Origin of the sequence: Corynebacterium afermentans subsp. lipophilum, from assembly GCF_030408375.1 — a bacterium.
GTDB classification, from domain to species: Bacteria; Actinomycetota; Actinomycetes; order Mycobacteriales; family Mycobacteriaceae; genus Corynebacterium; species Corynebacterium lipophilum.
The window spans coordinates 1,121,590-1,177,864 of the sequence record NZ_CP046530.1; the positions used below are offsets into that span (position 1 = coordinate 1,121,590).

55 protein-coding genes, 1 tRNA gene and 2 pseudogenes (2 of these 58 running past the window's edge) are annotated in these 56,275 nt (G+C 65.3%); 29 read left to right on the forward strand and 29 right to left on the reverse strand.

The window, feature by feature from the left end; all coding sequences use genetic code 11:
- The 15 genes from CAFEL_RS05355 to CAFEL_RS05425 form a co-directional block, all read left to right on the forward strand.
- A protein-coding gene (locus CAFEL_RS05355; protein WP_194559211.1) for a TlyA family RNA methyltransferase crosses the window boundary here: on the forward strand, positions 1-449 show its 3' portion. The gene continues 376 nt to the left of window position 1, outside the view; the window shows 449 of its 825 coding nt (coding positions 377-825); its start codon lies beyond the left edge, outside the window; the stop codon is at positions 447-449.
- Positions 450-1,370 carry an NAD kinase gene (locus CAFEL_RS05360; RefSeq protein ID WP_194559212.1) on the forward strand — a complete coding sequence of 307 codons (921 nt, stop codon included), beginning with the start codon at positions 450-452 and terminating at the stop codon, positions 1,368-1,370.
- A 21-nt stretch (positions 1,371-1,391) separates the two neighbouring features.
- Complete coding sequence (recN, locus tag CAFEL_RS05365; protein WP_194559213.1) at positions 1,392-3,119, forward strand: DNA repair protein RecN; 1,728 nt, start codon at positions 1,392-1,394, stop codon at positions 3,117-3,119.
- Between the two features lie 52 nt (positions 3,120-3,171).
- A complete protein-coding gene (gene steA / locus CAFEL_RS05370; protein WP_194559214.1) occupies positions 3,172-4,404 on the forward strand; it encodes a putative cytokinetic ring protein SteA in 1,233 nt (410 codons plus the stop codon).
- 14 nt (positions 4,405-4,418) lie between these two features.
- Positions 4,419-5,267, forward strand: coding sequence for a copper transporter (locus CAFEL_RS05375; protein ID WP_194559215.1), 849 nt, complete (start codon positions 4,419-4,421; stop codon positions 5,265-5,267).
- A 19-nt stretch (positions 5,268-5,286) separates the two neighbouring features.
- A complete protein-coding gene (locus tag CAFEL_RS05380; RefSeq protein WP_194559216.1) occupies positions 5,287-5,934 on the forward strand; it encodes an NUDIX domain-containing protein in 648 nt (215 codons plus the stop codon).
- 3 nt (positions 5,935-5,937) lie between these two features.
- Positions 5,938-6,858: a site-specific tyrosine recombinase XerD gene (xerD, locus tag CAFEL_RS05385; protein WP_194559217.1), complete on the forward strand. Its 921-nt coding sequence runs from the start codon at positions 5,938-5,940 to the stop codon at positions 6,856-6,858.
- Between the two features lie 45 nt (positions 6,859-6,903).
- A complete protein-coding gene (locus CAFEL_RS05390; protein ID WP_194559218.1) occupies positions 6,904-8,043 on the forward strand; it encodes a hypothetical protein in 1,140 nt (379 codons plus the stop codon).
- A gap of 61 nt (positions 8,044-8,104) precedes the next feature.
- Complete coding sequence (locus CAFEL_RS05395; RefSeq protein WP_034999074.1) at positions 8,105-8,974, forward strand: ParA family protein; 870 nt, start codon at positions 8,105-8,107, stop codon at positions 8,972-8,974.
- 2 nt (positions 8,975-8,976) lie between these two features.
- Positions 8,977-9,795, forward strand: coding sequence for a segregation and condensation protein A (locus CAFEL_RS05400; protein ID WP_194559806.1), 819 nt, complete (start codon positions 8,977-8,979; stop codon positions 9,793-9,795).
- Between the two features lie 40 nt (positions 9,796-9,835).
- The gene (scpB, locus tag CAFEL_RS05405) at positions 9,836-10,408 is read left to right on the forward strand and encodes an SMC-Scp complex subunit ScpB (protein WP_194559219.1); all 573 of its coding nucleotides are present in this window, start codon (positions 9,836-9,838) and stop codon (positions 10,406-10,408) included.
- Between the two features lie 11 nt (positions 10,409-10,419).
- On the forward strand, positions 10,420-11,349 hold the full coding sequence (locus CAFEL_RS05410; RefSeq protein ID WP_194559220.1) for a pseudouridine synthase: 930 nt from the start codon (positions 10,420-10,422) through the stop codon (positions 11,347-11,349).
- The gene (gene cmk / locus CAFEL_RS05415; RefSeq protein ID WP_194559221.1) at positions 11,350-12,051 is read left to right on the forward strand and encodes a (d)CMP kinase; all 702 of its coding nucleotides are present in this window, start codon (positions 11,350-11,352) and stop codon (positions 12,049-12,051) included.
- Positions 12,048-13,691 (forward strand): ribosome biogenesis GTPase Der, encoded by a 1,644-nt coding sequence (gene der / locus CAFEL_RS05420; RefSeq protein WP_228496161.1) that lies wholly within the window; start codon positions 12,048-12,050, stop codon positions 13,689-13,691. Before cmk ends, der begins: the two co-directional genes overlap by 4 nt.
- 4 nt (positions 13,692-13,695) lie before the next feature.
- Positions 13,696-14,409 carry a CE1 family esterase gene (locus CAFEL_RS05425; RefSeq protein ID WP_194559222.1) on the forward strand — a complete coding sequence of 238 codons (714 nt, stop codon included), beginning with the start codon at positions 13,696-13,698 and terminating at the stop codon, positions 14,407-14,409.
- Here CAFEL_RS05425 and CAFEL_RS05430 read toward each other — a convergent pair.
- On the reverse strand, positions 14,406-15,188 hold the full coding sequence (locus CAFEL_RS05430; RefSeq protein WP_194559223.1) for a class I SAM-dependent methyltransferase: 783 nt from the start codon (positions 15,186-15,188) through the stop codon (positions 14,406-14,408). The genes CAFEL_RS05425 and CAFEL_RS05430 overlap by 4 nt on opposite strands.
- A 20-nt stretch (positions 15,189-15,208) precedes the next feature.
- Between CAFEL_RS05430 and CAFEL_RS05435 the strand changes: the two genes are divergently transcribed.
- The 4 genes from CAFEL_RS05435 to CAFEL_RS05450 are packed head-to-tail and all read left to right on the forward strand — an operon-like array spanning position 15,209 to position 18,681.
- Complete coding sequence (locus CAFEL_RS05435) at positions 15,209-16,150, forward strand: CE1 family esterase (protein ID WP_194559224.1); 942 nt, start codon at positions 15,209-15,211, stop codon at positions 16,148-16,150.
- Positions 16,151-16,198: 48 nt separating this feature from the next.
- Positions 16,199-17,164, forward strand: a complete 966-nt coding sequence (locus CAFEL_RS05440; protein WP_194559225.1) for a diacylglycerol/lipid kinase family protein — start codon at positions 16,199-16,201, stop codon at positions 17,162-17,164.
- 43 nt (positions 17,165-17,207) lie between these two features.
- Entirely contained in the window at positions 17,208-17,744 is a 537-nt protein-coding gene (locus CAFEL_RS05445) for a gamma carbonic anhydrase family protein (RefSeq protein ID WP_194559226.1), read from the forward strand.
- Between the two features lie 55 nt (positions 17,745-17,799).
- Positions 17,800-18,681: a 3-hydroxyacyl-CoA dehydrogenase gene (locus CAFEL_RS05450; RefSeq protein WP_194559227.1), complete on the forward strand. Its 882-nt coding sequence runs from the start codon at positions 17,800-17,802 to the stop codon at positions 18,679-18,681.
- On the opposite strand, the gene CAFEL_RS05455 is transcribed toward CAFEL_RS05450, so the two are convergent.
- Entirely contained in the window at positions 18,678-19,907 is a 1,230-nt protein-coding gene (locus tag CAFEL_RS05455; protein WP_194559228.1) for a type II toxin-antitoxin system HipA family toxin, read from the reverse strand. The two genes, CAFEL_RS05450 and CAFEL_RS05455, sit on opposite strands and share 4 nt — an antisense overlap.
- Positions 19,908-19,909: 2 nt before the next feature.
- Positions 19,910-20,206 carry a helix-turn-helix domain-containing protein gene (locus CAFEL_RS05460; RefSeq protein ID WP_194559229.1) on the reverse strand — a complete coding sequence of 99 codons (297 nt, stop codon included), beginning with the start codon at positions 20,204-20,206 and terminating at the stop codon, positions 19,910-19,912.
- 117 nt (positions 20,207-20,323) lie between these two features.
- On the opposite strand from CAFEL_RS05460, the gene CAFEL_RS05465 reads away from it, so the two are divergent.
- Complete coding sequence (locus CAFEL_RS05465) at positions 20,324-20,683, forward strand: VOC family protein (RefSeq protein WP_290172354.1); 360 nt, start codon at positions 20,324-20,326, stop codon at positions 20,681-20,683.
- A gap of 45 nt (positions 20,684-20,728) precedes the next feature.
- Here the strand turns inward: CAFEL_RS05465 and CAFEL_RS05470 are convergent.
- From CAFEL_RS05470 to CAFEL_RS05480, 3 genes are all read right to left on the reverse strand, one after another.
- A tRNA-Pro gene (locus CAFEL_RS05470) sits at positions 20,729-20,802 on the reverse strand.
- 112 nt (positions 20,803-20,914) lie between these two features.
- Entirely contained in the window at positions 20,915-21,313 is a 399-nt protein-coding gene (locus CAFEL_RS05475; protein WP_194559231.1) for a YchJ family protein, read from the reverse strand.
- Positions 21,313-22,539, reverse strand: coding sequence for a bifunctional alpha/beta hydrolase/OsmC family protein (locus CAFEL_RS05480; protein WP_194559232.1), 1,227 nt, complete (start codon positions 22,537-22,539; stop codon positions 21,313-21,315). The genes CAFEL_RS05475 and CAFEL_RS05480 overlap by 1 nt, the downstream gene beginning before the upstream one ends.
- Before the next feature lie 109 nt (positions 22,540-22,648).
- Between CAFEL_RS05480 and secA2 the strand changes: the two genes are divergently transcribed.
- The 5 genes from secA2 to CAFEL_RS05505 all read left to right on the forward strand — a co-directional run bounded on the left by secA2 (position 22,649) and on the right by CAFEL_RS05505 (position 27,480).
- Entirely contained in the window at positions 22,649-24,940 is a 2,292-nt protein-coding gene (secA2, locus tag CAFEL_RS05485) for an accessory Sec system translocase SecA2 (protein WP_194559233.1), read from the forward strand.
- 87 nt (positions 24,941-25,027) lie between these two features.
- The gene (gene odhI / locus CAFEL_RS05490) at positions 25,028-25,453 is read left to right on the forward strand and encodes an oxoglutarate dehydrogenase inhibitor Odhl (RefSeq protein WP_034999061.1); all 426 of its coding nucleotides are present in this window, start codon (positions 25,028-25,030) and stop codon (positions 25,451-25,453) included.
- 20 nt (positions 25,454-25,473) lie between these two features.
- Positions 25,474-26,235, forward strand: a complete 762-nt coding sequence (gene ftsR, locus CAFEL_RS05495; RefSeq protein ID WP_377734526.1) for a transcriptional regulator FtsR — start codon at positions 25,474-25,476, stop codon at positions 26,233-26,235.
- On the forward strand, positions 26,235-26,795 hold the full coding sequence (locus CAFEL_RS05500) for a bifunctional nuclease domain-containing protein (RefSeq protein WP_194559234.1): 561 nt from the start codon (positions 26,235-26,237) through the stop codon (positions 26,793-26,795). Before ftsR ends, CAFEL_RS05500 begins: the two co-directional genes overlap by 1 nt.
- Positions 26,796-26,913: 118 nt before the next feature.
- Positions 26,914-27,480 (forward strand): MerR family transcriptional regulator, encoded by a 567-nt coding sequence (locus CAFEL_RS05505; RefSeq protein ID WP_194559235.1) that lies wholly within the window; start codon positions 26,914-26,916, stop codon positions 27,478-27,480.
- Between the two features lie 186 nt (positions 27,481-27,666).
- Here the strand turns inward: CAFEL_RS05505 and CAFEL_RS05510 are convergent, their stop codons facing one another.
- The 6 genes from CAFEL_RS05510 to gnd are packed head-to-tail and all read right to left on the reverse strand — an operon-like array spanning position 27,667 to position 35,320.
- Positions 27,667-29,130: a vWA domain-containing protein gene (locus CAFEL_RS05510; protein WP_194559236.1), complete on the reverse strand. Its 1,464-nt coding sequence runs from the start codon at positions 29,128-29,130 to the stop codon at positions 27,667-27,669.
- A gap of 49 nt (positions 29,131-29,179) precedes the next feature.
- Positions 29,180-30,037 carry a 3-methyladenine DNA glycosylase gene (locus tag CAFEL_RS05515; RefSeq protein ID WP_194559237.1) on the reverse strand — a complete coding sequence of 286 codons (858 nt, stop codon included), beginning with the start codon at positions 30,035-30,037 and terminating at the stop codon, positions 29,180-29,182.
- A complete protein-coding gene (locus tag CAFEL_RS05520) occupies positions 30,037-31,089 on the reverse strand; it encodes a hemolysin family protein (protein WP_194559238.1) in 1,053 nt (350 codons plus the stop codon). Before CAFEL_RS05520 ends, CAFEL_RS05515 begins: the two co-directional genes overlap by 1 nt.
- On the reverse strand, positions 31,086-32,480 hold the full coding sequence (locus CAFEL_RS05525; protein WP_194559239.1) for a hemolysin family protein: 1,395 nt from the start codon (positions 32,478-32,480) through the stop codon (positions 31,086-31,088). The genes CAFEL_RS05520 and CAFEL_RS05525 overlap by 4 nt, the downstream gene beginning before the upstream one ends.
- 17 nt (positions 32,481-32,497) lie before the next feature.
- Positions 32,498-33,808 (reverse strand): DEAD/DEAH box helicase, encoded by a 1,311-nt coding sequence (locus CAFEL_RS05530; RefSeq protein WP_194559240.1) that lies wholly within the window; start codon positions 33,806-33,808, stop codon positions 32,498-32,500.
- A gap of 42 nt (positions 33,809-33,850) precedes the next feature.
- Entirely contained in the window at positions 33,851-35,320 is a 1,470-nt protein-coding gene (gene gnd / locus CAFEL_RS05535) for an NADP-dependent phosphogluconate dehydrogenase (RefSeq protein ID WP_194559241.1), read from the reverse strand.
- A 52-nt stretch (positions 35,321-35,372) separates the two neighbouring features.
- On the opposite strand from gnd, the gene CAFEL_RS05540 reads away from it, so the two are divergent.
- On the forward strand, positions 35,373-35,822 hold the full coding sequence (locus CAFEL_RS05540; protein ID WP_228496163.1) for a PaaI family thioesterase: 450 nt from the start codon (positions 35,373-35,375) through the stop codon (positions 35,820-35,822).
- Here CAFEL_RS05540 and CAFEL_RS05545 read toward each other — a convergent pair whose 3' ends face one another.
- The 5 genes and pseudogenes from CAFEL_RS05545 to CAFEL_RS05565 all read right to left on the reverse strand — a co-directional run bounded on the left by CAFEL_RS05545 (position 35,823) and on the right by CAFEL_RS05565 (position 41,992).
- Positions 35,823-36,893, reverse strand: a complete 1,071-nt coding sequence (locus CAFEL_RS05545; protein WP_194559242.1) for a magnesium and cobalt transport protein CorA — start codon at positions 36,891-36,893, stop codon at positions 35,823-35,825.
- Between the two features lie 205 nt (positions 36,894-37,098).
- Entirely contained in the window at positions 37,099-37,974 is an 876-nt protein-coding gene (pflA, locus tag CAFEL_RS05550; protein WP_070473840.1) for a pyruvate formate-lyase-activating protein, read from the reverse strand.
- Between the two features lie 3 nt (positions 37,975-37,977).
- A pseudogene (gene grcA2, locus CAFEL_RS11285) lies at positions 37,978-38,586 on the reverse strand (autonomous glycyl radical cofactor GrcA2).
- Positions 38,566-40,449, reverse strand: a pseudogene (locus tag CAFEL_RS05560) (pyruvate formate lyase family protein); the annotation flags it as partial. The pseudogenes grcA2 and CAFEL_RS05560, both read right to left, overlap by 21 nt.
- 205 nt (positions 40,450-40,654) lie before the next feature.
- A complete protein-coding gene (locus CAFEL_RS05565; protein ID WP_194559244.1) occupies positions 40,655-41,992 on the reverse strand; it encodes an NAD(P)/FAD-dependent oxidoreductase in 1,338 nt (445 codons plus the stop codon).
- 134 nt (positions 41,993-42,126) lie between these two features.
- On the opposite strand from CAFEL_RS05565, the gene CAFEL_RS05570 reads away from it, so the two are divergent.
- Positions 42,127-43,446: an SAM-dependent methyltransferase gene (locus tag CAFEL_RS05570; RefSeq protein WP_194559245.1), complete on the forward strand. Its 1,320-nt coding sequence runs from the start codon at positions 42,127-42,129 to the stop codon at positions 43,444-43,446.
- Between the two features lie 151 nt (positions 43,447-43,597).
- Here the strand turns inward: CAFEL_RS05570 and CAFEL_RS05575 are convergent, their stop codons facing one another.
- Positions 43,598-44,218, reverse strand: coding sequence for a YceI family protein (locus CAFEL_RS05575; protein WP_194559246.1), 621 nt, complete (start codon positions 44,216-44,218; stop codon positions 43,598-43,600).
- Positions 44,219-44,315: 97 nt separating this feature from the next.
- Positions 44,316-44,642, reverse strand: coding sequence for a hypothetical protein (locus tag CAFEL_RS05580; protein ID WP_228496206.1), 327 nt, complete (start codon positions 44,640-44,642; stop codon positions 44,316-44,318).
- A 140-nt stretch (positions 44,643-44,782) separates the two neighbouring features.
- Here CAFEL_RS05580 and CAFEL_RS05585 point away from each other — a divergent pair, with 140 nt between their 5' ends.
- Positions 44,783-45,160: an RNA polymerase-binding protein RbpA gene (locus CAFEL_RS05585; protein WP_034999032.1), complete on the forward strand. Its 378-nt coding sequence runs from the start codon at positions 44,783-44,785 to the stop codon at positions 45,158-45,160.
- 82 nt (positions 45,161-45,242) lie between these two features.
- On the opposite strand, the gene CAFEL_RS05590 is transcribed toward CAFEL_RS05585, so the two are convergent.
- The 5 genes from CAFEL_RS05590 to CAFEL_RS05610 are packed head-to-tail and all read right to left on the reverse strand — an operon-like array spanning position 45,243 to position 50,220.
- A complete protein-coding gene (locus tag CAFEL_RS05590; RefSeq protein WP_194559247.1) occupies positions 45,243-46,286 on the reverse strand; it encodes a polyprenol monophosphomannose synthase in 1,044 nt (347 codons plus the stop codon).
- Positions 46,243-47,820 (reverse strand): apolipoprotein N-acyltransferase, encoded by a 1,578-nt coding sequence (lnt, locus tag CAFEL_RS05595; protein WP_194559248.1) that lies wholly within the window; start codon positions 47,818-47,820, stop codon positions 46,243-46,245. The genes CAFEL_RS05590 and lnt overlap by 44 nt, the downstream gene beginning before the upstream one ends.
- On the reverse strand, positions 47,821-48,363 hold the full coding sequence (locus CAFEL_RS05600) for an FxsA family protein (protein ID WP_194559249.1): 543 nt from the start codon (positions 48,361-48,363) through the stop codon (positions 47,821-47,823).
- A gap of 26 nt (positions 48,364-48,389) precedes the next feature.
- Entirely contained in the window at positions 48,390-49,112 is a 723-nt protein-coding gene (locus CAFEL_RS05605; RefSeq protein WP_194559250.1) for an SDR family oxidoreductase, read from the reverse strand.
- Positions 49,105-50,220 carry a M24 family metallopeptidase gene (locus CAFEL_RS05610; RefSeq protein ID WP_394354780.1) on the reverse strand — a complete coding sequence of 372 codons (1,116 nt, stop codon included), beginning with the start codon at positions 50,218-50,220 and terminating at the stop codon, positions 49,105-49,107. The genes CAFEL_RS05605 and CAFEL_RS05610 overlap by 8 nt, the downstream gene beginning before the upstream one ends.
- A gap of 23 nt (positions 50,221-50,243) precedes the next feature.
- Here CAFEL_RS05610 and CAFEL_RS05615 point away from each other — a divergent pair, with 23 nt between their 5' ends.
- Positions 50,244-50,810 (forward strand): trypsin-like peptidase domain-containing protein, encoded by a 567-nt coding sequence (locus CAFEL_RS05615; RefSeq protein ID WP_290172363.1) that lies wholly within the window; start codon positions 50,244-50,246, stop codon positions 50,808-50,810.
- Here CAFEL_RS05615 and CAFEL_RS05620 read toward each other — a convergent pair.
- The 5 genes in view from CAFEL_RS05620 to CAFEL_RS05640 are tightly spaced (at most 35 nt apart) and all read right to left on the reverse strand, a layout consistent with a single transcriptional unit that may run on beyond the window.
- Positions 50,807-53,569: a DEAD/DEAH box helicase gene (locus CAFEL_RS05620; RefSeq protein WP_070473865.1), complete on the reverse strand. Its 2,763-nt coding sequence runs from the start codon at positions 53,567-53,569 to the stop codon at positions 50,807-50,809. The two genes, CAFEL_RS05615 and CAFEL_RS05620, sit on opposite strands and share 4 nt — an antisense overlap.
- 5 nt (positions 53,570-53,574) lie before the next feature.
- Entirely contained in the window at positions 53,575-54,585 is a 1,011-nt protein-coding gene (tatC, locus tag CAFEL_RS05625) for a twin-arginine translocase subunit TatC (RefSeq protein ID WP_228496164.1), read from the reverse strand.
- Between the two features lie 9 nt (positions 54,586-54,594).
- The gene (gene tatA / locus CAFEL_RS05630) at positions 54,595-54,858 is read right to left on the reverse strand and encodes a Sec-independent protein translocase subunit TatA (protein WP_194559252.1); all 264 of its coding nucleotides are present in this window, start codon (positions 54,856-54,858) and stop codon (positions 54,595-54,597) included.
- A 35-nt stretch (positions 54,859-54,893) separates the two neighbouring features.
- Complete coding sequence (locus CAFEL_RS05635; protein WP_194559253.1) at positions 54,894-55,820, reverse strand: helix-turn-helix transcriptional regulator; 927 nt, start codon at positions 55,818-55,820, stop codon at positions 54,894-54,896.
- Positions 55,820-56,275 carry the 3' end of a helix-turn-helix transcriptional regulator gene (locus tag CAFEL_RS05640; protein WP_290171950.1) on the reverse strand. The gene runs 498 nt beyond the window's last position, so 456 of the gene's 954 nt are visible here — the last part of the coding sequence; the start codon falls outside the window, past its right edge; it ends in the stop codon at positions 55,820-55,822. Before CAFEL_RS05640 ends, CAFEL_RS05635 begins: the two co-directional genes overlap by 1 nt.

Consider the following 56,275-nt stretch of genomic DNA (forward strand, 5'->3'; position numbering starts at 1 on the left):
TGCAAAACGACGAGCGCGTGCGTGTGCTTGACCGGACCAACATCCGCAACCTCACCCCGGAGATGATGGGCGGGCCGGCGGATCTCATGGTCGGCGACCTGTCGTTCATCTCTCTGAAGCTGGTGCTGCCGGCGCTGGTGGAGTGCATGGTCGACGGCGCGGACATGCTGCCCATGGTCAAGCCGCAGTTCGAGGTGGGCAGGGACCGCCTCGGCAGCGGCGGTGTCGTGCGTTCGCCGGAGCTGCGGGCGGAGGTCACGTTGGACGTCGCGCGTTTCGCGCAGTCGCTGGGATTGTCGGTGCGCGGGGCGACGGCATCCCCGCTACCGGGGCCGAGCGGCAACGTGGAATACTTTTTGTGGTTGGTGAAAGACGGGGGCGAGCAGCAGCTTGACGACGCCGCACTGACCGCGCTGGTCAATCGCGCGATCGAGGAAGGACCGATGTAGATGGGTGATGCAACACGCCGCGAGATCCTGCTGGTGCCGCACCTGTTCAGGGCCTCCAACATTGATTCGGCGGCGCGGGCGGCGCAACTTCTGCAGCAGGCGGGCATTGAGGTCCGCCTGCTCGAGCAGGAGCAGATGGACGTCATCGAGACCAACCCGGTGCTGTGCGGGCTGACCCGCGCGAAGGCGGACGACTCCGCGGCTGCGGGGTGCGAGCTGGTGTTGGTGCTCGGCGGCGACGGAACGTTTCTGCGGGCAGCGAGCTACGCGCGTGCGCAGGACATCCCGGTGCTGGGCATCAACTTGGGCCACGTGGGTTTCCTCGCGGAAGGGGAAGCGTCGAGTCTGGAAAAGGTCGTCGGCCAGGTGATCGACCGCTCGTACCGCGTGGTGGAGCGGATGACGCTGGACATCTCTGTGCTCGGCGAGGGTGGGGAGGTGCTCGGCCGCAGCTGGGCGCTCAACGAGTGCAGTATTGAAAACTCGGACCGCACCCGCGTGCTGGACGCGACGTTGGAGGTGGATTTCCGCCCCGTGTCCTCATTCGGCTGCGACGGCGTGCTCATCTCCACACCGACGGGCTCGACCGCGTACGCGTTTTCCGCGGGCGGGCCGGTGATGTGGCCGCAGCTGGACGCGATCCTGGTGGTGCCGAACAACGCCCACGCGCTGTTTGCCAAGCCCCTGGTGGTGGCGCCGACGTCGACTGTGGCGGTGGAATCGGAGCGGCAGACCACGCAGGCCACCGCGGTGATGGACGGCCAGCGCCGACTGACGGTGCCCGCCGGTTCGCGCGTGGAAGTGGCGCGGGGCGAGCGCGGGGTGCGCTGGGTACGCTTGGACGACAGACCGTTCACGGACAAGCTCGTGGACAAATTCCAGCTCCCGGTTTCCGGGTGGCGCGGCCCGCGCGGGGCGTAAATCTGACAGGGAGGCACGTTTTTGCTCGCTGAGATCGCTATCTCCAACCTTGGCGTGATTAGCCACGCCTCGTCCGAGCTTTCGCCGGGGTTGACTGTGCTCACTGGCGAGACGGGCGCAGGTAAGACGATGGTGGTCACAGGCCTGCGCCTGCTCACCGGCGGGCGTGCGGACGCCTCCCGCGTGCGCACCGGCGCCGACGGCGCGGTGGTGGAGGGTGCGTTTGGCACCCAAGGCCTGCCGGATGAGGTGCGCGAGGCTATCGACGCTATTGCGGCCGGCGCTGGAGCCGAACCGGACGAAAACGGTGAGTACCTGGTGTCGCGCTCTGTGAAGGCCTCGGGGCGCTCCAGCGCGCACCTCGGCGGGCGCAAGGTGCCGGCGGCGACGCTGAGCGAGCTAGCGGGCCACCTGCTCACCATCCACGGCCAGAACGACCAGCTGAGGCTGATGGCGCCGGAACAGCAGTTGGCGGCCCTCGACCGTTTCGACCCGGCCATCCAGGCCAAACTGGACGCCTACCGGGAGGCGTACACCGCGTGGCGCAGCGCCGCGAAGGAGCTGAAGGAGCGCACTGAAAAACGCCTGGAGCTGGCGCAGGAGGTGGACCGCCTCCAGTTCGCCATCGACGAGATCGATGCGGTAGCACCGCAGGCCGGCGAGGACGAGGAGCTGGTGGCCACCATCAACCGTCTCCAGGACGTGGACGCGTTGCGCGAGGCCGCCGAGACCGCGCTTGTGGCTATCGACGGCGCGGACGCCGTCGGCGGTGTCGGCGGGGAAGAAGAGCCCGCCTCCGACCTGATCGGCCGCGCCCAGGCCGCGCTCGAAGGTGCGAGCGACCAGGAGCTGCGGGACCTGGGAGCCAGGCTGGGCGAGGTCGCCGGCGTGCTCTCGGACGTCTCCGCGGAGCTGGGCAGCTACACCAGCGGACTTCCGTCCGACCCCGAGGAGCTGGAGCGGTACCTGCAGCGCCAGCAAGAGATCAAGGGGCTGACCCGCAAGTACGCCCCGGACGCGGCTGGTGTGGTGGCGTGGCGCGACAAGGCTGGGGCACGGCTGGCGAAGATCGATACGTCGGAAGGTGCCGTCGAAAAGCTCAAGGCGAAGGTTGCCGAGCTCGAGCAGGCGATGAAAAAGCATGCGGCCGCGCTGACGAAGGCGCGCACCAAAGCCGCGGGCAAGTTGGGCGAGGCGGTAACCGAGGAGCTGCACGGGCTGGCGATGCCGAAGGCGCAGCTTTCCGTCAACGTCACACAGGCGCAGTACGGCCGCGACGGGGCCGACTCGGTGGAGATCCTGCTCGCGCCGAATAGCGCGCTAGAGCCGAAACCGCTGGCCACGAGCGCCTCCGGCGGCGAGCTGTCGCGTGTGATGCTCGCGCTGGAGGTCATCTTGTCCGAATCCTCCAGCGGCGCAACGCTTGTCTTCGACGAAGTGGACGCGGGCGTGGGCGGGCGCGCAGCAGTGGAGATCGGCCGGCGCCTTGCGCGTCTGGCCCGCGGCAACCAGGTCATTGTGGTCACGCACCTGCCGCAGGTCGCAGCCTATGCTGACACGCACCTGCACGTGTCCAAGGACATCGGTGACGTGGCCGTGACCTCCGGTGTTGCTGCGTTGCAAAAGGAAGAACGCATCGAGGAGTTGGCCCGCATGATGGCCGGCATGGACGATTCGGACACCGGCCGCGCCCATGCCGCCGAGCTGTTCGAGCGCGCACAGGGTGAGGTGGCGCAGTTGCGCGGTTAGTTCCCCGCGCGCCTCCCCGGTTCAGGCAGGTCATCGTTGCACAATGGTGCGCATGACTGTTGCACCCTCCGCTCAAGAACCGACCAAGGAACCGCCCGCGTCCGAGCTGCGCGGCACCTTGCGCGACTGCACCCCGCAGGGCAAGGGACTGGGCAAGCTTAGCGAGGGCGACATCGTATTCGTGGACGCACCCGACATGCAGCGCCGCTTGGCTGAGCAGATTATCGCGCGTCGCCCGGCGGCGGTGGTCAACCTCGCGCCGTACTCCACTGGCACGCTGCCCACGTTCGGCCCGCACTTGCTTCTCGACGCCGGCGTGCCGCTGTTCGAAGCAGCTGGCACGGACCTGCGCGGGAAGATCCGCGACGGCAAGAAAGCTACTGTGTCGCCGACCGGCCAGATCACCGTGGGGCGCAAGGCCGCCGGCCAAGCGCAGCCGGTGACCCGCACCGAGGTCGACGCCACGTTCTCCCAGGCCCAGCGCGGCCTGGTGGAGAACATGGAGGCCTACTTCGGCAACACCATCGAGTTCATCCACTCGGAGGCGGCGCTGCTTATCGACGGCGTCGGTGCCCCGGAACTCGGCGACATCATGACCGAGCGCAAGGTGCTGGTGGTCTCGCCGGCTCCCGACACTCGCCAGCGCATGGAGGAACTGAAGAACTTCATGCAGGAATACACGCCGGTTGTCATCGGTGTGGGTTCCGCAGCGGACACGCTTGCGTCCATGGGCTACGCGCCGGACATCATCGTGGGCGACCCGAAGGACGTGGCGTCTGAGAACCTGCGCTCGGACGCGAAGGTGATTTTGCCCGCGGAGCCGGACGGCTACGCGCCTGGTTTGGAACGCATTCAGGATCTGGGCGTGGGGGCCATGACGTTCCCAGCCGCGACAGATTCCCCGACGGACCTCGCGATTTTGCTGGCGACGTTCCACGACGCCGAGATGATCGTCACCGTGGGCCAGCCGGTGGAGCTGGACCGTATCTTCGCGGATTCCGCTACCACCGAGGGCACCCCGGCCACGGAACCGGCGGCGCTGCTCGCGCGGCTGAAGGCGGGGCGCAAGATTGTGGATTCCTCCGTGATTACCAACCTGTACGCTGTCGAGTCCGGCGCAGGTGTGGCATGGGCGTGGGCGATCCTCGGCGTGCTGGTCGCTGCCGCGGTGGCGATCCTGATCGCCGGGCTGGGCGGCAACGGCAACTTCGCCGACAACCTCGTGGACACCTGGAACACCATCGCGCTGACGGTGCGCGGCTGGTTCGATGGCTGGACTAACTAGGAGGGCAGTGTCTGATGGCGAAGACTCAAGGCAGGGTAGGCCTCATCGCAGCTGGCCTGGGATGGGGCGCAGCGCTCGGAATCGCGCTGGGCGCTTTAGTGCTGGCACCAGCGATGCCGGGAAATGTAGACCTCGGCTTCTCCCAGTACAAGGCTGACGCCCCCGCGAAGCCAGTCGTAGACGATGCGGAATACGAGGCCGCGCAGGCGCGAGCAGAGGAGGCGAACGACCTGTTGGCGCAGGAATCCGGCTCCATCGTCTCTGGTGCGCTCAAGGACGTGCCGGTGACCATCGTGCGCACGGCCGCGGCGGACGCAGAAGATGTCGAGTCCGTGCGCTGGCTGCTCAACGCCGCCGGAGCATCCGATTCCGGAGAGCTGACGCTGACGGAGCGTTTCTCCGACCAGGCGGGCGCGGACGAGCTGTCCAGCATCGTCGCAAACACACTGCCTTCAGGTGCGAAGCTGTCGGTGGAGGACCGCTCCCCGGGGCTTCACGCAGGTCAGTCCCTCGCGACCGTGCTGTTCGACGACGGCACTTCCGGCGAATCCAAAACTCTGCCGGATGACCGCACGCTTGTGCTGGACTCACTGCAGCAGGCCGGGTTTATCGAATTCAGCGGTTCCATCGTGCCCGCCGGCGCTGTGGTGATCGTGGACGGCCCGGCGCGTACTAGCGACTTCAGCGCACAGGTCATCGGCGACTTTGCCAAGGCGCTCGGGGCAGAAGGCAAAACCGCGCTGGCTACCCAGGGCGCTGAGCCCGATGCGATCAGCGGGATAAAGACTGTCGGCGGCGTGGACGCGGAGGCCGGGCGCATCAAGTCCGTGCTTGCTGTGTCCAGTGGTGGCGGCGGGGCTTAAGGCTCGTAGGCTTGTGCCCATGAGCCACGAATTCACTGTCACTGGATCCGAAGTCGTCCTTGACGCGCCAATCATCGCGGTGCGCCGCGACCAGGTGGTTATGCCGGGCGGCAACGAGGCGGCGCGCGAGATTGTGGAGCACTTCGGCGCCGTCGCCGTGGTCGCGCTGGACGATCAGGGGCGCGTGGCGCTGGTGGAGCAGTACCGCCACAGCGTGGGTGAGCGCCTGCTGGAGCTTCCCGCCGGGCTGTTGGACATGCACGCGGAGGACGAGCTGAGCTGCGCGAAGCGGGAACTGCAGGAGGAGGCGGGCCTGGCTGCGGACGAGTGGGGCGTGCTGGTGGACTTAGTCACCTCGCCGGGGTTCGCGGAGGAAGCAGTGCGGGTGTTCATTGCCCGCGGCCTGCACGAAGTGGAACGTCCCGAGGCCGAAAACGAGGAGGCCGACATGGGCTTTGCGTGGGTGGACCTGGAGGAGGCCGCTGATAAGGCGCTGCGCGGCGAAGTGGTCAACTCGATTGCGGTCTCCGGCATCCTCGCGGCCGCGCGCCTGGTGGCCCGGGGCGAAAAACCCAGGCCTGTCGACGAGCCGTTCCACCTGCGCCCGACTTCTTTGGCCAACCGCCGCGCGGAAGAAGGCATCGTGCCGGACATGAAACGGGTCTAGCCGGTGGACGCGGAGGCGCTGGCGCAGCGCTGGCTGACCCATCTTGCCGTCGAAAGGGGCGTGTCACCCCACACACTGAGCAACTACACACGCGATGTGCACCGCTACACCGCGTGGCTGGCCGCGGTTGGCAAAACGGATTTGAGTCAGGTCAGCGCCGCCGACATCGAGGCGTACGTCGCGGACCTGCGCCGCGGTGTGGACGGGGCGAAGCCCCTGGCCGCGTCCTCGGCAGGGCGCGCGCTGACCGTCGCGCGCGGTCTGCACAAGTTCGGTGTGGACGAGGGCGTCCTGCCAGCTGACGCGGCCGCTGAGGTCTCGCCGCCGCGGACCGGCGAGCGGCTGCCAGACACCTTGAGCATCGAAGAGGTGGCCAAGCTTCTCGACGCATGCCCGACCGAAACCCCATCCGGCCTGCGCGACAAAGCGCTGTTGGAGACGCTCTACGCCACCGGCGCCCGTGTCTCGGAAGTGCTGGGCTTAAGCGTCGACGACGCCAGCGCCGCCTTGGACGGCGAGTACGGCGGCGTGCTCGCGGTGACTGGCAAGGGCAACAAACAACGATTGGTGCCGCTGGGATCAAAGGCGCAGGAGGCACTGGAGGCGTACTTGGTGCGCGGGCGTCCGACGTTTGCCAACGGGACCTCGCACGCGCTGCTGCTGAATAAGCGCGGCGGAGCGTTGTCCCGCCAAAGCGCGTGGAACGCGATCAAGGCTGCGGCAGACCGGGCGGGTATTGACAAGGACATCTCGCCACACACATTGCGGCATTCGTTTGCCACGCACTTGCTGGAAGGCGGGGCGGACGTGCGAAGCGTTCAGGAACTCCTCGGGCACGCCTCAGTGACCACCACGCAGATTTACACCCACATCACAGCCGATAACCTGCGCGAAGTTTGGCGCAGTACGCACCCACGTGCGTAGACTCGGCTGCTTGATTGACCCACACATTTAACGGGAGAACTATCTATGCGACCCGCATCTTTCACACCGCGCACCACGCGCCGCGCTGCGCTGATCGCCGTGCCTGCCGCCCTGCTTCTTGCGGCTCCGATCGCTCCGGTGGCGCACGCGCAGCTTCCAGGCGGCATGAGCCCGGAGGAAGTGCAGTCCATGATCCCCGGGGAGATCTCTGTTCCGGCGGGCGAGAGCACGACCGTTGACGTGGGCGTTCCGGTGGACGTGAACTACTCTTCGGGCGGATGGACGGTAACGTCCTCGGGCACGTCCGTGACCGTGAGCGCGCCGAACCAGCCGGGCGCTACGGCGGCGGTGCCGGCTAGCGCGGGCGGCTACTCGGCGACGGTGAACCTGGTCGCTGTCAGCGATGGCTCCGCGGATGTCGGCGGGGACTCCGGCGAGTCCGGTGGTACCAGCGGGGGAGGCGGCGGTGCCGCTGCTGACGGCGAAGCCGCGGATGGCGAGGCTGACGGCGGCGCGTCCCGCGGGGAGGGTAATGACACTAGCTCCGGCGGCGGGGCCAGCGCCGGCAAAGGTGGCCAAGGCGGCCAAGGTGGCCAGCCCGGTGAGGCTAACGCAGACGATAACGGTGGCGGCAGCGCCCCGGCGGTGTCGCGCCCGTCGCGGTCTAAGGCGGAGCCCGCTGACGATGCTGCCGCGACCAAGCTGTACTTCGATGGCGAAATTCAGGGCAACACGATCGTGGTGAAGGTGCCGATGAGCCGTGTCAAGGACCTGATGAAGTACGCCAGCTACGACACGGAGGGCGCCACGCTGCGGTACCTGGACGTCAACGGACAGGTCATTGAGGGCGTGAAGCGCGAGATTGATAAGGGCAAACGCACGATCACCCTGACCTATCCGGAGGGGGAGACACCGGACAACCCGTTCATTATGGAAATGGTACGCGACGGCAAAGCGGATTTCGTCGCGGTGATCACCTCGACCAACGTTCCTGTGGAGCAGGCCGGCGACAGCAACGAGGACAATCAGTACGGCAACTACGCGAACCAGGATGGTCAAGGCCGTGGGGTTGACGAGACGTCGTCGTTAAGCGATGTTGTGCCCCTTGCGATCGCTGGAGCTGCGTTGCTGGCGGCAATCGCGGTGCTGATTGTGTTCCTGCGCCGGAGGCGCGCGCAGGCGTAATGACAACGTTGTAAGATGGCGGAAGTCAAGGGTTTGGACGTGATTGAGGGAAGGACCGGCCATGGCGGACGAGGCGCTGTTTGACGCTGCGGACCAGAAGACGTTTCTGACCGGGCGGCCCTGGCGCGAATTTGCCCAGCCGAAGGAGCTGGACAAGCACGGGCCCGCCACGGTGATCTCCATGGTCAACCAGAAGGGTGGCGTGGGCAAAACCACCTCGACGATCAACCTCGGCGCCTGCCTGGCGGAACAAGGCCGCAAGGTGCTTCTCGTGGACCTGGACCCGCAGGGCGCGCTCTCGGCAGGTCTGGGCGTTTCCTACGAAGAGGAGCAGGTCACCGTCTACGACCTGCTGTTCGATAACACCGCGAGCATCCACGCCGCGATTAACACGACCAACGTCTCCGGCCTGGATGTGGTGCCCGCCAACATCGACCTGTCGGCGGCGGAGATCCAGCTGGTCAACGAGGTCGGGCGCGAGCACACGCTCGCCCGCGCCCTGCGTCCGGTGCGAAACGAGTACGACTTCATCATCCTCGACTGCGGGCCGTCCCTCGGCCTGCTCACCGTCAACGCGCTTGCCTGCTCCCACGGCGTGATCATTCCAATGGAGTGCGAATACTTCTCCCTGCGCGGCTTGGCACTGCTCACAGACACAGTGGAGAAGGTGCGCGACCGCATCAACTTCGACCTGGACATCGTGGGCATCCTGGTGACCATGTTCGACCGCCGCACCACCCATGCCCGCGAGGTGATGGACCGGGTGGTGGAGGTCTTCGGCGAGCGCGTCTTCGACACCGTGATCACCCGCACCGTGCGCTTCCCGGAGACATCTGTGGCCGGCGAGCCGATCATTACCTGGGCGCCGAACTCCCAGGGCGCGGACCAGTACCGCAACCTTGCGCTCGAGGTGCTGGAGCGCACCAGCTAGTGGTGGCGGCAGCGCCCGAGCAGTACCCCCAGCCGGAGATCACCGGGTTCACCCTGGCTCTGAAGAACTTTGAGGGGCCGTTCGACCTGCTGCTCACGCTGATCCAGTCGAAGAAGCTGGACGTGACAGAGGTGGCGTTGGCAGAGGTGACCGACGAGTTCATCGCCTATACGCGCGCGCTCGGGGAGACGGAGGCACTGGACGAGGTCACTGAGTTCCTCGTCGTCGCGGCGACCCTGCTGGACCTGAAGACCGCGCGCCTGCTTCCGGGAAACGACGGCGACAACATCGAGGATCTCGAGCTTTTGGAGGCGCGCGACCTGCTGTTCGCGCGCCTGCTGCAATACCGCGCCTACCAACGCGTGGCCGACCAGTTCGCCGAGTGGCAAAAGCTCGCGCTGCGGCGCTACCCGCGCGCGGTTTCCATGGAGCCGCGGTTCGTGGACCTGCTGCCGCCGGTGGATCTCGGGCACACAGCTGCGAGTTTCGCCGAGCTAGCCGCCAGCGTGTTCCGCCCCCGGCCGCCGGAGGAGGTGCGCACAGACCACCTGCACGCACAAGCGGTGTCCGTGCCAGAACAGGCGGGCAAGATCCTGGACACGCTGAAGCTGGCGGGTGCCGGCTCATGGCTGACGTTCGCGGCGCTCACGCGCGATTGCACCCGATCCATGGAGGTAGTGGGCAGGTTCCTGGCGCTGCTGGAGCTGTACAAGGCCAAGGCCGTGGAGACGGAGCAGCCGGAAGCGCTCGGGCGCCTGGATGTGTCCTGGACCGGGCTTGAGGTGGACCCAGCGGTCGTTGCCGCCTCGAACTGGACGTAAGCGCCGGGCCGGCATACGACACCCGATACACTGCCGAAGCATGGATAGCTTGCCCATGGTCTCCCAGCTGCGCTCCCGCATCGAGTCGGTGCTGCTGGTCATCGACGCGCCCGTCGCCGTGGAGCAGCTGGCAAGTGCGCTCGGCGCGACGAACGAGGAAGTATCCGACCTGCTGCGCGAATTCGCCCGCGAGCTGGACGAGCGCGGCTCCGGCATGGACCTGCGCGAAACCGCGGAGGGCTGGCGCCTGTACACCCGCACCGACAACGCCGACGCGGTGGAGGCGTTCCTGCTGGATGGCACGCAGAAGAAGCTGTCTCGCGCGGCGATGGAAACACTCGCGGTGGTGGCGTACCGCCAGCCGGTCACCCGCGCGCAGGTCGCGGGCGTGCGCGGCGTGAACGTGGACGGCGTGATGCGCACGCTCGCACTGCGAGGGCTGATCGCCGAGGTGGACCCGGGGGAGGCAGGGGAGGACGCGCCGGATCACGGCGCGCACCGCTACGTCACCACCGAGCTGTTTTTGGAGCTTCTAGGCATCGATTCCTTGGAACGCCTGCCGGAGCTTGCGCCGCTGCTTCCGGACATCGATTCCATCGAGGATGCCTGGTAAACTCCCGGGGCATGACACCACCCGCTCGCCGAGATGGCACACCGGATAAGCGTGGGAAGGACGATACGTTCTACATCTCCTACGCCAAGCCGGCTAAGAAACAGAATGTCCGCCTGAACAAGAGGCGCCAAAACGCCGCGAAGAATCAACCGAACCCGCTGGACGATAACTGGTGGGACGAAGACCCGGCAGCGGCGAAGGCCGCGGCTGAAGGCGTTCGACTGCAGAAGGTGCTCGCGCAAGCGGGCGTAGCTTCCCGTCGACACGCAGAAGCGATGATCGAGCAGGGCCGCGTCGAGGTCAACGGCGAAATCGTGATGCGCCAGGGCATGCGCGTGAACCCGAACGTGGATATCATCCGCGTCGACGGCGCGCGCATCAACGTCAACGAGGAGCACGAGTACTTCGTCTTCAACAAGCCCCGCGGCGTGCACTCGACTATGAAGGACGAGATGGACCGCGTCTCGGTGGGTTCCTACCTGGCGGAGCGCACCGCGTCCGGCCAGCGCCTGTTCCACGTCGGCCGCCTCGACGCGGACACCGAGGGCCTGCTGCTGCTCACCAACGACGGCGAGATGGCCAACCGCCTGACCCACCCGAAGTACGAGGTGGCCAAGACGTACTTGGCCACGGTGCTCGGCGAGGCCAACAATGCGGTGGTCAAGCAGCTCAAGGAGGGCATCGAGCTTGACGACGGCCCGGCGAAGGTGGACTACGCGCAAATCGTGGACGTGCACAACGGCCAGTCCATCGTCCGCGTGGAGCTGCACGAAGGCCGCAAGCACATTGTGCGCCGCATGCTGAAACAGGCCGGGTTCCCGGTGCAGCGACTCGTTCGCACGAAGTTCCACACGGTACAGCTCGGCGACATGAAGCCGGGTTCCATGCGCGCGCTGAACTCTTCTGAGCTTGCGTCGCTGTACAAGGCGGTGGGGATGTAAATGGCTGACACACTCTCCAACACGGAAAACGGCGGGCTCATTGTGGCTGTGGACGGGCCCTCGGGCACCGGCAAGTCCACCATGTGCCGCGCGCTGGCGAAACGCCTGGACGCGAAGTACGTGGACACCGGGGCGATGTACCGCGTGGCCACGTTGGCTGTGCTGCGCGCGGGAGTTGACCCAGCCGACACGGCGAAGGTAATTGAGGCGACCGCGGACCTGCCGTTGGAGGTCTCCGACGACCCGGATTCCACCGAGGTGCTATTCGCCGGCGAGGACGTCAAGGCGGAAATCCGCGGCGCCGAGGTGACCAAGCACGTCTCCGCCGTCTCCGCCATCCCCGAGGTGCGCGTGAACCTGGTGGAACTGCAGCGCAAGCTCGCCCGCGAGTCAGGGCGCGCGATCGTGGAGGGCCGCGACATCGGCACCGTCGTGTTGCCGGATGCACCCGCGAAGGTGTTCATGACGGCGAGTGCAGAGGTGCGCGCGAAGCGACGCTACGACCAGGACGTTGCGGCGGGGCGCGAGGCGGACTTCGACGCGGTGCTTGCGGACGTGCAACGCCGCGACGAGGCAGATTCCTCGCGCGCGACCAGCCCGCTCAAGCCCGCGGACGACGCGGTGCTTGTGGACACCTCCGAGATGACCCCGGACGAGGTCCTGACGGCACTGACCGAGGTCGTGGAAAGGAGCGCACGATGAGCGAGCGCAACAACAACCCCAGTTCCAACGACGAGCACCTCGAGCCGGAAACGCAGTTCATCCAGCCCGGCATCGACCGGTCCGGCTACACCGACATGGATGCCTACGTGGTCGGCGCCGATAGCGCCGAGTACTACGAGAACAAGGACTTCAACGCGGAAGAGGACCTGCAGGGCTTCGAGGACGCCGGCATCGACGAGTCCGAGTTCGGCGAGGCCGACTTTGGCGAGGGCTACGACTCTGACGACGAGCTGACCGAGGAGGAGTGGGCCGAACTCGAGGCGGAGTACGGCATCGCCCAGCCCGACGTGGTCACCGAGGCGCTGCCGACGGTTTCTATCGTGGGCCGCCCGAACGTGGGCAAGTCCTCGCTGGTGAACCGCTTCATCGGCCGCCGCGAGGCCGTGGTGGAGGACCACCCGGGTGTCACGCGCGACCGGGTCAGCTACATCACGGACTGGGGCGGGCGCCGCTTCTGGGTGCAGGACACCGGCGGCTGGGACCCGGACGCGAAGGGCATCCACGCCGCGATCGCCCGCCAGGCGGAGGCCGCGATGGCCACCTCCGATGTCATCGTCATGGTCGTGGACGCGAAAACCGCGATCACGGAGACGGACGCGGTGATGGCCCGCAACCTGCAGCGCTCCGAGGTTCCCGTGATCCTGGTGGCGAACAAGTTCGAGTCAGACAGCCAGTGGGGCGACGTGGCCGAGTTCTACGCGCTCGGCTTGGGCGACCCGTGGCCGGTCTCCGCGCTGCACGGCCGCGGCGGCGCGGATGTGCTTGACGAGATCATGCGCCTATTCCCGGCCGAACCGCGCGTGAAGGAATCCATCACCGGCGGCCCGCGCCGCGTCGCGCTGGTGGGCCGGCCTAACGTGGGCAAGTCCAGCCTGCTGAACAAGCTGACTAAGTCCAACCGCTCAGTGGTGGACAACGTTGCCGGCACCACCGTGGACCCGGTGGATGAGCTTGTGCAGCTGGATAAGGACCTGTGGACCTTCATCGACACCGCCGGCCTGCGCAAAAAGGTCAAAAACGCCCAGGGCCACGAGTACTACGCGTCGCTCCGCACCCGCGGCACCATCGAGGCCGCTGAGGTGTGCGTCGTGCTCATCGACGCCTCGGAGGAGATCTCTGAGCAGGACCAGCGCGTGATCTCCATGGTGTTAGAAGCAGGCAAGGCGATGGTCATCTGCTTTAACAAGTGGGACCTGATGGACGAGGACCGCCGCTACGACTTCGACCGCGAATTCGACGAGACTATGGGCCAGCTCAAGTGGGTGACCAAGCTAAACATCTCCGCCGACACCGGCCGGGGTCTCCACCGTCTGGAGCCGGCGATGAAGGAGGCGCTGGAGAACTGGGATAAGCGCATCTCCACCGGCCAGCTGAACAACTGGCTGCGCGAGGCGATCGCGGCGAACCCGCCGCCGATGAAGAACAACCGCCTGCCCAAGCTGCTGTTCGCCACCATGGCCAGCACCCGTCCGCCGACAATCGTGCTGTTTACCACTGGGTTCCTCGACGGCGGGTACCGCCGTTACCTGGAGCGTAAGTTCCGCGAGCAGTTCGGCTACCACGGCACACCGGTGCGCATTGCGGTGCGCGTGCGCGAGCGGCGCGGCAAGAAGGGCTAGGTCTATGCGGCAGCGCACGCTGGAGGTTGGCGGTGTGGAGCGCAGCTACCACGTCTGCGTTCCCGCAGGTCACGCTGGCGCGCTGCCGGTGATCGTCGCCCTGCACGGCAAGGGCGACAACGGCCGCGATTTCCTCGCCGGCACGGGCCTGCACCGGGCGCGCGCCATCGTCGCCGCACCAACGGGTGCGGGACTTGCCTGGTCGCCCGCGCCGTACGCCCGCACCACCTTCGATGAGGATGCGGCGTTTGTGCGTGCGCTTATCGACGACCTCCGGTCCACCTTCGCCACCACCAACACCTACCTGGTCGGCTTTTCCAACGGCGGGGGACTGGCAGTGCACCTGAGTCTGACAGACCTCGACCTCGCTGGCGTCGCCACCGTCGCAGCGGCCGTGCGTGCAACCCCGGACGAGCTAGCTGCGGGCGCGCAGCCGCTGGATTACCTGAACATTCACGGCACCTTCGACGACGTGGTGCCGTTTGCCGGCGAGCAGCGCTCCCCGTACAGCGGGAGAGAAGACGACACCACTTTTGGTGCACCCGACGTGGTGGCGGCGTTTGAGCGCCGCAACAGCGACCGCGCCCGCGCCGAACTGATTGCGGTGGAGGGCATGGGCCACGAGTGGCCCACAGGGCCGTGGGCTGCCCGGCGCGGCGTGGACGCCACCAAGGCGATAGTTGAGTTCTTCGGGCTGGAGTTTAACCGCGCCAGCTAGGCGCGCTCGTAGACGAAGGCGTCGGTGCGGTACGGCAGCGGGATGGTGTCGCCTGTGTCGAAGCCGAGGCGCTCGTAGAGGTACCAGGCGAGGTTCGCCTCCATCTTGGCGCGAGTGCGCTCGTTCGCTTTCAGCCAGTAGGAGCGGGTAGCCATGAGTTCGAAGCAGTCCTCGACGGCGATGGGGTGGAGCCACTCCTGGCGCAGCTCGTCTGTCAGCTGCCAGGGGGAGGCGACCTCCGGGTAGAAGCCCTCGCGCTGTACGTCTCCGGAATGCATGATGCGGCTGAGCCTCAGCACCCAGGGGTGGCGCACGGCCAGGGTGTTCCAGCACAGCACGAGGCGCCCGCCGGGACGGATCACGCGGTCGGCCTCGGCGCTAGCGGCGTGTACATCCACCCAGTGCCAGGTTTGCGCGCACGTCAACGCGTCGACCGCGTCATCGACCAGGCCGGTCGCTTCGGCGGTCGCGCGCCACACGGGCACTTGGGGAAGCACCGCGTGGAACACGCGGGTCATGTCTGCACTGGGATCGCAGGCGAGCACGGAACGTGAATCGTCGCAAAGCAACTGTGTGAACTTGCCGGTACCTGCGCCTATGTCGCAGACAGTGCCGGGGCCGACGAGCTTACTTAGCGCGTCGGGGTAGGTGGGGCGGGCGGCGTCGTAGCGTGTTGCGTCGCGGGTGAACGCTTCGGCGGCGCCGCTGCGGTGTGCGGAGTTTCTGAACGTGGGGCCGGCTTTCCTGCTGGGGCCTGGCTGTGTTCTGCTCGCGTGCACGATGGTCTAATCTACCTTGCGTGTTTCTCCGCCCCATGACCCGCGCCGCGGCCGCCATCGGCTTGGCCGTCACCTGTTTTAGCGTCGCAGGGTGCGCGGGGGATACGGCACGGCTGCGTACTGCGATAACCACGGAGCCGGATCCTCCCCAGGACGTCGTGCGTGAGGTGGAGCCGTGGTCCGATCCGGCGATAGAGCGCAGGCAGATCACCTCTGCCGGGCTCAAGCGCGATTACATCCTGTCGGTGCCGAGGGGCGCGAAGCAGCGCGACAGGCTTCCGCTGATCCTGGTGTTCCACGGCTACAAGGAGGACGCGGAGCGGATCCGCCAGCACTCGCAGCTGGACAAATCTGATGCCATTGTGGCGTTCATGGACGGAGTGGGCAAAGCCTGGGCGCCTGCCCCGTACGCGGAAACGGCCGGAGAGCAGGACCTCGCGTTCGTCGACGATGTGCTCAATCAGGTGGAGGGCGAATACTCCATCGACCGCACCCGCATTTTCGCCGCCGGTTTTTCCAACGGCGGCGGGTTTGCGGCGTTTGTGGGCTGCCAGCGACCGCAGGAGTTCAGCGGCGTGGCCACCGTGGCCGGCGCGTTTTACCAGCGCGTTTCCGCCGGGTGCTCCAGTATCCCGATGAAGCACGTGGACATCCACGGAACCGCCGACCCGATCATCTCCTACGACGGCGGCGAGCGCCATGAGACGGTGTACAACTCCACGCCCGAGATGCTCGAGGAGGCGGCGGTGCGCAACCACTGCGCGGGCCGTAGGGAAGACGTTGCGCTGTCGCCCACGGTGACGAAGCTGAGCTGGGAGGACTGCGATGCTGCGCTGTCGCACTACCGCATTGAGGGCGGGCCGCACGTGTGGCCCGGCGGCGCTTCCGACAAGACCGGCCTGGTGTCGGAGGGGTTTGCAACCCGCACGCTGCTGGAATTTTTCGGCGTCGGGTTGTCGTAGCCGCGCGGTGCGACGCGATTGTGCCCCGGCACAGCTACGATGAGTCGCGTGAATGTCGCGTCTAGTTCCCGGGTGACAGTGGTGTTCAACCCCGTGAAAGTCCACCTGGGTCGGCTGCGCCGCGCCGTGGAGCGCTACGCCTGGGAGGGTGCGGATATCGAGTGGGCGGCAACGACCGCGGAAGGGCCCGGGTTTTCCCAGGCCGTCCGCGCGCTCGAGCACGGCGCCGACTTGATCATCGCCGCTGGTGGCGACGGCACGGTGCGCATGGTCGCGCTGGCCGTGTCCGGTTCCAAAACTCCTATGGCGATCGTGCCGGCGGGCACAGGCAACATGCTCGCGCGCAACCTCGGGGTGCCGCTTGTGCTGGAAGCGGCGGTGCACCGGGCGTTTTCCGGCACCGACCGGCTCATCGACCTCTGCCGCGCCGAGATGGTCTACCCCGACGGCCGCACTGAGCACTCCGGCTTCGCCGTCATGGCCGGTGTCGGCGTGGATGCGGGCATGATCCACCGCACCCGCGACAGCCTCAAGGCCGCGGTCGGGCCGCTCGCGTACGTTCCGGCCGTGTTCCAATCGCTCGGCGGCGGCAATAGCGTAGACGTGGACATCACACTTGACGGCGATCCCACGGTTACCACCTCCTTGCACACCTGCATCGTCGGCAACTGCAGCGACCTGGTGGGCGGGATCCCGCTGTTGCCGGACGCGCTGCCTGACGACGGGGTCCTCGACGCCGTGGTACTGCGTGCCGAAGATGTGGCCGACTGGGCGGGCATCGGTGGCAAGCTCGCGCTGGACACCGTCCGCGGCGGCATCAATGCGCTTTTGCCCAGCGAGGCGCAGCCGCGGCCGCCAGCGTCGTTGCCGCCGACCATGGAGTACCTCGAGGGCCGCCGGATCACGCTCGAGTTTTCGGAGCCCGAGCAGCTCGAGCTAGACGGCGATGCCGCCGGTGCCGTCAGCGCTGTCACCTTCGACGTGATGCCGGGCACCCTGCGCGTGGTGTGCTGAAAACCTGCTGCCGTCGCTTTGGCGGACAGGCACAATGGTGCGCATGATCTACAGCTTTGAAGGTAAAACCCCGCGGATCCACCCTTCGGCGTTTGTCGCCGATGAGGCCACCATTATCGGCGACGTGAGCATCGGTGAAGACGCGAACATCTGGCCCGGCGTGGTCATCCGCGGCGACGTGGGCACGATCCGCATTGGCAACCGCGTCAACGTCCAAGACGGCTCCGTGCTGCATGTGGACACGGACGGTCAGACGGTGCTGGAAGACGACGTGACCATTGGGCACCTGGCTATGGTGCACGGCTGCCACATCGAACCCGGGTGCCTGATCGGCATGAGCGCGACGGTGCTGTCGCGCTCGCGCGTGGGCAAGGGCAGCATCGTCGGTGGCGGGGCAGTGGTGCTCGAAGGACAGCAGTTGCCGGAGTTCTCTCTTGCCGCCGGCGTGCCCGCGAAGGTGAAGCGAACGCTCGAGCCGGACACTTTTGAGGCGCGGTTGAGGCACGCGGCGTACTACGTGGAGCTGGGCCGGCGGTCAGCGACTGGTCTTGTGGCGGTGGACCGGGCGTCCCTTGCGTAAAACTTCACAAGAGAACTGCTGCCGAAGTCACATCAGCAGGAATAACGTGACTGGTATGACATTCAATAGCGTAACCGTACTTGGTGCAGGTGTCCTGGGCGCGCAGATCGCTTTTTGCTCCGCGTTCGCGGGCAAGAAGGTAGTGTCCTACGACATTAACGACGAGGCCCTCGCGGCCGGCAAACAGCGTTTCGACGCCATCGGTGAGCAAATGAAGGCGGAGCTCGAGTCCGCTAACGACGAAACCATTGCGGCGGCGCACGAAAACCTCACCCAGACCTCGGACCTTAAGGAAGCGCTAGCGAACGCGGACCTGGTCATCGAGGCGGTCCCGGAGAACCTCGAGCTCAAGCGCAAGGTCTGGGCCGAAGTGGGGCAGTACGCCCCGGAGACCACCGTCTTTGCCACCAACACGTCGACCCTCATGCCGAGCAAGTTCGCGGACGCGACGGGTGCGCCGGAGCGCTTCTTGGCACTGCACTTTGCCAACCACATCTGGATTCAGAACACCGCCGAGATCATGCCGCACGAGGGCACCGACCCGAAGTATGTGGATCAGCTCGTGGAGTTTGCGGAGCAGATCAACATGGTGCCGGTCCCGCTCAAGCGTGAGCAGCCCGGCTACGTGCTGAACACCCTGCTGGTGCCGCTGCTCAGTGCCGGCATGTACCTGCTGCACCACGACATCGCTGACCCCGTCGACATCGACCGCGACTGGTGCAACTCCACCGGCTCCCCGCGCGGGCCGATTGAGATCATGGACCTCGTCGGCGTGCGCACCTTGGTCGCCGTGATCGAGTCCAATGAGAACGCCCCGCAGTGGCAGAAGGACTTCGTTGAGACGACGCTGAAGCCGATGGTCGCAGAAGGCAGGACCGGCCTGGAAGCTGGGCAGGGCTTCTACAAGTACGACGCGAGCGGCAAGATCGTGTCCTAAGCGCGGTGCTCGCGGATAAGCACTTGAGCTCGCTGCAGATGCCCTCCGTCAAAACTGGGCGCAACCTGTTTGTCCTCGGCGACGGCGATTTGGTTTCTGCGTGCGAGCTCTTTCCATTGTTTCACTGCGTCGACTGCGCGGCTGAGTCGTTCGATGGCTTGAGTGTCGTTGAGGTCAAACCAGCCCGCGGCCCCCATGAGTGTGTCTACTGAATCGTCGCCGACTACGTCCACGGAAGTGGCAAAATTGGTTTTGGTGGCGGCGGGCGTGATATCGAAAACGGGGGAGAGCCGCCACGCGCCATCTACGCGAATGAATCCGTGGTTTCGCAGGTGGTTATCGGTGTTGCCCACCAGCAGGTTGATCGCTGTCCTGTTGAAAAGCTCAGCCGCGGAATCGCCATTGATGCTCAGCAGCCGAAGCTCCTCGGCGATCTCGACCATGGATGCACGGTCGCCGTCCGTACGATTGAGCAGAGTCATTGCGGACATGTAGGGGATACGGGCTTCGTTTCCATCCTCACCGTAGGCTCGGTCGAACCTTTCCAGAAGCAATACGGACCGCCCGTTAATCTCCAAAAGTCTCGAACTCGGTGTGGAGATGCCCGCAAGTTCTGCGATATCCAAACAAACCTTTTCCCAGGCAACCGCGTCGATAGTGTCTGCGGATGAGGAGAACTTCGCCATCATCAGTTTGCCTTCGTCATCAATGACTGTGGCTTTCGGGCGGGCGCCACCCAGAGAGGATCCGGCAACGGCGATGCGTCTCAGGGCATCCACTGCATCATCGCCCTCCTCAACGGCGCGCGAGGCACGCTCAATGTCAGCGAGGTTCACAAGTTTGGGCACCCGGCTGCTTGGCGATTGGGTCACCCCGTTCACTTCGAAACGCAACGCTCCTAGGCGAAGGCGATCATCAACACCGAGGAGGTAGTCGACTTCTGTCGGCTGTTCACCCCGCCGCGCAAACTGCTTTTGAATGAGCATTCGCCCCCAGCGATCTGGAGCAGAATCAGAAAGAGCGGTCGGCAGATGCCCGCGATCAGAGACGAGAGGTTGCTTTCCGCCGTGAAGGGGAAGCGCAGGGCTGATCGTGTACGCGCCTGGAAGTTGTATCCACTCCTTTTCGTACTCGAGCGTCCCACCGTGCTGGTACGGAAAATAGGTTGCGACAGAGAGCTTGCGGTCTTCGACCTCCGTCCAGATGCGTATAGACGTGGGTGCCATCGCTAAATCATCTGCTCAATCAAAGCCCGACCGCGATCATGCTCCATCGGATCAACCGCGTCTCTCACCCGGTCAAGCAGTTGAAACGCACGGCACACTCGGAGGAAGTTTTCCAGTGTTGCGCCGTGGCCTTGCTCTAAGCGGCGCAACGTGGACACACTCACGTCGGCGCGGTACGCAGCCTGCTCGATCGTGAGACGGTTGAGGCGGCGCCAGCGCTGCAGATCTTCGCCGATCTCGATAAGCCCACCTTCGACCGCGCGAGGGGTTCTTCGGCTACTCACCTTTGACGTATTCATAGCTATATTCTGCCATATTTGAGTAGTTGGTGGATGGGGTGAGCGAGACCTAATCACCGTCGAAGCAGCTTACGTAACCTGGGAGGCCCTAAAATGTCGAGAAGGAGAGGTACCCAGGTGAACCGCGAAATTGTCTTCATCGTTTACGCGACCGACATTGATAGATCGGTCGAGTTTTACTCAGGCCTCCTGGAGCTGGAAACCGACTTTGTTTCACCCCGCTATGTGACGTTCGCTTTGGCGGACGGTGTTGCTCTCGCACTGTGGACCGGAAATTCGGAGGCACTTGCCAGCGCCACGGCACGCACCACGGAAGTGTGCCTCAACGTCAACCGAGACGAAGTCATGGACGTGTTCCAGGCCTGGTCTGACAAGGGGGTTGACGTCATTAAAGAACCCCACCAGGACGTGTTCGGAACGACCTTTGTGGTTGCCGATCCAGACGGCAACCAGATCCGCGTGGCACCTGTCGACTAGCAACGTCGCCGAAAGAGAACCCCCCGAACCCCCAGAAAAACTTTGTCGGACTGACAGGATTTGAACCTGCGACCCCCACACCCCCAGTGTGGTGCGCTACCAAACTGCGCCACAGCCCGATCCGCTACTGCTCAGCGCGAGGCTGAAACCGTAACTGCGCAAATATTACAGCACTGTCATACGGACCCAAAACCGGCAGGTCACCAGACAGTCACCGCTGACACCCAAGGGTTAGCGGACCACGCCGTCGACGTAGACCCAGCGCCCGGCGCGGCGCTCGAAGCGGGAGCGTTCCCGCATGACACCGCCGGGGTGGTGGGCAGCGAACTCGACTGCGCCCTCGGCGTCGAAGGGCCCGCCGCCGGCGGTGCCCAGCATTTCCAGGCGGGTGAACGGCTCGCCGGACGGGTCCACGGCCAGATCCGCCGGCCGCGTCTCATCGGCCCAAGTCTCCGCGACATAGGAGCCCGCGCCGCGCACGTAGGCGGTGTAGCGCGATCGCATCAGAGCTTCAGCGGTGGGCGCCGCAGAGGAACCGTCGATGTAGCGCCCGCAGCACGCCTCGTACGGCAGGCCCTGCCCGCAGGGGCACAACCCCCGCACGTCCGCCCACAACCCGGATTCAGCCATTACTTGCCCAGGCGCTCCGCGCGGTGGAGCTTGTTCTGGCGGCGTCGGCGCTCAAGCGAGGCGGTCTCCGCGGTCGTTTCGATCTCGCCCTTGGCCACGTAGCCGTCCACGGTGGAGGAGGCGCCAGCGGCGCGCAGGGTCTCCACCTCGTCGTCCGTCAGGTCGCCGTAGAGGGTGATCAGGCGGGTGAAGGTGCCGTCGCCGTTGTGGTTGACTTCCACGCGGACGTCGTCAAGCTGCATGCCCTTGGCCGCCTCGCGCACCGCCTGCGAGCAGCTGACGGCGAGCGCGGACATGTACAGGCCGGTGGAGGTGACACCCTGGCCCTTGCCGCCGGTGTTCTTGGAACGGTCGGTGGTGATCGCGCGGTCGGAGGTGCGCACCACGTCGCCGTACTTCGTGCCGCGCGCGGAGTAGGACACGGCGTTGGTGTCCGTGGTCTTCGCGGGGACGAACAGCGGCTGGATGTATTGCTGCACCCAGGAGCCGATGATGTCTGCGGCGCGCTGCGCGGTGCCCTGGCGGGTCAGCAGGTGGTCCGCTTTGTCCAGCGCCATCAGGGACTTGGGGTAGCGGGCCAGGGAGAAAATGTTCTGGGCGTTGTCGATGCCGACGGTGACGTCGATAGGCGAGTGCACGACAAGCAAGGGCTTGCGCAGCTTCGGCAGGTACTCCTCCGGGTTGGTCTCAGCCAGATCCTCGAGGAACTCGCGCGAGATGGTCAGCTCCCGTCCGCCGAGCACCACGCCGACGGAGCCATTCGCATCAGCCTCACCGATGGCGTGGGCGTAGTGCAGCACGGAGTGTGCCGGGTCGAACGGCGCGCCGACGGTGGCCACAGCCTTGATCACCTTCTTCAGCTCGGGGCGGGTGGCGGCCTTCAGAGTGGCGGCGCCGCCGAGCGAGTGGCCCATGAGCAGCTGCGGGGCCTTGTAGTTCTCCTCGAGCCACAGGGCAGCGGCGACGATGTCGTCCACGTTCTCGGAAAACGAGGTGTCCTGGAACTCGCCCTCGGACTGGCCCAGGCCCGGGAAGTCGAAGCGCAGGGTGGCAATGCCGTGCTCGGTGAGCCGCTTGGCAATGCGGGATGCACCGGGCGTGTGGCGGGAGCCGGCGAAGCAGTGGGCGAAAATGGCGTAGGCCTGCGCGGGTCCGTCGGGGCGGTCGATGGTCGCAGCCATCATGTGGCCCTTGGACGACGGGACTTTCACGTTCATAGACAGCATGGGTAGCCGTTTCCTCCTGCGGCTCGGCGGTTCAACGCAACGGTTACTTTCGCTGCAAGACTAATCGTCGCACCAACTGTTTGGCACGTTGGCGTTATTCTTAGCCCTTATGGGCAAGTTTGACTGGTTCTGGAAGGCCATGGGCTCCACCACGGAGCGCAACAACAAGAAGTCGAAAGCCGTTGTCGCCAACGCGCACGGGTTAATCGAGGAGCTTTCGCTTCTCGACGATGCTTCGCTCGCCTCCGCAGTCGCCTCCACCGTGCGCGACGGGGCCATCGCCGACAAGCCGCGCTTTCTCGCCGGGCTGTCCGTCGCCTCCCAGCGCACCCTGGGCATGACGCCGTTCGAGGTGCAGAATCAGGCCGTGCTGCGCCTTTTAGAGGGCGACGTGATCCAGATGGCCACCGGCGAGGGCAAAACGCTCGTCGGCGCGATGGCCGCCACCGGGTTCGCGCTGCAGGGCAAGCGCGTCCATCTGATCACGGTGAATAACTACCTGGCCGCGCGAGATGCGGAGTGGATGCGCCCGCTCGTGGAGTTCTTCGGGTTGACGGTGGCGGCGGTCACGGAGTCGTCGACACGCAAAGAGCGCGTCACGGCGTACCGCAGCGACGTGATCTACGCGCCGGTGACCGAAATCGGCTTCGACCACTTGCGCGACAACCAGATCACCTCCCGCGAGCAGACCGTGCAGCCGCCTGCAGACGTCGCGCTCGTCGACGAGGCCGACAGCGTGCTTGTGGACGAAGCACTCGTGCCGCTCGTCCTCGCCGGTTCGGAAGGATCGAAGCAGGCCACCGGCCAGATCACCGAGGCCGTCTCCCACCTGGATGAAGAAAACGACTACACCATCGACGCAGACGGGCGAAACGCCTTCCTCACCGATGACGGGGCGAAGAAGGTGGAGCGCCTGCTGGGGATTGACTCGCTGTACTCCGACGAGCACATCGGCACCACTCTCGTTCGCGTGAACCTGGCGCTGCACGCGAAGGCGCTGCTGATCCGGGACGTGCACTACATCGTCGACGACGGCAAGGTCGCGCTCGTGGACGCCTCCCGCGGCCGTGTGGCGGAGCTGCAGCGCTGGCCTGACGGCCTGCAGGCCGCGGTGGAATCCAAGGAGGGGCTGGACGTGTCCGAAGGCGGGCGCATCCTGGACTCCATCACCCTGCAGGCGCTTATGCGCCGCTACCCGCTGGTGTGCGGCATGACCGGCACCGCCGTGGAGGCGACCGACCAGCTGCGCAGCTTCTACGGCCTGCACGTGTCTGTGATTGACCGCGCCAACGAGCTGCAGCGTTTCGACGAAGCCGACCGGATCTACGCGACGATGGAGGAGAAGAACTCTGCGATCGTCGACGAGATCGCGCGCATCAACTTCACCGGCCAGCCGGTACTCGTGGGAACCCACGATGTGGCGGAGTCCGAGGCGTTGGCGGAGGCATTGGAGGCCCGCGGCATCGCGGTCAACGTGCTCAACGCGAAAAACGACGCGGAAGAAGCCCGCATTGTCGCGGAGGCCGGCGACGTGGGACGGGTGACCGTCTCCACGCAGATGGCGGGCCGCGGCACCGATATCCGCCTGGGCGGCGCAGATGAGCGCGACCGCGACAAGGTTGCCTCCCTCGGCGGCCTGGCCGTCATCGGCACCGCGCGGCACCGCACCGCCCGCCTGGACAACCAGCTGCGCGGCCGCGCCGGCCGCCAGGGCGATCCCGGATTGAGCGTCTTCTTCGTCTCCCTCGACGACGACATTGTCACCTCCGGCGGCGACGGCGAGCAGTTTTCCGCCCAGCCGGAACCGGACGGCCGCATCACGGGCAACCGCGCGCAGCACTTCATCGAGCACTGCCAGCGCGTCACCGAAGGCCAGCTGCTGGAGATCCACTCGCAGACCTGGAAGTACAACAAGCTGTTGGCGGACCACCGCGACATCCTGGACGAGCGCCGCGCCGCCCTGCTGGACACCGACACCGCCTGGCGCGAGCTGTCGGAGCGTTCCCCGCAACGCGCCGCCGAGCTTTCGCACCTGCCACAGGACGTGCTCGAGCAGGCAGCGCGGGAGATCATGCTGTTCCACCTGGACGCGGAGTGGTCCGAGCACTTGGCCCTGATGGACGACGTCCGCGAGTCCATCCACCTGCGCGCCATCGCCCGCGAAACGCCGATCGACGAATACCACCGCATCGCCGTGCGCGAGTTCAAGGACTTGGCTAACCGCGCGGTCGCCGCGGCGGTGGAAACATTCAACTCGGTGGACATCGACGCCGACGGCGCGCACCTGGCGGATGCAGGGTGGAAGCGTCCGAGCGCGACGTGGACATACATGGTCTCCGATAACCCGTTGGCGGGTTCCGGCAACTCCGTGATTTCCGGAATCGGCAACATTTTCCGCTAGGCATTCTCCGGTAGCCGCCCCTTCGGGCGGGCCGGACGCTATTATGGCGAGAGATCTCAACCACGACTCGAAAGTCAGGAGTTACCCATGAGCGACAACACGCCGCAGAACCAGGTCGAAACCACCTCGGTATTCCGCGCAGACCTGCTCAAGGAGATGGAGTCCGGAGCTGCGACGTCTGCGGACACCGCCGCCGGTGCGGACCAGCTGTCGGATGGGGAGGCGCTCCTTGTAGTCAAGCGCGGCCCGAACGCCGGTGCGCGCTTCCTGCTGGACCAGGATTCCACCACCGCAGGCCGCCACCCGGAGGCGGACATCTTCCTCGACGACGTGACCGTGTCTCGTCGTCACGCAGAGTTCCGCCGCAACGACGGCGGCTACGAAGTCGTGGACGTGGGCTCGCTCAACGGCACTTACGTCAACCGCGAGCCGCGCAACTCCCAGGAGCTGACCAACGGCGACGAAATCCAGATTGGTAAATTCCGTCTGGTCTTCATCACCGCCGGCAACTAGTTAGAGAAGAGTTCGATCACGTGAGCGCAATCCGTCAGACGGCACCTGCCGCTACCCCCGCGAAGCCGGCAAAGGCCGCCAAGGCAACCAAGACCGCGAAGACGATGTCCATCGGCGTGGTACTTGAACGTCTGCGCACCGAGTTTCCGGACGTGACCGTCTCCAAGATCCGCTTCCTCGAGTCCGAAGGGCTCATCACGCCGCAGCGCACCGCCTCCGGCTACCGCCGCTTCACCGAGGAAGACGTGGAGCGTTTGCGCTACATCCTGGTCACGCAGCGAGACAACTACCTGCCGCTGAAGGTCATCCGCGAACAACTCGAGGCGATGGATTCGGGTCACGTCACCGCGATCCTTTCCGCGGGCGAGTCCGAGCCGATGATCTCCCCGGAGAACTTCCGTGCGCCGGCTGCGACGCAGCTGACCGACACGGACGTGGCGGAGCAGGCCCAGGCCGATCCGTCCACCGTGGAGGAGTACATCAAGGTCGGCCTGATCACCCCGGATGCTGCCGGGCTGTTCACGGCCGACGACGTTCGCACCGTCACCACCGCGCTGTCGCTGTCCGAGTTCGGCTTCGACGCCCGCCACCTGAAAACGCTGCGCACGGCGGCTGCCCGCCAGGCAGACATGATTAACCAGGTCGCGGAGCCGGTGTCCAAATCAGGCAAGGTCACCGCGAAGCAGAAGGCTGAGGAGATCGGCCAGCAGATGTCCGCGCTGGTGGTGTCCCTGCACGCGTCGCTGGTGAAAAACGAGCTGCGCAAGCAGCTGGGGAGCTAATGGAGGCCGTCAACCTCATCGGGGTGTTCCCGGTCGGCCCGGAAGATTTTCTGTGCGCGTTACTCCAGCGTCCCACGAACGGGCGGTGCATCCCCGTGTGGCTGCCGCCGATGGAGGGCGCTGAGCTGGCAGCCCGCCTGGACGGGTGGGCCCCGAACCGCCCGCGTCCCGTCGACGCGATGGCCGAGATCATCCGAACGTCTACTAGCGGTGCCGAGGCGCTCGAGCTGTCCAGCTACGTCGACGGCACGTTCATGGCCACACTGACGCTCTACGGCGGCACCGAGATTGATCTGCGTGCCTCGGATGCGCTGCTTCTAGCCAGCGAGTTGGACATGGAGCTGACTGTCGACGACACGGTCGCCACCCAGGCTTCAGTATTTTTGTCGCAGGAGGATGCCGAGCGCTACCTGCAGGCGGAGATCGAAGTTGAGGGCTTCACCGATGAGCCCGCATCCGCCAGCGGCGACGCCCAAGCGGACGCCGATTTCGAGGCGTTGATGCGCAGCCTCGGCGTGGAGGACTCGGATTTAGGGGAGGGCACCCCCGAAGAGGAGTAAAACCCTCAAGTATTCCTTGAGAGTTTCGGCGTGTTACGCATGTGACTATTGACCAGCTGCGTATGCTTACCCTTTAATAGTCATTAGGCTTCGAGCTAACTTTCATGGGAGTAATTACGTGAGCATCAACGAGGGAAATCAGGACGGCCTGTTCGACGCTGTGCAGGAGTCGCTTTTTGACGTCGGCCCGTCCGACGAGGTCGGCTACCGCGTGCCAATCGCCTGCCAGGTCGCCGGCATCACCTACCGCCAGCTCGACTACTGGGCACGCACCGGCCTGGTGCGCCCCTCCATTCGCGGCGCCAAGGGCTCCGGCTCCCAGCGTCTGTACTCGTTCAAGGACATCCTTGTTCTGAAGATTGTCAAGGGCCTGCTCGACACCGGCATCTCGCTGCAGAACATCCGCCTCGCAGTGGATAAGCTGCGCGACCGCGGTGTCTCCGACATCGCCGAGATCACCCTCGTCTCGGACGGCGTGACCGTCTACGAGTGCCGCTCCAACGAGGAGATCATCGACCTCCTCGGCGGCGGGCAGGGCGTGTTCGGCATCGCCGTGCCGCAGATCATGAAGGAACTGACCGGCACCATCTCCGCGTTCCCGTCGGAGCGCGTGATCGACGACGGTGCAGACAACGTCATCGGCTTCGACGAGCTGGCGGACCGCCGCCGTCGCAAGACCTCCTAAGAGGCCGCCTAACAGGCACATACCTTCAAGGCCCGGGCTGGGATCACTCCCACCAGCCCGGGCCTTCTTCTGTGCTCCCGCCCCACAAACCCTGGGAGGCAGAGCCTGGGTTCGCTCGATTTACACACGCTCCCAGGGTGTGCCTCCCAGGGGCTGTGACGCAGGGCAGCTGGGGGAGCCGGGAACTTACAGGCCGGACGCCTGCTTCACGGCACCCTCGATGGCGTCGGCCTGCGCAGCGTCGACGGCCTTGGCGGAAAGGGCCTCGACCGCCTGGTCCGCCTCACCCTCGCCGACGCGGACAACGGTGATCTCCACCTTCTCGCCGGCGGCACCGCGAACTGCATCTTCGAAGGCCTTGTCGTCGCCGGCATCTGCCGTGCCAGTGGTGACCAGGACGATGCGGGTTTTCGCGTCCCCTGTGCCATAGGCTCCCGCGGCGGCCTCGACCGCCTGGCGGGTCTGGGGCACACCGCCGGTAAGGAAGCGGCGCACTGCCACGGCGACGGAGTCGGCATCGGGGGAGACCGTGATGTTCTGGCGGTAGCCCACCGCAACACCCGGGTTCAGTGGGGAGGAGTAGTTCCATAGGCCGACCTGCTTGCCCTGGGCGCCGAGCTCGAGCGCGGTGTTCGCGATTGCGTCCTTTGCCGGCTGGATGTACGGGCTCATCGCGTCGGAGGTGTCCAAGAGGAACAGGGTGTTCTCGGGTTGCAGGGCGGCGGCGTTGGAACCGGCGTTGGAACCGGCTTCGTCCGCCGCCTTGTCCGCATCGGCGGCGTTTTGGGCGTCGCCGTCCTCCTTCGCGTCCGCGGTGATGGCCTCGCCGCCAGCGGGCAGGGCTGCGGCCCAGACCAGGTCGGAGACAGCCGGCTGGTCCTTAGCGGAGCCATCGAAGTGCTCGGTGGCGAAGCGGGCGAAGTCCTGGCCGGCGCGGGCCTGGTTCTCGTCGACCTTGTCGTTCTGGTTGAGCGGGAACGCGGTGTAGACAGCGTCAGCGCCGACCGGGGTGAACTTCAGGCCCTCCGGCACGGCGTCCTCGGCGGTGGCGAGGTATTCGCCGGCGTCGGCGTTGAGCTCTGCTGCGCTGCCGATGCGCTGGTCAGTCAGTGCCTGCACGGCGTCGTTGTCGTTGCCAGCCACCTGAGACGCCACCAGCGCCGAGGCGGCGGACTCCTCGGACACGGCGAAGCGGAGCTTGTCCGCAGTCAGGTCTTCGAGCTTGACCTCGTCCTTGCCTGCCACGCCGACGGCTTCGCTGTACGCGGGCTGCGCATCAGACACGGCGGGGGTGCGACCGGCGCTTTCCAGCGACTGGTGCGTCACCGCCGTGTTCGGCGCGACAAAGACAGCGGCATCTGCGACGGAATCCACCAGCTGGGGCTTCACGCAGTAGTCGCGGACGACGGGGGAGGACGCACCGTAGGCGTCGACAAGCGATTGCCCCGCCCCCTGGTCGGAGGTCGCAACAGGAAGCACCAGCTCGCCCGCAACGCAGTCCTCCGGCTGCGCCTCAGTGCTGCCGGCGTCATCACCGCGCGTAGACAACCACCAGATAACGGCCGCTGCGATCAGGGCCAGCACCACCAGTAAGGCGATGAGCTCTCCGGACAGCCTGTAGTTGTTTTTGCCGCTTGCGTGCTTCGCCACCGGAATCGCCGCCTTTTATCGATCGAACGAGTGAAAATCGTCTTCGAGTCTAGCCGTCATAGGCGGCGTCGATGACCGCGACAAGCCGCTGGCGCAGCGGTTGTGCGCGGCGGCTGAGCTCGCGCTGGCGGGCGACGTACTCGGCCTTGCCCTCAGGCGTTTCCACGGCCACAACACCGAAGCCCAAACCCCGGCAGTCGTACGGGGAGGCCTCCATGTCCAGCCTGCGGGCGTCGGCGGCGAGCTCGAAACAATCCATGAGCAGCTCGCCTGGAACTAAAGGCCCGAGCTTCATCGCCCACTTGTACAGGTCCATGCTCACGTGCACGCATCCTGCCTGGTCGTTGTCCGCCTGCCCCTCCCGGGTGAGCACGGTGAGGTTCAGCGGCCGCGCTGCGGGGGTGAAAAAGCGGAAGGCGTCGAAATGGGTGCACTTCACGTTGTGCGACTCGACCACCTCGTTCGTGCCCTCAGCCCCGAGCCGCAACGGCAGGCTGTGGCGCGGGTTGTCGGTGCGGTACACCATTGCCCATTCATGCATGCCGAAGCAGTCGAAGTGGGCATCACGCTTATCGACGGACCGAAGGATCGCCGCCGCCTCCTCCACGTCGTGGCGGCGGTGGGTGAGAAACCTTTGGACATCGAGAAGCACGGTGTCTTCGTCGCAGACGTAATCGCGCCAACCGGCGTGGGGGAGCGAGGCGGCGTTTTCCAGCGCGACACCGATACCCGGGTGCCAACGCTTCAGGTGGGCGGGGCGCTGCGGGTAATAGTCGAAGAGGAAGTCCCACACGGGGTGGTACTGGCCGCGCGCCCGGCGCGCCACCCTGGGTGCGGTCCACCGCTCGGCGCGGGCGGCGTGGGACTTCATGCGCGGCAGGTATTCCTCGGGCGCGAGCACCTGCATTATTCGCCCTCGTGCGTCCAGTCGGAGACCGTGCCCACGTATTCCTCGATGAGGTCCTCCAAGGCGACCACGCCGACAAGCATGCCGTTGTCGTGCACCTCCGCCATGTGCGCGGAGCGGCGGTGGAGCTGGGCGAGGGCGTCGTCCATGGATTGGGTGGCCTCGACAGTGCTCAGCGGGCGGATGCGCTTGAGCGAGACCCGCGGGTCTCCCTGCGGGAATTCCATGAGGTCGAGGATGTCCTTGACGTGGACGTAGCCCGCCAGCGAGCTGGCGTCGATGCGGACGGGGAAGCGGGAATAGCCGGTGTCCTGCACCGCCTGTTCGATGACGGAGAGGCGGATGCCGCGTGGGTCGTACGGGATGGTGGTGACCTGCGCTAGGGGGATCATGGCTTCCTTCAGTTGGCGGGAATCCTGGCGCAACGCCTTGGCCAGGCGCACCGTTTCCTCGGCATCAAGGAGGCCCTCCTCGCGTGACTCCTGAATCATGGAGGCCAGCTGCTCCTGATCCACGGTGGACTCCAGCTCGTCGCGCTGCTCTATGCCGAACAGCATCAGTGTCTTGCGCGCGACCCAGTTGAGGAACTCCAGCACAGGGCGCGTGAGCTTCATCCACAGCGTCATCACCGGCGTCAGCCACATGGCCATGCTCTCCGGGCCCGCAATGGCCAAGTTTTTCGGCACCATCTCGCCAAACAGGATGTGCAAAAACGAAATGATAAGCAGGGCGATGATGAAGGAGACCGGGTGCAGCAGGTCAGCGGGCATGCCCAGGGCCATAAACGGAGCCTCGATGTAGGAGGCGATGGCGGGCTCGGCCACCTTGCCCAGAATCAGCGACGCCACGGTGATGCCGAACTGCGCGCCGGCGAGGTAGATCGAGAGGTGCTCGGTAGCGTAGAGCACGCCCTCAGCCTTGGTTTTGCCCTGCGCGACCAGGGACTCCAGGCGATCCTTTCGCGAAGAGACAAGGGCGAACTCGGTGGCCACGAAAAACGCGTTGACGGCGAGCAGCGCGACGATTAGTAGGACGGCTAGCCAGATACTCACTTGGCGTCCACCGCCTCTCCGGCTTCTTGGTCTGGAGGAATTGGTCGCAGCAGTGCGCGGTCGATGCGGCGGCCGTCCATTTCGGAGACCTGCGCGAGCCAGTTGCCGGCGCCGCCGGACTGCAGCTCCTCCTTGAAGTTCGCCGCGGAGGCGGTGCGCAGCACAACCTCGTCACCGAGCTCGGGGATGCGCCCCAACGTGGCCATAATCAGCCCACCGAGCGTTTCGTAGGGGCCGTCCACGGCTGCGAAACCGGTGCGTTCCTCCAACTCGTCCAAGCGCACCAATCCCGCGACCTCCCAGGACGTGCCGAAGCGGGTGAAGTCCTTTTCGCTTTCTTGGTCGTCGTACTCGTCGTAGACCTCGCCAAGGATTTCCTCGACGAGGTCCTCGATGGTCACCAGTCCCTGGGTACCGCCGTACTCGTCGGCCACTAGCACCACCTGGGATCCGGCGGAGCGGACGCGGTTGAGCACGGAGTCGCCGTCGAGCGTGCCCGGCACGAACGGCACACGACGGGCAAGGGAGTCCAGCTTCGTTGTGGAGCGCAACTCGTGCGGGACCGAAAAGGCGTCTTTGATGTGGACCACGCCGAGGGTGTCGTCCAAGTCCCCGCGGCGCACCGGGAAGCGGGAGTGACCGGTTTCGCGCGCGAGGGTGACCAGGTCCGCGACCGTCTCGTCGGCATCCAAGGAGTCGATGGTGGAGCGCGGCGTCATCACCTCTTCAGCGGTGGTCTCGCCGAAGCGAAGCGAGCGGTCGATCACCGCCGCTGTCGCCGCGTCCAGGCCTCCCGCCTCAGCGGAGTTGCGCACCATCGCCCCCAACTCTTGGGAGGAACGGGCGGAGGCGAGCTCGTCGGCAGGCTCGATGCCCATCCTGCGCACGACCCAGTTCGCGGCGGTGTTGAGGAACAGGATGAACGGCTTGGTTGCCGTGTTGAAGTAGTGCACCGGGCGCACCACGGCGCGGGCCGTGTTCAGCGGGTCCGTGATAGCGACGTTTTTCGGCACCAACTCGCCGAAGACCATGGACAAAAACGTCGCCACAACCAGCGCGAGGACGAGTGCCACGGTGGTGGACGCGTTCTCGGAAAGGCCGACGAGCTCCAGCGCTGGAGTAAAGAACTTGCCCAGCACCGGCTCCGCCAGGAAACCGGCGGCGAGGGTGGTCACCGTGATGCCTAACTGCGCGCCGGAAAGGACGAACGAGAGGTTTGCATGGTCGCGCGCAATCGCACGCGCCGTGCCGTCGCCGCGCTCTTTGACGTGAGTCTCAATCGTGGACCGCTCCAGGCCGGTCATGGCAAATTCGATTGCGACGAAAAGCCCGGTGGACGCCGTGAGCACCACGAACGCCAACAGCGCGAGGATGGATAAGAATATGTCCATGGATGGTGGTCTGTGCCTTAGCGGCCGTTGCTCCTTCGACTTCGGTCTGAGCGGCGAGCGCGACTGCGGGTGTTCCCGCCGCCGCGGTTAGCGTTGCGGCTCCGGTTGCCGGAGGCAGCGGGCTTCTTGGGCCGCCGGGGCTGGCCCGGCGGAGGAAGTGGCGCGCCTTCCGGTTTGCGTGCACCGGTGATTGTAACCAAGGATTCCGACAGCGGAGACACCCGAACCTCGGGCGCGTTGACGCCAGCCTTGCGCAAAAGCTGCGCAACTTCCTTGGCTTGGTCGTCCATCACGAGTGTGACCACGGTGCCGGACGTGCCCGCGCGCGCCGTGCGGCCGGCTCGGTGCAGGTAGGCCTTGTGCTCCGCGGGCGGGTCAACGTGCACGACCAGGGAGACGTCGTCGACATCGATGCCGCGCGCGGCTATGTCTGTTGCAACTAATACCGGGGTGGAGCCGTCGGCGAAGCCCTCCAGTGCGCGGGTGCGCGCACCCTGGCCCTTGTCGCCGTGCAGGCCCTGGGCGTGGATGCCAGCGCGGCGCAGTTTCTTCACCTGGCGGTCCACACCGTGCTTCGTGCGCATAAACATGATCGTCTTGCCCTCGCGCGCGGCGATCTGCAGGGCGATCTCGTTGCGCTCCTCGCGGCCGCCCACCAGGAGGCGGTAGTGGTCCATCGTGTCCACCGCGGCCTGCACCGGGGCGGTGGAGTGGGTCACGGGATCGTGCATGTAGCGGGTGATGAGCTTTTCCACGTCCCCGTCGAGGGTGGCGGAAAACAGCAGGCGCTGGCCGTCTTTCGGGGTGCGGTCCAAAAGCTTGCGCACCTGCGGCAAAAAGCCCATGTCCGCCATTTGGTCCGCCTCGTCGAGCGCGGTGATCTCCACTGCGTCGAAGAAGAGCTTCTTCTGGTTGATCAGGTCCTCGGCCCGGCCGGGGGTAGCCACAAGCAGGTCCACCGGAGAGGCCAGGGAGCGGATGTGGTGGTTGATGTTCACCCCGCCCACGACGTCGAGCACGCGCAGACCCAGCGCGGCCGCCGGGTCGTCCAGGCGCTCGCGGATCTGGGCGGCAAGTTCACGCGTCGGAGCCAGCACCAGCCCGCGAGGGTGGCCCGGGGTGCTCGGCTTGCCGGCGAGGCGCGCCAGCATGGGCAGGCCGAATGTGAAGGTCTTGCCGGAGCCCGTCGGCCCGCGGCCGAGCACGTCCTGACCGGCGAGCGCGTCGGGAATCGCCGCCTTCTGGATGGGGAAGGGCTCGGTGATGCCCTGTTTGCTCAAGACGTTGACAATGGCCCGGGGCAAACCGAGGTCGGCGAAAGTAGTCATTCGGTGCAGTCTACGCGGTCAGGGGTACCGGGAAAAGCCGAGCTAGTAGCTCAGTTCCTCTCGCTCGCCGGACCAGGTGGTGTGGAACGTGCCCTCCGCGTCCACGCGCTTGTACGTGTGGGCGCCGAAGAAGTCGCGCTGGCCCTGAATCAGGGCAGCCGGCAGGCGCTTGGTGCGCAGCGAGTCGTAGTAGGACAGCGAGGACGCGAACACCGGCACAGGAAGGCCCAGCTGGGTCGCGGTGACGACCACGCGGCGCCAGGAATCCACCAGCCCCTTTTCCAGCTCGCCCTTGAAATACGGGTCCATCAGCAGCGACGGCAGCTCCGGGTCTTTCTCGTAGGCCTCGGTGATGCGGTCCAGGAACTTCGCGCGGATGATGCAGCCGCCGCGCCAAATACGCGCCAGATCACCCGGCTTGATGTCCCAGTTGTGTTCCTGGGAGCCGGCGTTGATCTCGTCGAAGCCCTGCGCGTACGCCACCAGCTTGGAGGCGTAGAGCGCGCGTCGCACGTCCTCAATGAACGATTGCTTATCGACGCCTACGGTGTCCAACGTCGTCGTCTCACCCGCCGGCAAACCGACCTCCTGGGCCGCTTCGCGCTGCGCAAGGGCAGAAGACAACGCGCGGGCGAAGACGGCCTCGCCGATGGCAGTGGTGGGCACGCCGAGGTCCAGGGCCTCCTTGACCGTCCAGCGGCCGGTGCCCTTCTGGCCGGCCGCGTCCACGATGATGTCGATGAATGGCTTGCCGGTCCGCGCGTCCACCTGGCGCAGCACCTCAGCGGTGATTTCGATGAGGTAGGAATCCAGGTCGCCCTTATTCCACTCCGTGAAGATGTCGGCGATCTCTGCGGGCTCAAGGCCCGCCGCATAACGCAGTAGGTGGTAGGCCTCACCGATGACCTGCATGTCGGCGTACTCGATGCCGTTGTGCACCATCTTGACAAAGTGCCCGGCGCCGTCGGGTCCGATGTGGGTCACGCACGGGGTGCCGTCCACCTTCGCGGAAATGTCCTCCAACAGCGGCCCGAGGGTCTCCCAGGACTCCGCCGGACCACCGGGCATGATGGACGGCCCGCGCAGCGCGCCCTCCTCGCCGCCGGAGATGCCGGCGCCGACGAAGTGGCGGCCGGCAGCGGCGACCTCGCGTTCGCGGCGGATGGTGTCGGTGAACAGGGCATTGCCGCCGTCGATAATGATGTCGCCCTCATCCATCGCCTCAACGAGCTGGGCGATCACCGCATCCGTGGCGTCGCCGGCCTGGACCATGATCACGGCCTTGCGCGGGCGCTGGAGCGACGCGACAAACTCCTCGATCGTCTCCGCGGGAATGAAGTCGCCCTCGTGGCCGAACTTGTCGATCACCGCACGGGTCTTTTCCGGGGAGCGGTTGAAAATAGCCACCGTGTGGCCCTTGGAGGCGAAGTTGCGGGCGAGGTTGGAACCCATCACCGCCATACCGACGACACCGATTTGAGCAAGCTTGTCACCGTTGCGTGTAGCAGTCATACGCCGGATTCTACGCGGGGCGCATCCGCTCGCGCCCGTATGATTGGCCGCCATGGACATGGAGAAGAATCTGCGCCTGTACCAAGAGGTCATCGAGGTTCCGCTGAGCAGCGAAGAGCTCGAGTACATCAACTCCGCCGAGTTCGACTTCGCCCAGACCCTCGGGCTGAAGCTGACCTATTGCTCCAAAGACCGCCTAGAAGGCGAACTCAAGGTGGAACAGCGCCACCTGCAGCCCACCGGCATCGTCAACGGCGGGCTGTACTGCGTGATCGGGGAGACGTTGGCCTCTATCGCGGCGGTGGCCGCGAGCGGAAAGCCCGCGGTGGGGATGAGCAACTACACCGACCTACTCGGCAGCGTGCGGGGCGGCCAGACGATTCGTGCGGTGGCCGAGCCCGTGCACGTCGGTAAGCGAACGCATCTTTGGCGAGTGGAGATGACAGCCGACGGCAAACTGGCCGCCGTGACCAACCTGAAGCTGATGGTGCTAGAGGTCTAGCTACAGCCAGTTGTTCTTGCGGAACCACCACCAGATCGCAGTGATCGCCGCGAACATGACCAGCAGCGCGACCGGGTAGCCATAGCGCCAGCCCAGCTCCGGCATGACTTCGAAGTTCATGCCGTAGATACCGGCGATCAGCGTCGGCACGGCAGCCATCCCGACCACCGCAGAGATCGTGCGCATGTCCGAGTTCTGCTGCATGGTGATCTTTGCTACCGACGCATCAAGCAGCGACGTCAGACGCTCGTCGAAGCCGGACAGGCGGTCGCTGACGATCGTGGAGTTGTCCTGCACGTCACGGAAGTAGGTGCGCAGGACCTTTCGCATGAAGTCCTTGTTGTTGGTCAAGCCATTGCGCAAGGCAGGAGCGAGTGGATCGATGGCGTGGCGCATCTCCAAAATCTCACGCTTGTAGGTGTAGATCTTGTCGATGTTGATGTCCCGGCGCGGCGTGAACACCTCATTTTCCAGCTCGTCCACGTCGTTTTCCAACAGGTCGGTGACCTTGAGGTAGTTGTCCACCAAGTAGTCCGACACCGCCCAAGCGACGGCGGTGGGGCCGAGCACGGCCAGATCCTCCTCGTCCTCGATCTTCGGGGTCAGATCCGGCAGGTGCGCGCCGTGGCGAATGGTGATGGCGAATTTCTCGCTGACAATCATCTGCACCTCGCCGGTGGAAATGATCTCGCGGGCGTCCGCGACCTCTTCATCGTCGCGGTAGGACACCGAACGCACGACCATGAACAGCTGCTCGTCGTGGCGCTCGATCTTCGGGCGCTGGTGAGCGTCCACAACGTCGTCGACCACGAGGTCTTCGATGTCGAAGATCTCCGCGATCTTTTCCATCTGCTCCGTAGACGGCTCTTTCAGGCTGAGCCACACGAAGGCATTCTCGTAGCGCTCCACAACCTCCAGCGCATGCGCCATACGCACATTGCCTGGCTGGCGTTTGCCGTCCACGAACACGCGGCAGAAGTCGATCTGGCGTTCAAGGGGGACCGGAATGCTGCGCGTGGGGGGCTGTACCTTCTTTGGACGTTGCCCCGGCATTGGGATACGAGGCGGCATAGCTTCAAGCCCCCTTTCACTGGTACGAGGGGCTCGAGGCTCGAAGCATTCACCCCTGTGCGGCGGGAGAGCGCGCTGCGGGCGCGCCAGACAACTTAGGTGATATTACGCGCTAACGGGCGGTTGTCTAACGGGGGTGCAAAACTGCGTAGCCCCGTTTCAGACAACCGCCCTCAATGCGAGTTAGCGCCTGCTAAGAACCTGGCTAGAACACGTTCAGACCGCGACTGCGGAAGATCTCGCGGACGTGTTCGACGGATTCCGGCGACGGGGGAGTAACCCCTTTGAGCTCGTAGTCCATGCCAATGCGGTTCCATTTGTCCTCGCCCATGTTGTGGAAGGGGAGGACCTCAACGCGCTCCACGGTGCCTTTCCAGCGTGCGACGATGTCGGCCACGGCCTGCACATTGTCCTCGCTGTCCGTCAGGCCGGGCACGACCACGAATCGGATCCACACCGGTTTGCCCTTTTCGTGCAGCCGGTCGCCGAAGTCGATAGTCGGCTGCAGCTGGCGCGCGGTGACGTTTTCGTACGTGTCGGGCAGACCCGACTTCACGTCCAGCAAGAACAGGTCGATGTTGTCCAGGTCCTCGTCCGTCAGGCGGGAGCCGAGGAATCCGGAGGTGTCGATCGTGGTGTGCACGCCAGCGTCGTGGACTGCCTTGAGCAGGCGACGAGTGAACGCGATCTGGAACAGCGGTTCACCGCCAGAGAGGGTCAGTCCGCCACCGGAGGCGTTGAACACCGGCTTGTAGCGAAGCACGCGGCGCACGACATCGTCGATCTGCTCGAGCGTGCCGTCCTTCATTTCCATCGTGTCCGGGTTGTGGCAGTACTTGCACCGCAGCGGGCAACCGGACAAGAAGATGGTCATCCGGGTGCCGGGGCCGTCGACAGCTGTGACCAGCTCCCACGAGTGGATGAGTCCGATTTCGCCTGTGCGGCGGGCCTCAAACAGCTCGGGGCGGGTGATCTCAAGGTCGTCGGTGGACAGTCCGCCTAAACCGGCAGCGACGCCGCGCACGCGCTCGCCCTGTTCGGGCGCAAGCGTGACGACGCCGCTAGTTCCGTCCTGCGCCATATATTAAGCGCCCTTGTGGAAGGTACGGGAGATGACGTCGCGCTGCTGCTCCTTCGTCAGCTTGACGAAGTTGACGGCGTAGCCGGAGACGCGAACGGTGAGGTTCGGGTAGTTCTCCGGGTGCTCCATTGCGTCCTCCAGCGTGGACTCGTCCAGCACGTTGATGTTCGCGTGGTACAGGCCGGAGTCCATGTTGTTAGCGGAGCGGGAAGCCTTCATGGAAGCGAGGCGCTCGTCGAAAGTAGGGGTGGTCATGATGTTTTCTCCTTCAGAGTGGAAAGGTGGATGGGGAAGTCTGAGTTAGGCGGGGTTGATGACCGTGTCGGCGTTGTCCATGATGAAGCCAGCATCCAGAACACCGACCAGGTTGGTCACCTGCTCGTCCTTGTTGCGGCCCAAGCCCGTCGGAGTGATCGTGTTGGTCAGCGAGATGCCGTCCAGCGCGTCGTTGTAGTCGAGCTTGCCCACGGAGAGCATGGACGCGACCATGCCGTGGTTGTCCGCGCCGTTCTCCGGGTTAGCGCCCGGTGCGAACGGGGTACCAGCCTTGTGGCCGGAGGGGAACGAACCGGTTGCCTTGCCGTAGACCACGTTGGAGGTGATGGTCAGCACCGACTGGGTCGGGATGGCGTCGCGGTACAGCGGGATCGCCTTGATCTTCTGCATCACCGTGTGCACCACCGTGGCGGCGATGTCGTCCGCGCGGTCATCGTCGTTGCCGTAGAACGGGAACTCGCCCTCGGTGACGTAGTCGACGATTAGGCCGGTCTCGTCGCGGACCGGGGTGACCTTCGCGTACTTAATGGCTGACAGGGAGTCTGCCACGATGGACAGGCCGGCAATGCCGCAGCCCATGGTGCGGACAATGTCGGAGTCGTGCAGCGCCATCTCGATGGACTCGTAGGCGTAGCGGTCGTGGCAGTAGTGGATGATGTTCAAAGCCTCGACGTAGGTGCCGACAACCCAGTCAAGCATCTCCTCGTACTTCTGCCAGACCTCGTCGAAGTCCAGCGGACCGTCGCCCTCAATCGGGGTGTGGTCGCCGTCGGTGACCTGCTTACCGGTGACCTCGTCGCGGCCGCCGTTCATGGCGTAGAGCAGGGCCTTCGCGGCGTTGACGCGGGCGCCGAAGAACTGCATCTGCTTGCCCACCTGCATCGGGGACACGCAGCAAGCGATGGCGGCATCGTCGCCCCACTTGTCGCGGATCTGCTTGTCGGACTCGTACTGCAGCGACGAGGTCTCGATGGAGATCGCGGCGCAGAATTCCTTGTAGCCCGCCGGGAGTGCCGGATCCCAGAAGATGGTGATGTTCGGCTCCGGCGCAGGTCCCAGGTTGCGCAGCGTCTGCAGCAGACGGAACGAGGTCTTGGTCACCTGGTGGCGGCCGTCCTCGGAGAAGCCGGCGTCGGTCCAGGTTGCCCAGTACGGGTCGCCGGAGAAGATCTGGTCGTAGTCCTCGGTGCGCAGGAAACGAACGATACGAAGCTTGATCACCAGTGCGTCGATGATCTCCTGAGCCTCGACCTCGGTCAGGGTGCCGTTGGCCAAGTCGCGCTCGAAGTACGCGTCCAGGAAGGGGGAGAGGCGGCCAATGGACATGGCGGCGCCGTCCTGGCTCTTCACGGAGGCGAGGTAGCCGAAGTAGGTCCACTGCACGGCTTCCTTGGCGTTGGTGGCCGGGCGGGAGATGTCGAAGCCGTAGTCCTCGGCCATCTTCTTCAGCTTCTTCAGCGCCTTGATCTGCTCGGCGTGCTCCTCACGGTAGCGGGCCCAGTGCTCGGAGAAGCCCTTCTCCAGGGAAGCGTCCTTCGCCTGCTGCTTCTCCTCGATGAGGAAATCCACACCGTAGAGAGCCACGCGGCGGTAGTCGCCGATAATGCGGCCACGGCCGTAGGCGTCCGGCAGGCCCGTCACGATGTGGGAGGAGCGCGCCGCACGGATGCGCGGGGTGTAGATGTCAAAGACGGCATCGTTGTGGGTCTTGCGGTACTGCGTGAAGATCTTCTTCACGTCCGGGTTGACCTCTTTGCCGGCCTCCTTGATCGCCTGCTCAACCATGCGCCAGCCACCGTTCGGCATCATTGCGCGCTTGGTCGGCGTGTCCGTCTGCAGACCAACAACGACGTCGTCGTCCTCCGAGATGTATCCCGGCTTGAAGGCGTCGATGTCAGCGGGCGTTTCTGTGTCCACGTCGTAGACACGGCGCTCACGCTCGACGGCGAGGTAGTTCTTGTCAAGGTGATCCCAGAGGCGCAGGGTTTTTTCGGTGGCGCCTTCAAGGAACGATGCATCCCCGTCGTACGGGGTGTAGTTGCGCTGGACGAAATCGCGGACGTCGATGCGTTCCATCCACGGGCCCGGCTTGAAGCCGTCCCATGCGCGGTTTTCAAGTTGCGGCTCTGTCGAAACAGTCACAGTTGCACAGTCCTTCGTTAAAGCATTTGAGGATCTCTCGCGGCTGCGCTTGCCCATTTACTTACCCATGTACTTTCAAAGCGCGGGCCGCTCAGGAACCATTGTAAGGGATGATTCGAGGCTAATAGTAATACGATTGGTGTGACGTTGCGCACAGGTGTCATGGGGCAAAAAGCACGAAAGAACCGGCCCGAAGCCTGTGTAGATAGGCTCTGGGCCGGTTCGGATCGGCGTCGGCGAAACGCCAGGGGAGGGCGAAGGGTTACTTCTCGTTCTCCAGCTCAGGTCCCTCGAGCTGCCCCTCGGTCACCGCCAGGTTGTGGCGGGTGCGCGAGAACGCGTTGATGATCCACTCGTTGGCGGCCACAAAACGGTTGCGGGTGCCAGTGAGGAAGGACAGGTGCACGCCCAGCCACATCAGCCAGCCGATGAAGCCGGCGATTTCCACCTTGCCCATCTTCACAACCGCGTTGAAGCGGTTGATGATGGCCATAGAGCCCTTGTCGAAGTACTCGAACGGGTCGCGGTTTTCCGGAGCGACGTCGTGCTCGACCTGCTCCTTGATGATCTTGCCCACGTAAGCGCCGGACTGGATGGCCACCTGCGCAACGCCCGGGAGGCGGTCGCGGTTCATCATGTCGCCGATGATGAACAGGTTCGGCTCATCGCCCACGGACAGGTCGGCGTTGACCGCCACCTTGCCAGCACGGTCGGCCTCGACACCGAGCTGATCGGCGATCTGCTTGCCCAGCGGGGAAGCGGCAACACCGGCGGACCAGATCTTGGTCGGGGTGCTGATGGTGGTCTCCTGCTCGGTCTTCATGTCCTTGTAGGTCACGGAGTCCGCGTCCACGTTGGTCACCATCGCGTTGAGGATGACGGTCACGCCCGCCTTCTCCAGCTCGCGCTGCGCCTTCTTGCCCAGGCGCTTGCCAAACGGCGGCAGGACCTGCGGCGCGCCGTCCAGCAGGTAGATCTTGGCCTGCTCGGTGCTAAAGGAGTAGCGGCCGGAGGTGAATGCGCGGTGCGCCATCTCGGCCACCTGGCCAGCCAGCTCCACACCGGTCGGGCCTGCGCCGACGATGACGAAGGTCAGCTCACGCTCGCGCTCTTCCGGCGTCTGCGCCAGCTCAGCGCGCTCGAAGGCTGCGATGAGGCGGGCGCGGATCTCAAACGCGTGGTCCAACGTCTTCAGACCCGGAGCGTACTGCGCAAAGTGGTCGTTGCCGAAGTAAGACTGGCCGGCGCCTGCGGCGACGATGAGGGAGTCGTAGGAGAAAGTGGTCTCCTTGCCGCCCTCGACGGAGGTGACGGTCTTCGCCTGAGCGTCGACGGTCTCCACAGTGCCGCGAACGACGCGGACGTTCTGTTGGTCGCCGAACATCTGGCGCACGTCGCCGGTGATCTCGCCGGAGGACATCAGGCCGGTTGCCACCTGGTAAAGCAGCGGCGGGAAGAGGTGGTGGTTGGTGTTGTTGATCAGCGTGATGTCGACATCTGCGTCTGCGAGCTCTTTCGCCGCATTCACGCCGCCAAAACCTGCGCCCACGATGACAACGTGGTGGCGACTACCTTCGGGGCGGTACACCTGAGAGGCCATGAGTGATATCTCCTCGGGTTAATGACGATATTAATTGGAACGGCATACATAGTACGCGCCCACCAATAAACTGCGCGGGCAGGCTCCGCCGTGGCACCCCATATCTCAGTGCTGCGCGCACTAGCATTCGAGAAATGGCCGAGAGCACTCCCGCGAACATCCCCGCGCACCTCCAACCAGTTGATGCAGACGCGTGGCCGGGGGTGGCCAATATCCCGAAGCCGAGCAGGTTGCGAACGAGGCTCGCGGAGGCCGGCTTCGCTCGCGCCTGTGCGAAAGCGGGCCTGTCGTTCGAAGGAGACGGCGCAGATATCGCGGTTGAGCGCGCTGAAGTGTTTCAGCGCGTCGCCGCGAGCGGGTGGGTTGGCCTCGCAGAGGGCTACATGGCGGGAGAGTGGTCGGCAGGGGGTTCGCAGCAGCTTGTCGACGTCCTCACGGCCCTCATACGCACCGGCTACTGCCCACGCACCCGCCGCGTGGACGCGGTGCGGCCCGCAACGCCAGGGGAGTTGCCGCCGGATCTGGTTGCTCACTTTTCGGGCGACGGACTCAGCGCGTTCCAGGGGCATTTCGCCACCGGAGTGGCCACCACGCAACGGGTGCGGATGAAGTCTCATACCAAAGGCGCCGGCAGAGGTCGCGAGCCCCGCGATCATTTTGTAGACGTGACGGAAATCGGGGCTCCTATGGAATCTGACAGGGCGGATCTGCAGGACGCGCAAAACCGCAGCGTAGAATCCCTTTTGGAGAGTCTGAACGTGGCCTCCGGCACGCATCTGTTGGAGTATCCGTCCGGAGGCGGCGCATTAGCGTTCGAGGCCGCTGCGCGCGGGGCGACTGTCGACGCCGTGACTCGCGATTCGCGTACGTACGCCGCGATGCGCGAGCGGCTGATTCTCACGGGCACAGACGGATCCGTCACCGTGGACCGTATTGCGGAAGGCCCGGCTGCTGTGGCTAAGCAGCGAAGCGGCGTCTACGACGCGGTCGCGAGCATGGAGGTGTTTGAAACCATGCCGCAACGCCAGCAGAGAAAGTATCTGCTTGCCGTGGACGCGCTGCTTAGTCAGGGCGGGCGAGCAGCCATGCAGACGGTGGTGCGCACGCAGGCGTACAACCGCACGGCGGATCTCGCGCTGGAGTCGCTGCGAGCATATATCTGGCCGGGACTGTATTTTTCAACGGTCACGGAGATTGGCAAGACGGTCGACCGCGAGACCGATCTGCGCGTCGTGGCGCAGACGTCGGCGCCGGAGCACCTCGCGGCATCATTGCGTCTGCAGCGCGTCACGTTCGACGGCAAGCTGCGCGACGCAGCCGCCGACGGTTACGACGCCGTGTTCCGCCGCCTCTGGGTGTGGCAGTTCGCGTTGCGTGAAGCGATGGCACGGCTGGGGATGATCGATCTGGCGCAGATCACGTTCGCGCGAAGAAACAGGAGAGGACGTCGCTAGCGGTAGGCTGGGCCGCCAGAACGTTACTTGACATAATGTACATTATCGGACAGTTATATACGGATAAACAGTAAAAGGGCGCCGCACGCTCCTTGTGCCTGACGCCCTTCCATATACCCCTTTTAACGTAACGTTACGTAAATAAGCCCATCTACTTGGTCATGTTGACGCGGACGTTCACTTCGCCCTCCTCGGCGATTTTCGCGGCGACGAGCTCCGGGGTCTCAACGCCATAGTCCAAGCGGTTGATCGGAATATCGCCGGCGACGATCAGATGGTCGCCCGAACGCGCAACGTCGAACTCGTGCGTGATCTCATTCGTCGTGCCATGGATGGTCAGCTCGCCGGTGAGCTCTACGGTGCCTACGCTGCCGTCTTCCGGCACGGCGGACACATCGGCCGGTTGCGTCACCTTGAACGTGGCCTCCGGGTATTCGTCCGTGTGGAAGATGCGGCGCCGCACCGACGAGTCGCGCTTGTCACTGTCGGACGACAAGTGCTGCATATCAACGGTAATCTCGCCGGCGGACAGCGTGCCATCGGCAATCGTGGCAAAACCTGTGACTGCGCGCGTGGACGCCGATGTGCTGCGACGCTCGCCCGGCAGCACCTCTTCAAACGTGAAGCCGGCGGATGTGACGTTGTCGCCCGGGCGGTTAGTTACCGTCCATTCGCCGTTAAGCTCTGTGGAGGCTGCGGACACGTTGTCGGCGTCGATCCCCTCCGTCTTCACGCCGCCGCCCTTAAACAGGCTCATAAACAGCGGAATCATGGCTAACAACACCGCCGCCACGATGAAAATGGAAACGACAACGATTAAGGTCGTACGCTTCTTTGCGCTGGTTGCCGCGCTGTTTTCCACCTGGAAATCACCTCAGCCTTTCTAGTTGCTGAGCCAATTCTACTAATTCGTCACAAAGCGGTGCCAAATCGTCAGGACCCGCCCCTTCCGCTGCGGCCGTGCGGATATCCTCCGCGGCGCACCGCAGCGCGTACAGGCGATCGCGGTACTCTGCGACCTTGCTGCGGTTGAGGATTACCGCGTCCTCCTCAACGGACGTACCGGCAAGCATAGTGCGCTGTTCGTAGGCGCGCTGCTTGCAGGAGGGGCCGCAGTATTTGCGTTTCCGGCCACGGCCTCGGTTTACCGGGATCTCCTTGCCGCACCAGGCGCATGTGGCTGTCTTCTTGGTCAGGGCACGTAGCTTATCCGTCACGGTTTCCTAGTCTATTACATGTGTCGATTATACGAAAGTGGCCGGGAACAATCCGCACAACTGCATCGTTATACTGGAGCGACTGAAAGACAAACGGGTTGAAAAGGATGGTGAGTGCCATGGCTGATCGAGTTCTTCGCGGAAGCCGCATGGGCGCAGTCAGCTACGAAACGGACCGCGACCACGATCTCGCGCCACGCCGGATGGCAAAGTACCGCACCCCCAACGGTGAAGTGTTCGAGGTGCCGTTTGCAGACGACGCCGAGATTCCCGAGGAGTGGATGTGCAAGAACGGCCAGGTGGGCACCCTCATGGAGGGCGAAGGCGTGGAGTCCAAGCCTGCCAAGCCGCCGCGCACCCACTGGGACATGCTGCGGGAGCGTCGCAGCATCGAGGAGCTCGACGTCTTGCTTGAGGAGCGCCTTGAGCAGCTGCGTAAGCGCCGCCGCACCGCCGCCCGCATTGCGAAGGAACAGCAGCAGGCCAACGAGAGCTAACCCCGTTTCACGACGGTTTAACGCACGTGCCCGCCCCCGCGAAACGAATTCGCGGCGGCGGGCACTCGCCTATTTGTGGCTGTTAATGCTTCCGCTTGCCGTCGAAGCCGAGCGCGTAGAGTGCCTGGCGGACGGTTTCCTCGCCCAAGTGGATCGCGGTGTTGACGCGGCGGGCTGCGTTTGACTGGAGCTTGCCCAGGTTGGCGTTGTCGATCTCGTGCTTGGTCACGGCTCCGAACTCGCCGAGAGCGTTGACAATCTGCTCGGGAGCGTCGGCGGCCTTGTAGCGGACGTCGGAAAGCTTCGAGTGCTCCACAGCGTAAACGAGCTGGCGCACGGTCTCTGAGGTCAGATCCTTGACAAAGGTCGCCTTCTCCGAGACACCCCACTTGGTGACCTCGGCCAGCGATGCGGTGGCGAAGCTGGCGTCCAACTTGGACTCGCCGAGCTTACGGTCCTCAAACGTGATCGGCACCTCGCGGATGTCGAAGCCGAGCTTGTCCACCTTGTGAGCGATCTCCACCTGAAAGATGTATCCCTTGGTAGACAGGGAATCCAAGTCCAACTCCTCCAGCACCTCGCGCTTGAAGGCGCGGTAGCCGGCGGTCATATCGGCCACGTCCGTGCCGAGGGCGAGAGAGACGTACTGGTTGCCCAGCTTGGACAGCAGGAAGCGGTTCTTCGGCCAGTTCACCACTTCCCCGCCCTCGATGTAGCGGGAGCCGATGGCCAAATCCGCGCCGTTATCCAACGCGTCGAGCAGCCTGTGCAGCTCCTCCGGTGCGTGCGAGCCGTCGGCATCCATCTGCACCAGCACCTGGTAGTCGCGCTCCAGGCCCCAGTTGAAGCCGGCGCGGTAGGCGGCCAGCAGGCCGTCCTTGCCGGTGCGGTGCAGCACGTTGACCTCGTCATGGGCGGCGACGAGCTCGTCGGCCTTCGCACCGGTGCCGTCCGGCGAGTTGTCATCAACGACGAGGATGTCCACGGCATCCTTCGTAGCCAGCACGCGCTCGACGATAAGCGGGAGGTTCTCCACCTCGTTGTAGGTCGGAATGATCACCAGGGTCTGGTTGGCCACGGCGCTAGTTCTCCTCGGTTCTACGCTGTTGTTCTCCGGTAGGAGCATACCCGCGCCCACGTCGGCGTGCGGACACGGCTGCGGCAAGCATCAGCGCCGCACCGGCGGCGACCATCAGCCACTCCAAAATCTGCCCGAACCGCACCGCGGGTGTGGTGCTGGTACGCAGCGGGAGCGTCTCCATCAAGTGAGCGGGCTCGAAAATCTCCGTCTGCTGGGACACCTGTCCGTCCGGGTGCACGATCGCCGAGACACCCGAGGTGGCAACGACCACCACTGCCCTGTCGGTTTCAATCGCGCGCATCCGACTCATCGCCAGCTGCTGATACGTCATGTCCGTGAACCCGAAAGTGGCGTTGTTCGTCGGCGTGGACAGGATCTGCGCGCCGCCGCGCACCGCCATGCGGTACGCCTCGTCTTCCGCCACCTCATAGCAGGTGGCAACGCCAACCGGAATTCCGCCCATGTGGACCACACCGTTGTCGCCGCCGGGCTTGAAGTCGCCCGCCAAGTCCACCAGGTCCGAGAAATTGCGGAAGAAATCGCGCATGGGCATGTATTCGCCGAACGGCTGCAGGAAGCGCTTGTCGTGGCGCTCCCCTGGCCCTGTTTCCGGGTCGAAGACCACCATGGTGTTGCGGGCGCCGACATCGTCGCGGGTGAGCGTGCCCACCAGCACTGGCGTATCCACGCCGCGCACCGCCGCACCCACCAGTGCCTCGGCCTGCGTGTCGACGAACGGGTTGACGTCGGAGGCATTTTCCGGCCAGAACACCATGTCCAGCTTGTCGCCGGATTCCTTCGCCTCTTCCGCGAGCCGCAGGGTTTCGTTGACGTGGTTGCTCAGCACCGCCCGGCGCTGCTCATTGAAATCCAGGCCCAAACGCGGAACGTTGCCTTGCACGGCCCCCACGCGGGCCTGATCGACGGTGGAGCTTTCCTTTCCTACACCGATATTGGCGATCAGGCCGGCAGCCAGCGGCAGGATGATGGCGGCAACGGCTGCGCGGCGCGAAGTGGCGTCGAGAAGCGAAACGCACCCAACCGCCACCAGCACGGTGGCGACGGTGACCAGCGCGGGCCCACCCCACGCCGACAATGCTGCGAGCGGGCCGTTGATCTGCCCCCACGTCAGGCGCACCCACGCAAAGCCACCGAAGGGCCACGAGGAACGCACGAACTCGACCGCCAGGTAGACCAGTGGGAACGCGAACGCACCGTAGCGCCAGCGCGTAACCAACACGCCGAACGCGCCGGTCGCCAGCGCGTAGAGCGCCATCGTGATGGCCAGCGCGATGTATGGCATGGCGCCGACAAACTCGCCGACCCACGGCAGCAGGAACAGGTAGCAAAACAGGCCATGCGTGAACCCGATCAGCGCACCGAAGCCTACGGACGGACGCTCCTGCGCCTCCCCTGCCATGCCCAGCGTCACGGTGGCGCGCCTGGGCCACGGCATGAGTGTGAGCCACAGCAGCGCGATGCCGAGCACTGCAGCCCACCAGTGGCCGAGAGGCTCGTACGAGAGGTAAACCAGCCAGCCAGAAACGGCGGCGAGTCCGAAACGGAGAAACGCCGGCATTTAACGCGCCCCGCCGGCGCTGCCGCCGCCACCGTCCGGATCCTGCGGGCGCTCGGGGCTGTCCATGCGGTACCACTGCTCCAGCTCGTCGGCGTCGATGACCGGTTCCTGCGGCTGCGCGCCGCCCTGCTGCTTGAAGGATCCGTAGCTGGTTTGGAACTGCCCCATCGGGGTGGCGTCGTAGACACGCACGCCGAGGTTTTCCACGGCGGTGCGCGCCCGCTTGGTCATGGTCTTGCGGATCAGCGCGCGCGTCGGACCAAACACCAGTGGCAGGCCGATCAGCGAGGTAACGAAGCCGGGGATGACGCTGAGCGTCCAACCGCCGATGAGCAGCGCGGAATCGCCCGCGAGCTTACCCACGCTGGAGCGGCCGTGCGCGGCTTGCAGCAGCGAGTTGCGCAGCGCCATGCTGGCTGCGGCGCCGCCGGCGATCATGAGCACGAAAATCGCCAAAAGCGCCCAGCCAACACCGATGGCTTTGGCCACCAGGAAAAACGCGAGCGCTTCGACGACGAAGTATGCGAGAAGAGGAATCGGCATGGCCACGAGGGTACCTGGCTCAGCGGCTACCTCGGCATGTGCCTCCACACCGGCCTCGGCACCACGCGCATGATGGCTGCGAGGACGGCCAGGCGCCGCGGGATCCACACCGTGGCGCTCTTGCCCCGCGCCGCAGCATCCACCACCGCGTCGCCGACAACGTCCGGGGTCACCGACATCACCGCAGGCTTCATCCCTTCAGTCATGGATCCGATGACGAAGCCCGGTCGCGCCAGGATGAGGCTGAGGCCTGTGCCGTGCAGCCGGTCCATCAGGCCCTGACAAAACGCGTCCAGGCCCGCCTTGGTGGAGCCGTAGACGTAGTTGGCGCGGCGTGCCCGCCACCCGGCGATGGAAGAGAAGGCGAAGATCTCTCCGCGTGCCATCTCGTCGGCAAGTACCGTCAGCATGCTCACCTGCGCGAGGTAGTCCACAGTGGCGATGCGCGCGGCCTCGCGCTCGTCGCGCTCTGCGAGCTCTTGGTCGCCCAGGATGCCAAACGCCACGATCGCGGTGGTCACATCACCCGCCTCGCGCACGACGCGCCGGTGCGAGTCCAGATCAGTGGCGTCGAAGTCGAGCGTGCGCACCGCTGTGGCACCCGCGGCAAGCATCCGCTTCTCGACGTCCGCCAGGCCCCGACTCCCCCTGGCGGCCAACACAACCTCACGGCCCTGGCAGACGCGTGCGGCGATCTCGCCGCCGATGTCGCTGCGCGCCCCGAGCAGCAGCACTGTGCCGCTAGCCATTGGCGCTGCCGAGGTCGCGGCGGGTGTGGTTGAGCGGTTCAATACCGTCAGCGGTCATGCGCACGATGTCCTCGATGCGCATGCCCCACTTGCCTGGCACGTAGATGCCGGGCTCGATGGAAAAGGCCATGCCATCGCGCAGCACCACGTCGGAGCCGGCGATGATGAACGGCTGCTCGTGGCCGGACAGGCCGATGCCGTGGCCCAAGCGGTGCGTGAAGTATTCGCCGTACCCGGCGTCTGCGATGACCTCGCGCGCAGCGGCGTCGAGCTCGCCGGCAGTGATGCCGGGCTTGGCGACAGCGCACGCGGCGTCGAACGCGCGCTCAAGCACCGCGTAGGCTTCCAGGAAGTCGTTCGGCGCCTTGGCAGGCTCTCCCACCACGTGGGTGCGGGTGCAGTCGGACTGGTAGCCGGACGGCAGCGCGCCGCCCAGGTCCACCACCACAGGGTCCCCTTCCTCGAGGACACGGTCGGAGAAGTCGTGGTGCGGGTTGGAACCATTGGGCCCGGAGCCGACGATGACGAACTGCACGTTCGCGTGCTCTTGAAGAATCAGCGCGTGCAGCTCGTCCGCGATCTCGCGCTCCGTGCGTCCAGGCTGGAGCAGTTCGGCGGCGCGCTCGTGCACGCGGTCGATGGCGGCGCCGGCTTCCGCAAGCTCGGTGGCCTCCTCGGCGTCTTTGACCATGAACAGTTCCGCCACCGCGTCGGAGGCAAGCTCGGTTGCAGGCAGTAACGCCTGCAGCGCAAAGACGTGGTCCGCGGTCAGCGACGACCCGAGGCCCACGGTGCCGTCTTCAAGCGCGTCCGCCACCAGCTTGTAGGGGTTTTCCCCGTCGCGCCAGCCAATGACTCCGACGTCTGCGGCGTCCTCCAGTCCCAGCGACTGGATGTCGGTCACCGGTGCCACCACGGTGGTGCCGCCAGGCGCGACCACCAGCGCGGTGAGCCGCTCGTGCGAGGAAGTCCAGGAACCGGTGAGGTAGGCGAACTCGGCGCCGGTGCCGATGACCAGCCCACCCAGACCGCGCTGCTTGACCAACTCGACGGCTTCCTGGCGGCGTGCGGTGTACGTATCAGAGTCGAATGCAGTCATGTGTGCCATGGTAGATCGCTAGCATCGTGGGAGTGTTGCCTGCCCTGAACCGCTCCGTCGCCCGCCTTAGCGCTCCGGGCGGCTACTGCTCGGGCGCGCTCATCGCCCCCGACATCGTGCTCACCTGCGCGCACTTCTTCCGCGAGCGCTCGCATGCTGGGGCGCGGGTGCGTATCGACGGCTCCGTGTTCCCCGTCGACAGCCTCCAACTTCTGACCGGCACGGATGTCGCACTCGCCCGGCTGCCCAAGCGAGTCGATGCCACTCCCCTCGAACTCGGGCCGTCGCCGCGCCTGTTTGCCCGTACGCTCACTCTCGGCTACGGCGGCCAGGCGCGCAGCGTCCAGGCACGGCCGGGTGTCTACCTGGGCACGCTTCCGGTGTCCTGGTCCCGGAAGCGCGTGACGCGGGTGCGTCCGGCCGGAGTGGTCTACGCCAATCCGCCTGCGGTCAAGGGCGACTCCGGCGGCCCTGTGCTGGTCGGGGGAAAGGTCGTTGGCGTGCAATCCCTCATCCTGGATCCGGGCGGCACGAACCTGCGCATCGCCACCGTGTCGCTGTGGCCGCGGGGCCTGGCGCGGTCGCTGCGGGGGCTCTAGTTGCCGATCGCCACCACGCCGCGGCGGATTGCGTCCACAGCCCGGTTGGCGTTGTCCCGGATCTGGTCCGAATAACCGGTCTTTTTGATCTGCTCCAACAAATCGATCACCTGGCGGCACCAGCGCACGAAGTCGCCGGGAGTGAGCTCTGCGCCCGATTCCGCCGCCGCGGCCAGCGCGTAACCCAGTGGTGCTCCTGCGGTCCACTGGTGGATGGACAGGCAGAACCCGGGATCCGGCAGGCGGGTTGCGGGCAGATTGTGGCGCTGTTCGTCGGCAACCAGCTCGCCGTAGATGCGCATCGTCTCGTTCATCGCGTCGGCCATGGCGTCGGTGGCGGCTTCGGGGCTGCCGCCGGTGGCGCGCCGGTTTTCAAAGACCACCATGGAGGCCACACCGGCCAGTTCGGCCGGGTCCAGGTGGTCCCAGATGCCGCGCTTGAGGCACTGCGCGACCAAAAGATCGGAAACGTTGTGGATGCGGGAGAGGCGCTCGCCTTCGTCGGTGACCTGCGGTTCGCCGTCGATAAGCTCAACGTAATCCATCTCCGTGAGCAACCCGATGATGCGCTCAAACGTGCGGCCCAGCGAATCGGTGGAGGTATCCACGCGGCGCTCCAGCTTGGCAAGCGTGCGCTCCTCGCGCACGATTTCCTCGGCGGTGCGCGCCAGAATCTCCCTATCCGCCGCCGGCCAGTCGTGCACCGGGTGGTTGCGGATGGCCTCACGCAGCGCGGTGACCTTCTTGTTCGGCCGCACCCGGGACTTCTCGCGGAGGCGTTTCGGGGCGTTGAAGTGGCCGCGGTGCAGAAGTGACGCAACCTTGCGGGCGTGGCGGCGCGGCTGGTCCTGCATGTGACGCGGCACCTTGATGCGGCCCACAACCAACGGCGGGTTTTTGAACGCGGCGGCGTCGATGCGCCCGGACCAGCCGCGCTCCGTGGTCACCCAGGGGCGCGGGTCGTGCGGCTTGCCCGCGGGTTGCACCACGGCGGCAAGCTCTGGCTTGCGCTTGCTGGGCAGCGCAATGACCTGACCCACCTGCAGCGAGCCGAGGATCTTGATGGTTTCGGTGTGGCGGCTGTCCAGGTGGTCGCGGCGGGCCTGTTTCTCCTCTTCCGACAGATCCCGGCGCAGCTGGGAGTAGTCGACCAGCTCGGCGGCCGCGTCATCGCTCGGCGGAGCGAACGCGGAGATGTCGCGCTCGAGCTTTGAGCGCAGCGAGCGTACCTTCTGCTGTAACCGCTCGATGTCGCGCACCTCGCCGACGACGGAGCGGTCCGTCTGGAACTGGGCGAAGGACTGCTCGATCAGTCGGATGGAATCGTCGAAGCCATTCATGGCCAGCATGTTGATAGCCATGTTGTAGCCGGGCTGAAACTGGGAAATCAGCGGGTACGTGCGTGTGGACGCCAACCCCGCCACCTGGTGCGGGTCCATGGCGGGCGCCCACTGCACCACGGCGTTGCCGATGTGGTCGATGCCGCGGCGGCCAGCGCGCCCCGTGAGCTGGGTGTACTGGCCCGGGGTGAGGTCAACGTGCGCCTCGCCGTTGAACTTGACCATTTTCTCCAACACCACGGTGCGCGCCGGCATGTTGATGCCCAGCGCCAGGGTCTCGGTGGCGAAGACGACCTTGACTAAGCCGCGGACGAACAGTTGCTCCACGATGTGCTTGAACGCGGGCAACAGGCCAGCGTGGTGCGCGGCGAACCCCCGCATCCAGGCTGTGCGCACCTGGCGGAAGTTCAGCACCTCCAGGTCCTCTTCGGGGATGCCTTCCACGCCGTCGTCGATAATCTGCTCGATCTCCGCGCGCTCCTCAGGCGTGGTCAGCTCCTTGCGCGAGCGCAAACACTGGAACAGCGCTCCGTCGCAGCCCGCGCGGGAGAAAATGAACACGATTGCCGGCAGCATGTCCTGGCGCTGAAGCGCGGAGACGACCTCGGGCCGGCCGACGGGGCGCACTTTGTCCTGGCCGCGCGAGCGTCCGCTGCGCGAGCGGGAACGAAAGCCCCTCCCCTCCTCGAAGTCGCGGCGCCCCTCCTCGGAGGAGCCCGCCTCGATGCGCTCGATTGCGTGCTCGAGGCTGCGGTTGACGCGCCCGCCGGTGCCCGGTTCGAACAGCGGGAACATCTTGCGGCCCACCATCATGTACTGGCTCAGCGGCACCGGGCGGTGCTCAGAAACGATGACCTCGGTGTCGCCGCGCACCGCGTCGAGCCACTCGCCGAATTCCTCGGAGTTGGACACGGTGGCGGACAGGCCGATCAGGCTGACAGAATCGTCGAGGTTGAGGATGATCTCCTCCCACACAGCACCTCGGTCCCGGTCCGCGAGGTAGTGGATCTCGTCCATCACCACGTGCGTGAGCCGGTCCAGCTGCGGCGACTCCGCGTACAGCATGTTGCGCAGCACCTCGGTGGTCATCACCACGATCTCGGCGGAGCCGTTGATGCTGGTATCGCCGGTGAGCAGGCCCACCGCGTCCTCGCCGTGCTCTGCGACTAAGTCGTGGTACTTCTGGTTGCTCAGCGCCTTAATCGGCGTGGTGTAAAAGCACTTCGTGCCGCGGTGCAGGGCGAGTGCGACGGCGAACTCGCCGACGATGGTCTTGCCCGAACCAGTGGGCGCGCACACCAGCACGCCGCGGTCCTGCTCCACCGCCTGGCAGGCCTGGAGCTGAAAGTCGTCGAGTGCAAACGGCTTCGCGTCGGCGAATTCCCGCAGAAACGATGTACCAGGATCGGGGGAAAGCATGCCCCCTACAGTACGTCCCTGAAATCTGCTCCGCCCGCGTAGCCCCGCGGCGAGGAGTTGTGCTGGCGCTCCGGCGCGCGCTGCACCGATGCCGGGCGCTCAATCGCCTCCGTCCCGATGCTGCTTGCGGGGCCGACGGACGTCGGCGCCTCAATCGGGCCGGAGGCCTCCTCGTCGTCCAAATCCATCCAGTCGGGGCGTTCGCGCTTGTGCTTGCGGTCGTTCCAGCGGCAGAACTGGAAAGCCATCTCCACCAGCAAACAGATGGAGATAGCCAGCGCCACCATGGAAAACGGATCCTGGCCCGGAGTCATCACCGCAGCGAAGATGAAGATGCCCACGATGATTAGGCGCCGCTTGTCCTTGACGTGCTCATAGCGCAGCACACCCAGCAAGTTGAGCATGATGATGATCAGCGGCACCTCGAAGCTGACACCGAAGATGACAATGAGAGCGAGGAGGAAGTTGTAGTACTCCCCACCTGTCAGTGCGGCGACCTGGAACTCGCTGCCCATAGTCATCAGCACGTACAGGCCCTGGTCCAGCACGAAGTACGCGAGCAGCGCGCCGGAGACGAACAGCAGCACCGCAATGGTGACGAAGCTGAACGTGTAGCGACGCTCGTTTTTGTGCAGGCCCGGGGTGGTGAAGTTCCAGATCTGCATGAGCCACACCGGCGATGAAAGGACCAGACCAGCAAGCGCGCCGACTTTCAGGCGCAGCATAAACATCTCAAACGGGTTGGTAGCCAGCAGGCGGCATTCGCCGTCGCCGGTGAAATCCGCCCGAAGATCCGACGGCAGGTTGCAGTACGGGCCGCGGATGATCTCGCCCAGCGGCATCATGCGCGGCGGGGCGGACTGGTACCAGATGAAACCGATGATGGTGCCGACGACGATCGCGGCCAGCGAGATCATCACTCGCCGGCGGAGCTCCTGAAGGTGCTCCACCAGCGACATCTCACCGGCCGGGTTCTTCGCTCGCTTCGGCTTCTTGGGGGTTTTCGTGCGTGCCATCAGGCGGAACTAGCGTGGATTGTTCTCCGGACGCTCCCAGAAGTCCGCCTCCTGGGCAGCGCTGCGGGTCTCTTGCGCCGGAGCAGCGTCGATCTGGCGCTGCTGCGCAGGGGTCTCCGCCTCGTCTTCGTTGCGCATCTCCTTGACCTCGGACTTGAAGATGCGTGCGGAGCGACCCATGGAACGCGCCAGGTCCGGCAGCTTGTTTGCGCCGAACAACAGCAGCACGACGAAGATGACGATGATGAGCTCGGTCCATCCAACATTTGGCATGGGCTGTCCTTTCCGAAGACGGTGTAACGCGCAGATTAGTCTAACGCGTCGAGTATTCGTTGCGCGCGCGACATAGCTTCCGCGGCAAGACCTGCAGGCTCGACGATTCGAACCCGGTCAGCTTGGCTGAGGCTGAAGCGAACCAGCCAGCTGTCGCTGCCGTAGCGCATGGTTGCCGGGAGCCATTCGTCCTGCGCTTGCGCATCTTCCAGCTCGATGTCCCAGTAGTCCGCAAGCCAGGTGGCGTCTTTGTGGATTAGCAGTTTGGCTTGCGGCTGGTCGGCCATGCCGAAAGGGTCCGCCGGGTCGAAATCTGTGCCGGGGGTCTCCGAAGGAACGTCGAGAAGCTCCGCATGTTGGATCCTGTCCAGGCGGAACGTCTTCGTCTCGCCGCTGTCCGTGGCGCGCAGGTAGGTAGCGCCGGACTGGTGGAACAGGCTCGCGGGGTCCACCTCGCGCTCGGAGACGGTGTCCGAGGATGCGGAATAGTAGGTAATGCGCAGCTTGCGCTTGGCGGCGAGCGCCTCCGCCACGGTGCCGGCGACGCCGGCGTCAGCAGTGTGCTCGGCGTCGCTGACCGCCTGGGAGGTCGTCACCGCGCGGATCTTCTCCGCGGCGGAGCGCACCGCGCGGCCGTCCACAAGCCCCGGCATGGTTTCCAGGGAATCCAGCAGGATGAGCAGGGCGCTTGCCTCCGCCGGGGAAAGACGCAGCGGGGTGGTCAACCCCTGGTCGTCGATAATGTCGACGCCTTTCCAGGAGTACTCCAGGTCGATCATCTCGCCGGGCCCGGTGCCCACGCCGGAAAGAAACAGCAGCTCGAAATCGTCGCGCACCTGCATCGGGTCCGCGCCCAGGTCGCGGGCGATCTCCATCGGCGTCAGCCCCGGGTGGTTCGACGAGTACGCCAGCAGGTTCAGCAAGCGCACCACGCGCTCCTGGCGCTTGAAGTCCACGGCCATTAGTCGCTCCCCTCTACAGCGGTGCGCAGCAGCTTAACGACGTCCTGACGGACCTGCACCGGCTCCACCGCGACCACGCTTCCGGCGAGGCTGGCGATGGTGCGCACCGCCCAGTCGCGGTCAACGTCGCGCAGCGTGATGGTGTCATGGTCTTGCCCGCCCGTGTCGACTCCGGAGGCGCGGGTGCCGCGCTGGGCGAGTTCTTCGCCGGTGCCGCGGGTGACGGTGACGGTGGCGCTGATCAGCTCGCCGCGCAGCGTCTCCTCCACCAGCGCTTGCAGGTCGCCCGCGCGCTCGTGGAATGCGTCGCTGTGGCGCACCTTCTTCAGCCCCGAAACCTTTTTCAGGCGGAACACGCGCACGTCTTCGCGCTCGATGTCGTAACCGACAAAGTAGGCGCGGTTGTTCAAAGACACCACGCCCCACGGGTCCACCACGCGGCGCTCCGGGTCCTT

Bases quoted from the DNA above. Each gene is read 5' to 3' on its own strand.
- CAFEL_RS05360 (WP_194559212.1), top strand. From the start codon at position 450: ATGGGTGATGCAACACGCCGCGAGATCCTGCTGGTGCCGCACCTGTTC.
- steA (WP_194559214.1), top strand. From the start codon at position 3,172: ATGACTGTTGCACCCTCCGCTCAAGAACCGACCAAGGAACCGCCCGCG.
- CAFEL_RS05375 (WP_194559215.1), top strand. From the start codon at position 4,419: ATGGCGAAGACTCAAGGCAGGGTAGGCCTCATCGCAGCTGGCCTGGGA.
- CAFEL_RS05380 (WP_194559216.1), top strand. From the start codon at position 5,287: ATGAGCCACGAATTCACTGTCACTGGATCCGAAGTCGTCCTTGACGCG.
- CAFEL_RS05390 (WP_194559218.1), top strand. From the start codon at position 6,904: ATGCGACCCGCATCTTTCACACCGCGCACCACGCGCCGCGCTGCGCTG.
- CAFEL_RS05395 (WP_034999074.1), top strand. From the start codon at position 8,105: ATGGCGGACGAGGCGCTGTTTGACGCTGCGGACCAGAAGACGTTTCTG.
- scpB (WP_194559219.1), top strand. From the start codon at position 9,836: ATGGATAGCTTGCCCATGGTCTCCCAGCTGCGCTCCCGCATCGAGTCG.
- CAFEL_RS05410 (WP_194559220.1), top strand. From the start codon at position 10,420: ATGACACCACCCGCTCGCCGAGATGGCACACCGGATAAGCGTGGGAAG.
- cmk (WP_194559221.1), top strand. From the start codon at position 11,350: ATGGCTGACACACTCTCCAACACGGAAAACGGCGGGCTCATTGTGGCT.
- der (WP_228496161.1), top strand. From the start codon at position 12,048: ATGAGCGAGCGCAACAACAACCCCAGTTCCAACGACGAGCACCTCGAG.
- CAFEL_RS05425 (WP_194559222.1), top strand. From the start codon at position 13,696: ATGCGGCAGCGCACGCTGGAGGTTGGCGGTGTGGAGCGCAGCTACCAC.
- CAFEL_RS05445 (WP_194559226.1), top strand. From the start codon at position 17,208: ATGATCTACAGCTTTGAAGGTAAAACCCCGCGGATCCACCCTTCGGCG.
- CAFEL_RS05450 (WP_194559227.1), top strand. From the start codon at position 17,800: ATGACATTCAATAGCGTAACCGTACTTGGTGCAGGTGTCCTGGGCGCG.
- CAFEL_RS05455 (WP_194559228.1), bottom strand. From the start codon at position 19,907: ATGGCACCCACGTCTATACGCATCTGGACGGAGGTCGAAGACCGCAAG.
- CAFEL_RS05460 (WP_194559229.1), bottom strand. From the start codon at position 20,206: ATGAATACGTCAAAGGTGAGTAGCCGAAGAACCCCTCGCGCGGTCGAA.
- CAFEL_RS05475 (WP_194559231.1), bottom strand. From the start codon at position 21,313: ATGGCTGAATCCGGGTTGTGGGCGGACGTGCGGGGGTTGTGCCCCTGC.
- CAFEL_RS05480 (WP_194559232.1), bottom strand. From the start codon at position 22,539: ATGCTGTCTATGAACGTGAAAGTCCCGTCGTCCAAGGGCCACATGATG.
- secA2 (WP_194559233.1), top strand. From the start codon at position 22,649: ATGGGCAAGTTTGACTGGTTCTGGAAGGCCATGGGCTCCACCACGGAG.
- odhI (WP_034999061.1), top strand. From the start codon at position 25,028: ATGAGCGACAACACGCCGCAGAACCAGGTCGAAACCACCTCGGTATTC.
- CAFEL_RS05500 (WP_194559234.1), top strand. From the start codon at position 26,235: ATGGAGGCCGTCAACCTCATCGGGGTGTTCCCGGTCGGCCCGGAAGAT.
- CAFEL_RS05515 (WP_194559237.1), bottom strand. From the start codon at position 30,037: ATGCAGGTGCTCGCGCCCGAGGAATACCTGCCGCGCATGAAGTCCCAC.
- CAFEL_RS05525 (WP_194559239.1), bottom strand. From the start codon at position 32,480: ATGGACATATTCTTATCCATCCTCGCGCTGTTGGCGTTCGTGGTGCTC.
- CAFEL_RS05530 (WP_194559240.1), bottom strand. From the start codon at position 33,808: ATGACTACTTTCGCCGACCTCGGTTTGCCCCGGGCCATTGTCAACGTC.
- gnd (WP_194559241.1), bottom strand. From the start codon at position 35,320: ATGACTGCTACACGCAACGGTGACAAGCTTGCTCAAATCGGTGTCGTC.
- CAFEL_RS05540 (WP_228496163.1), top strand. From the start codon at position 35,373: ATGGACATGGAGAAGAATCTGCGCCTGTACCAAGAGGTCATCGAGGTT.
- CAFEL_RS05545 (WP_194559242.1), bottom strand. From the start codon at position 36,893: ATGCCGCCTCGTATCCCAATGCCGGGGCAACGTCCAAAGAAGGTACAG.
- pflA (WP_070473840.1), bottom strand. From the start codon at position 37,974: ATGGCGCAGGACGGAACTAGCGGCGTCGTCACGCTTGCGCCCGAACAG.
- CAFEL_RS05565 (WP_194559244.1), bottom strand. From the start codon at position 41,992: ATGGCCTCTCAGGTGTACCGCCCCGAAGGTAGTCGCCACCACGTTGTC.
- CAFEL_RS05570 (WP_194559245.1), top strand. From the start codon at position 42,127: ATGGCCGAGAGCACTCCCGCGAACATCCCCGCGCACCTCCAACCAGTT.
- CAFEL_RS05575 (WP_194559246.1), bottom strand. From the start codon at position 44,218: ATGATTCCGCTGTTTATGAGCCTGTTTAAGGGCGGCGGCGTGAAGACG.
- CAFEL_RS05585 (WP_034999032.1), top strand. From the start codon at position 44,783: ATGGCTGATCGAGTTCTTCGCGGAAGCCGCATGGGCGCAGTCAGCTAC.
- CAFEL_RS05590 (WP_194559247.1), bottom strand. From the start codon at position 46,286: ATGCTCCTACCGGAGAACAACAGCGTAGAACCGAGGAGAACTAGCGCC.
- lnt (WP_194559248.1), bottom strand. From the start codon at position 47,820: ATGCCGGCGTTTCTCCGTTTCGGACTCGCCGCCGTTTCTGGCTGGCTG.
- CAFEL_RS05600 (WP_194559249.1), bottom strand. From the start codon at position 48,363: ATGCCGATTCCTCTTCTCGCATACTTCGTCGTCGAAGCGCTCGCGTTT.
- CAFEL_RS05605 (WP_194559250.1), bottom strand. From the start codon at position 49,112: ATGGCTAGCGGCACAGTGCTGCTGCTCGGGGCGCGCAGCGACATCGGC.
- CAFEL_RS05610 (WP_394354780.1), bottom strand. From the start codon at position 50,220: ATGGCACACATGACTGCATTCGACTCTGATACGTACACCGCACGCCGC.
- CAFEL_RS05620 (WP_070473865.1), bottom strand. From the start codon at position 53,569: ATGCTTTCCCCCGATCCTGGTACATCGTTTCTGCGGGAATTCGCCGAC.
- tatC (WP_228496164.1), bottom strand. From the start codon at position 54,585: ATGGCACGCACGAAAACCCCCAAGAAGCCGAAGCGAGCGAAGAACCCG.
- tatA (WP_194559252.1), bottom strand. From the start codon at position 54,858: ATGCCAAATGTTGGATGGACCGAGCTCATCATCGTCATCTTCGTCGTG.
- CAFEL_RS05635 (WP_194559253.1), bottom strand. From the start codon at position 55,820: ATGGCCGTGGACTTCAAGCGCCAGGAGCGCGTGGTGCGCTTGCTGAAC.